The 46,354-nt window shown below is 44.9% G+C and carries 53 protein-coding genes; 16 read left to right on the forward strand and 37 right to left on the reverse strand.

Translation table 11 applies throughout. The features are described 5' to 3' along the window. The 4 genes from Q0307_RS13855 to Q0307_RS13870 all read right to left on the reverse strand — a co-directional run. Positions 1–245 (reverse strand): hypothetical protein (locus Q0307_RS13855; protein ID WP_298661389.1); only part of this gene is annotated, 245 nt, incomplete at its 3' end. After that, the gene (locus Q0307_RS13860; protein WP_298661390.1) at positions 242–448 is read right to left on the reverse strand and encodes a hypothetical protein; all 207 of its coding nucleotides are present in this window, start codon (positions 446–448) and stop codon (positions 242–244) included. The genes Q0307_RS13860 and Q0307_RS13855, both read right to left, overlap by 4 nt. Beyond that, positions 445–705, reverse strand: a complete 261-nt coding sequence (locus Q0307_RS13865; RefSeq protein WP_298661391.1) for a hypothetical protein — start codon at positions 703–705, stop codon at positions 445–447. Before Q0307_RS13865 ends, Q0307_RS13860 begins: the two co-directional genes overlap by 4 nt. A gap of 113 nt (positions 706–818) precedes the next feature. Then, positions 819–1,028 carry an Arc family DNA-binding protein gene (locus Q0307_RS13870; protein WP_298661392.1) on the reverse strand — a complete coding sequence of 70 codons (210 nt, stop codon included), beginning with the start codon at positions 1,026–1,028 and terminating at the stop codon, positions 819–821. A gap of 107 nt (positions 1,029–1,135) precedes the next feature. On the opposite strand from Q0307_RS13870, the gene Q0307_RS13875 reads away from it, so the two are divergent. Then, the gene (locus tag Q0307_RS13875; RefSeq protein WP_298661393.1) at positions 1,136–1,348 is read left to right on the forward strand and encodes an Arc family DNA-binding protein; all 213 of its coding nucleotides are present in this window, start codon (positions 1,136–1,138) and stop codon (positions 1,346–1,348) included. Further along, a complete protein-coding gene (locus tag Q0307_RS13880) occupies positions 1,348–1,602 on the forward strand; it encodes a hypothetical protein (protein WP_298661394.1) in 255 nt (84 codons plus the stop codon). Before Q0307_RS13875 ends, Q0307_RS13880 begins: the two co-directional genes overlap by 1 nt. 139 nt (positions 1,603–1,741) lie before the next feature. On the opposite strand, the gene Q0307_RS13885 is transcribed toward Q0307_RS13880, so the two are convergent. Continuing rightward, positions 1,742–2,038, reverse strand: a complete 297-nt coding sequence (locus Q0307_RS13885) for an addiction module antidote protein (protein ID WP_298661395.1) — start codon at positions 2,036–2,038, stop codon at positions 1,742–1,744. Beyond that, positions 2,022–2,339, reverse strand: a complete 318-nt coding sequence (locus Q0307_RS13890; RefSeq protein ID WP_298661396.1) for a type II toxin-antitoxin system RelE/ParE family toxin — start codon at positions 2,337–2,339, stop codon at positions 2,022–2,024. Before Q0307_RS13890 ends, Q0307_RS13885 begins: the two co-directional genes overlap by 17 nt. Positions 2,340–2,600: 261 nt before the next feature. Between Q0307_RS13890 and Q0307_RS13895 the strand changes: the two genes are divergently transcribed. Both Q0307_RS13895 and Q0307_RS13900 read left to right on the forward strand, forming a co-directional pair. After that, positions 2,601–2,861: a type II toxin-antitoxin system RelB/DinJ family antitoxin gene (locus Q0307_RS13895; protein ID WP_298661397.1), complete on the forward strand. Its 261-nt coding sequence runs from the start codon at positions 2,601–2,603 to the stop codon at positions 2,859–2,861. Beyond that, a complete protein-coding gene (locus tag Q0307_RS13900; RefSeq protein WP_298661398.1) occupies positions 2,851–3,162 on the forward strand; it encodes a type II toxin-antitoxin system YafQ family toxin in 312 nt (103 codons plus the stop codon). The genes Q0307_RS13895 and Q0307_RS13900 overlap by 11 nt, the downstream gene beginning before the upstream one ends. Positions 3,163–3,186: 24 nt before the next feature. On the opposite strand, the gene Q0307_RS13905 is transcribed toward Q0307_RS13900, so the two are convergent. Next, positions 3,187–3,486: a DUF3102 domain-containing protein gene (locus tag Q0307_RS13905; protein ID WP_298661399.1), complete on the reverse strand. Its 300-nt coding sequence runs from the start codon at positions 3,484–3,486 to the stop codon at positions 3,187–3,189. A 249-nt stretch (positions 3,487–3,735) separates the two neighbouring features. Between Q0307_RS13905 and Q0307_RS13910 the strand changes: the two genes are divergently transcribed. Both Q0307_RS13910 and Q0307_RS13915 read left to right on the forward strand, forming a co-directional pair. Continuing rightward, positions 3,736–3,927: a helix-turn-helix domain-containing protein gene (locus Q0307_RS13910; RefSeq protein ID WP_298661400.1), complete on the forward strand. Its 192-nt coding sequence runs from the start codon at positions 3,736–3,738 to the stop codon at positions 3,925–3,927. Continuing rightward, positions 3,914–4,480, forward strand: coding sequence for a hypothetical protein (locus Q0307_RS13915; protein WP_298661401.1), 567 nt, complete (start codon positions 3,914–3,916; stop codon positions 4,478–4,480). The genes Q0307_RS13910 and Q0307_RS13915 overlap by 14 nt, the downstream gene beginning before the upstream one ends. Positions 4,481–5,106: 626 nt before the next feature. On the opposite strand, the gene Q0307_RS13920 is transcribed toward Q0307_RS13915, so the two are convergent. The 4 genes from Q0307_RS13920 to Q0307_RS13935 form a co-directional block, all read right to left on the reverse strand. Then, positions 5,107–6,345 (reverse strand): site-specific integrase, encoded by a 1,239-nt coding sequence (locus Q0307_RS13920; protein ID WP_298661402.1) that lies wholly within the window; start codon positions 6,343–6,345, stop codon positions 5,107–5,109. 273 nt (positions 6,346–6,618) lie between these two features. Continuing rightward, positions 6,619–6,933, reverse strand: coding sequence for a non-heme iron oxygenase ferredoxin subunit (locus tag Q0307_RS13925; protein WP_298661403.1), 315 nt, complete (start codon positions 6,931–6,933; stop codon positions 6,619–6,621). 9 nt (positions 6,934–6,942) lie between these two features. After that, complete coding sequence (locus tag Q0307_RS13930) at positions 6,943–7,428, reverse strand: aromatic-ring-hydroxylating dioxygenase subunit beta (protein WP_298661404.1); 486 nt, start codon at positions 7,426–7,428, stop codon at positions 6,943–6,945. A gap of 3 nt (positions 7,429–7,431) precedes the next feature. Further along, positions 7,432–8,694: an aromatic ring-hydroxylating dioxygenase subunit alpha gene (locus Q0307_RS13935; protein WP_298661405.1), complete on the reverse strand. Its 1,263-nt coding sequence runs from the start codon at positions 8,692–8,694 to the stop codon at positions 7,432–7,434. A gap of 378 nt (positions 8,695–9,072) precedes the next feature. On the opposite strand from Q0307_RS13935, the gene Q0307_RS13940 reads away from it, so the two are divergent. Genes Q0307_RS13940 through Q0307_RS13950 form a run of 3 tightly spaced genes read left to right on the forward strand, consistent with a single transcriptional unit; the run spans position 9,073 to position 12,825 of the window. Further along, positions 9,073–10,239 carry a DUF4118 domain-containing protein gene (locus tag Q0307_RS13940; RefSeq protein ID WP_298661406.1) on the forward strand — a complete coding sequence of 389 codons (1,167 nt, stop codon included), beginning with the start codon at positions 9,073–9,075 and terminating at the stop codon, positions 10,237–10,239. Continuing rightward, a complete protein-coding gene (locus Q0307_RS13945) occupies positions 10,236–10,928 on the forward strand; it encodes a response regulator (RefSeq protein ID WP_298661407.1) in 693 nt (230 codons plus the stop codon). Before Q0307_RS13940 ends, Q0307_RS13945 begins: the two co-directional genes overlap by 4 nt. Positions 10,929–10,953: 25 nt before the next feature. After that, a complete protein-coding gene (locus Q0307_RS13950) occupies positions 10,954–12,825 on the forward strand; it encodes a potassium transporter Kup (RefSeq protein WP_298661408.1) in 1,872 nt (623 codons plus the stop codon). Positions 12,826–12,888: 63 nt separating this feature from the next. Here Q0307_RS13950 and Q0307_RS13955 read toward each other — a convergent pair whose 3' ends face one another. Next, positions 12,889–14,511, reverse strand: coding sequence for an alpha-amylase family glycosyl hydrolase (locus Q0307_RS13955; RefSeq protein WP_298661409.1), 1,623 nt, complete (start codon positions 14,509–14,511; stop codon positions 12,889–12,891). A gap of 175 nt (positions 14,512–14,686) precedes the next feature. Between Q0307_RS13955 and Q0307_RS13960 the strand changes: the two genes are divergently transcribed. Together Q0307_RS13960 and Q0307_RS13965 are read left to right on the forward strand one after the other, a co-directional pair. Beyond that, positions 14,687–15,712 (forward strand): substrate-binding domain-containing protein, encoded by a 1,026-nt coding sequence (locus Q0307_RS13960; RefSeq protein WP_298661410.1) that lies wholly within the window; start codon positions 14,687–14,689, stop codon positions 15,710–15,712. Positions 15,713–15,831: 119 nt separating this feature from the next. Further along, the gene (locus Q0307_RS13965; protein WP_298661411.1) at positions 15,832–17,439 is read left to right on the forward strand and encodes an alpha-amylase family glycosyl hydrolase; all 1,608 of its coding nucleotides are present in this window, start codon (positions 15,832–15,834) and stop codon (positions 17,437–17,439) included. Positions 17,440–17,461: 22 nt separating this feature from the next. Here Q0307_RS13965 and Q0307_RS13970 read toward each other — a convergent pair whose 3' ends face one another. The 16 genes from Q0307_RS13970 to Q0307_RS14045 form a co-directional block, all read right to left on the reverse strand. Beyond that, positions 17,462–18,469 (reverse strand): ABC transporter ATP-binding protein, encoded by a 1,008-nt coding sequence (locus Q0307_RS13970; protein ID WP_298661412.1) that lies wholly within the window; start codon positions 18,467–18,469, stop codon positions 17,462–17,464. Between the two features lie 12 nt (positions 18,470–18,481). Continuing rightward, the gene (locus tag Q0307_RS13975) at positions 18,482–19,306 is read right to left on the reverse strand and encodes a carbohydrate ABC transporter permease (protein ID WP_298661413.1); all 825 of its coding nucleotides are present in this window, start codon (positions 19,304–19,306) and stop codon (positions 18,482–18,484) included. Next, complete coding sequence (locus Q0307_RS13980) at positions 19,303–20,265, reverse strand: carbohydrate ABC transporter permease (RefSeq protein WP_298661418.1); 963 nt, start codon at positions 20,263–20,265, stop codon at positions 19,303–19,305. Before Q0307_RS13980 ends, Q0307_RS13975 begins: the two co-directional genes overlap by 4 nt. Positions 20,266–20,371: 106 nt before the next feature. After that, the gene (locus tag Q0307_RS13985; RefSeq protein ID WP_298661444.1) at positions 20,372–21,643 is read right to left on the reverse strand and encodes an ABC transporter substrate-binding protein; all 1,272 of its coding nucleotides are present in this window, start codon (positions 21,641–21,643) and stop codon (positions 20,372–20,374) included. A 219-nt stretch (positions 21,644–21,862) separates the two neighbouring features. Beyond that, complete coding sequence (yjgA, locus tag Q0307_RS13990; protein WP_298661419.1) at positions 21,863–22,375, reverse strand: ribosome biogenesis factor YjgA; 513 nt, start codon at positions 22,373–22,375, stop codon at positions 21,863–21,865. 108 nt (positions 22,376–22,483) lie between these two features. Then, positions 22,484–22,909, reverse strand: a complete 426-nt coding sequence (locus Q0307_RS13995) for a F0F1 ATP synthase subunit epsilon (RefSeq protein WP_298661445.1) — start codon at positions 22,907–22,909, stop codon at positions 22,484–22,486. A 12-nt stretch (positions 22,910–22,921) separates the two neighbouring features. Then, positions 22,922–24,298 carry a F0F1 ATP synthase subunit beta gene (gene atpD / locus Q0307_RS14000; RefSeq protein ID WP_298661420.1) on the reverse strand — a complete coding sequence of 459 codons (1,377 nt, stop codon included), beginning with the start codon at positions 24,296–24,298 and terminating at the stop codon, positions 22,922–22,924. 40 nt (positions 24,299–24,338) lie between these two features. Continuing rightward, positions 24,339–25,196 (reverse strand): F0F1 ATP synthase subunit gamma, encoded by an 858-nt coding sequence (gene atpG, locus Q0307_RS14005; RefSeq protein ID WP_298661422.1) that lies wholly within the window; start codon positions 25,194–25,196, stop codon positions 24,339–24,341. Between the two features lie 15 nt (positions 25,197–25,211). Then, positions 25,212–26,753 (reverse strand): F0F1 ATP synthase subunit alpha, encoded by a 1,542-nt coding sequence (gene atpA, locus Q0307_RS14010; RefSeq protein WP_298661423.1) that lies wholly within the window; start codon positions 26,751–26,753, stop codon positions 25,212–25,214. A gap of 27 nt (positions 26,754–26,780) precedes the next feature. Then, a complete protein-coding gene (locus Q0307_RS14015) occupies positions 26,781–27,317 on the reverse strand; it encodes a F0F1 ATP synthase subunit delta (protein ID WP_298661424.1) in 537 nt (178 codons plus the stop codon). Between the two features lie 11 nt (positions 27,318–27,328). Then, positions 27,329–27,799, reverse strand: a complete 471-nt coding sequence (locus Q0307_RS14020; protein ID WP_298661425.1) for a F0F1 ATP synthase subunit B — start codon at positions 27,797–27,799, stop codon at positions 27,329–27,331. 68 nt (positions 27,800–27,867) lie between these two features. Further along, positions 27,868–28,155: a F0F1 ATP synthase subunit C gene (gene atpE, locus Q0307_RS14025; RefSeq protein ID WP_078924108.1), complete on the reverse strand. Its 288-nt coding sequence runs from the start codon at positions 28,153–28,155 to the stop codon at positions 27,868–27,870. 74 nt (positions 28,156–28,229) lie between these two features. Further along, complete coding sequence (gene atpB, locus Q0307_RS14030; RefSeq protein WP_298661426.1) at positions 28,230–29,087, reverse strand: F0F1 ATP synthase subunit A; 858 nt, start codon at positions 29,085–29,087, stop codon at positions 28,230–28,232. Between the two features lie 42 nt (positions 29,088–29,129). Further along, the gene (locus tag Q0307_RS14035) at positions 29,130–29,492 is read right to left on the reverse strand and encodes an ATP synthase subunit I (protein WP_298661427.1); all 363 of its coding nucleotides are present in this window, start codon (positions 29,490–29,492) and stop codon (positions 29,130–29,132) included. 621 nt (positions 29,493–30,113) lie between these two features. Further along, positions 30,114–30,860 carry a LytTR family DNA-binding domain-containing protein gene (locus Q0307_RS14040; protein ID WP_298610079.1) on the reverse strand — a complete coding sequence of 249 codons (747 nt, stop codon included), beginning with the start codon at positions 30,858–30,860 and terminating at the stop codon, positions 30,114–30,116. Positions 30,861–30,865: 5 nt separating this feature from the next. Further along, positions 30,866–31,897: a histidine kinase gene (locus Q0307_RS14045; RefSeq protein ID WP_298661428.1), complete on the reverse strand. Its 1,032-nt coding sequence runs from the start codon at positions 31,895–31,897 to the stop codon at positions 30,866–30,868. A 258-nt stretch (positions 31,898–32,155) separates the two neighbouring features. On the opposite strand from Q0307_RS14045, the gene argH reads away from it, so the two are divergent. Further along, positions 32,156–33,577, forward strand: coding sequence for an argininosuccinate lyase (argH, locus tag Q0307_RS14050; protein WP_298661429.1), 1,422 nt, complete (start codon positions 32,156–32,158; stop codon positions 33,575–33,577). A gap of 48 nt (positions 33,578–33,625) precedes the next feature. Here argH and Q0307_RS14055 read toward each other — a convergent pair whose 3' ends face one another. The 5 genes from Q0307_RS14055 to yegQ all read right to left on the reverse strand — a co-directional run bounded on the left by Q0307_RS14055 (position 33,626) and on the right by yegQ (position 40,353). Beyond that, positions 33,626–35,713, reverse strand: a complete 2,088-nt coding sequence (locus tag Q0307_RS14055; RefSeq protein WP_298661430.1) for a hypothetical protein — start codon at positions 35,711–35,713, stop codon at positions 33,626–33,628. A gap of 27 nt (positions 35,714–35,740) precedes the next feature. After that, positions 35,741–37,168 carry an aldehyde dehydrogenase family protein gene (locus tag Q0307_RS14060; protein WP_298661431.1) on the reverse strand — a complete coding sequence of 476 codons (1,428 nt, stop codon included), beginning with the start codon at positions 37,166–37,168 and terminating at the stop codon, positions 35,741–35,743. Positions 37,169–37,264: 96 nt separating this feature from the next. Further along, complete coding sequence (locus Q0307_RS14065) at positions 37,265–38,203, reverse strand: helix-turn-helix domain-containing protein (RefSeq protein WP_298661432.1); 939 nt, start codon at positions 38,201–38,203, stop codon at positions 37,265–37,267. Between the two features lie 144 nt (positions 38,204–38,347). Continuing rightward, the gene (gene nudK, locus Q0307_RS14070; RefSeq protein ID WP_298661433.1) at positions 38,348–38,923 is read right to left on the reverse strand and encodes a GDP-mannose pyrophosphatase NudK; all 576 of its coding nucleotides are present in this window, start codon (positions 38,921–38,923) and stop codon (positions 38,348–38,350) included. A gap of 74 nt (positions 38,924–38,997) precedes the next feature. Next, entirely contained in the window at positions 38,998–40,353 is a 1,356-nt protein-coding gene (yegQ, locus tag Q0307_RS14075) for a tRNA 5-hydroxyuridine modification protein YegQ (RefSeq protein WP_298661434.1), read from the reverse strand. A gap of 77 nt (positions 40,354–40,430) precedes the next feature. On the opposite strand from yegQ, the gene Q0307_RS14080 reads away from it, so the two are divergent. Both Q0307_RS14080 and Q0307_RS14085 read left to right on the forward strand, forming a co-directional pair. Beyond that, positions 40,431–41,042 carry a Uma2 family endonuclease gene (locus Q0307_RS14080; protein WP_298661435.1) on the forward strand — a complete coding sequence of 204 codons (612 nt, stop codon included), beginning with the start codon at positions 40,431–40,433 and terminating at the stop codon, positions 41,040–41,042. A 91-nt stretch (positions 41,043–41,133) separates the two neighbouring features. Next, positions 41,134–42,324, forward strand: coding sequence for an AAA family ATPase (locus Q0307_RS14085; protein WP_298661436.1), 1,191 nt, complete (start codon positions 41,134–41,136; stop codon positions 42,322–42,324). A 70-nt stretch (positions 42,325–42,394) separates the two neighbouring features. Here Q0307_RS14085 and Q0307_RS14090 read toward each other — a convergent pair whose 3' ends face one another. Together Q0307_RS14090 and Q0307_RS14095 are read right to left on the reverse strand one after the other, a co-directional pair. Beyond that, a complete protein-coding gene (locus Q0307_RS14090; protein ID WP_298661437.1) occupies positions 42,395–43,552 on the reverse strand; it encodes a hypothetical protein in 1,158 nt (385 codons plus the stop codon). A 74-nt stretch (positions 43,553–43,626) separates the two neighbouring features. Then, positions 43,627–44,208 (reverse strand): thioredoxin family protein, encoded by a 582-nt coding sequence (locus Q0307_RS14095; RefSeq protein WP_298661438.1) that lies wholly within the window; start codon positions 44,206–44,208, stop codon positions 43,627–43,629. A gap of 73 nt (positions 44,209–44,281) precedes the next feature. Here Q0307_RS14095 and Q0307_RS14100 point away from each other — a divergent pair, with 73 nt between their 5' ends. Continuing rightward, complete coding sequence (locus tag Q0307_RS14100; protein ID WP_298661439.1) at positions 44,282–44,833, forward strand: chorismate lyase; 552 nt, start codon at positions 44,282–44,284, stop codon at positions 44,831–44,833. After that, positions 44,823–45,485 carry a class II aldolase/adducin family protein gene (locus Q0307_RS14105; protein ID WP_298661440.1) on the forward strand — a complete coding sequence of 221 codons (663 nt, stop codon included), beginning with the start codon at positions 44,823–44,825 and terminating at the stop codon, positions 45,483–45,485. The genes Q0307_RS14100 and Q0307_RS14105 overlap by 11 nt, the downstream gene beginning before the upstream one ends. Here Q0307_RS14105 and Q0307_RS14110 read toward each other — a convergent pair. Both Q0307_RS14110 and Q0307_RS14115 read right to left on the reverse strand, forming a co-directional pair. Continuing rightward, complete coding sequence (locus Q0307_RS14110) at positions 45,482–46,039, reverse strand: Uma2 family endonuclease (protein WP_298661441.1); 558 nt, start codon at positions 46,037–46,039, stop codon at positions 45,482–45,484. The two genes, Q0307_RS14105 and Q0307_RS14110, sit on opposite strands and share 4 nt — an antisense overlap. A 26-nt stretch (positions 46,040–46,065) precedes the next feature. Next, on the reverse strand, positions 46,066–46,311 hold the full coding sequence (locus Q0307_RS14115) for a hypothetical protein (RefSeq protein ID WP_298661443.1): 246 nt from the start codon (positions 46,309–46,311) through the stop codon (positions 46,066–46,068). Positions 46,312–46,354: the final 43 nt, after the last annotated feature.

Below are 46,354 nucleotides of genomic sequence, written 5' to 3' on the forward strand. Positions count from 1 at the left end.
AGCAACGCATTTAAGAGGGTACTCACCAGTGCTAAGAAGCCCATCGCTGGGTAGGGGTCGTAGAACCACCACACCACGAGGCAACTGAATAAGCACATCGGCAGATGTAAGCCTGCAAACACCATAGCGACTAATGCACCATAGGTATCAGCGACTAGATACACTTTGAGCACCGCGAAGATAAGCGCACCTAACGCGGTCAACTTCACCGCATAGGGCAATATATGGGTAAGGGTAGTGTTCATGCCTGCCCCCTTGTCTCAACAGAGTTAGGGAACATTAGCCGATCTATTTCATCGGCTAAATCAGAACAAGCCCATAAGTAGGACATTTGAATTTTATCGTTGTACGTGGTGAAGTCTTTGCACATGCTGACAGACAAAAGGGCGCGTAACTGGCTAAGCTTTCTTCCAACAACGTCCATTTCACAAGAGTCTAAAGCAATCATGCTTGCACCTCCTGAACAGCATCAGCTTGTTCAATGTGTGCAATTAGACCTAACACGGCATCTTTGATTTTCTTATCACGAGGGAAGCGTTTAACTAACTCATGCAAGGGTGCTGTGTCTTTATTGGCAGCAGCATGAACAAAAACCCGAGTAATGAATTTATTGACCTCACTTGATGCAAGGCAAACTTCTATAAATTCGCGCTCCAGTTCATCGCGGTCAGTGTGTGCGCAAGCCTGCGCTGTGCTAGTATTCATAATTGCTGAATCCTCATTAAATTTAGTCGTTTATCGGTATTTAGCAAGGTTGTTTAGGGGGTGAGATACCTAAACAGCCCTTAAGCGCCTCCACTGGCTGGGGGCGTTTTCGTTTATGGGTTCATAGCTTGACTGATCCCTTCAAGCCGTCCGCGCTCGAAAGCCTGCTGTTCTAATCGTCCCATCATTAAATCTTGCAGAATCGTGACTACTTCCGCGTTCATGCTGCGATTGTTGCCAAGTGCACGCTGCTTTAGCCACTCCTGCACACTCTCAGGCATCCGAAGCCCAAAAGGTGGTTTCTTCTTGGTGTTGGCTGTCATTTCATAACCTTTTTGTTATACGGTGAAGCTATTATAATTTCACGGTGAATATATTAAGTCAATATCAAATTAGCTACACTGTGCAATCAGAATAAAAAGGCTAGCTTATGAGTAGGGACGTGAATCCTTTCGGTCTGCGAATGCCGCCCGAATTAAAAGAAGAATTAGAAGTGTTGGCAGAACAGAACCGCCGTTCGTTGAATGCTGAAATAATTGTGCGTCTTGAAGAAAGCGTGAAACGTGAAGGCTTAACCTGCATTACAGCGGAAGAAGTACGCCAGATTGTAGAGCAAGCTCTCGCCAAAGCAGGCAAAGGCTGATGACGACTAAAATACAACCCTTTGATCTATCTGCACATCTACAGACTGATGAAAATATCCGTGAATTTCTGGATATTATGTTAGAGGAAAACGGGGCAGAAGGTTTTGAACAAGCCTTAGTGTATGTTGCCAAGGCTAAAGGTATGGCTAATCTTTTACCGACCCAATCCACACTAAGCCAGCTTCCTTTGAGCGTGATAGATCAAATCATCCATACCCTAGGCTTGCGGTTGTCAGTACGACTTGCGTCATGATCATTGAAGAACAGCAAAAACTAAGCGCTATCCCAATTTTTTGAGAATTAGTAATAACTGCTAGATCAATGACTTAGTGTGTTTTTTCTGCGTCACCCAACACACAAGTACTAGGTGACTAGTAGGAATGGAAGCAAGCTTAAGCGGCTAAGGTGCGTACACTCAAGCGCAAACCCAGCGCATGAATGACCTTCAAAATGGTCGCAAATTCGGGATTACCTTCACCTGATAGTGCCTTATAAAGATTTTCTCTAGCCAGCCCGGTTTCACGCGCTAATTGCGTCATACCCCGCGCCCGTGCGACTACCCCTAAAGCACGAGCAATAAACGCGGGATCAGCACCCGCTTCTTCCATGCAAGCATCTAAATAAGCCTGCATATCTTCATCGGTTTTCAAATACTCTGCAGAGTCGTAACGGCTAAATCCTTGGGGCATGATGGGCATCCTCCCATGCTTTAATCAGTTGCTTAGCTTGCTCAATATCGCGCTGCTGCGTGGATTTATCGCCACCACAAAGCAAGATTAGCAATACTTGGCCTTGTTGTTTGAAGTACACGCGATAACCTGCACCCTGATGAATTCTTGCCTCACTTAAGCCTTCACCAATGGGAGCGACATCCCCTAAATTCCCGCCGGCCATGCGGTCAATGCGGGCTTGAATCCGCACCCTAGTTGATCGGTCACGTAATCCGGCTAACCATGCTGAAAACTCATCACTTTGAAAGACTTCAAACATTACTGTATCTCATAGATTACAGATAATAAGCATAACAAGTTTGCTACTCACCACAAGATTTAATTCAAAAAAGCTAGCGCTTGGTTCTAAAATTAGACATTAATGCTTGATTGGGCTTTGATTAAAACCACTAAGCCATTGAATTTACTTAAAAGAACGAATTTCGTAGTTTTGAACCTATGCGCCTTGGTGAACTTTTAAGATAGCTTGCTAGTCTTATCTGAGATACATTGTAACTCACTTTAAATAGAGGCTAAGACGATGGCTAGCACCATGATTCATATACGGATTGATGAAGAACTTAAGAATAATGCCACCCAAGCACTGGCTGCAATGGGCTTGACGGTATCCGATGCGGTGCGCTTGTTGCTGACTCGGGTCGCTGCTGAACAAAGCTTTCCGTTTGCGCTGAAAGTACCTAATGCTGAAACGGTTGCAGCGATGCAAGAAGCACGAGCGATAACCCGCGCCCGTTTTAGTTCAGTCGATGAATTATTTCAGTGCTTAGACCATGAGCACTAAACGTGCTAATTTGCCGCGCATGGCAGACTACACCAAGGCATTTATTAAGGATTGGCAACGGCTCACCTACTCAGGTCGGTACAACATGAAACAACTCAAGGAAGCCATGTTGTTATTAATTGCCAACGATGAACCCTTGCCTGCTGAATGGTTGGATCATGCGCTAGTCGGTGACTGGAACGACCATCGAGAATGTCATATTGGTGGTGACTTCCTATTGATCTACCGTTTAGAGAAGCAAGGTAAGCAGGAATTAATCATCTTCTCTCGAACAGGCACGCATGCAGAACTGTTTGAATAACCCTAGACACGTATGCGTTCCCGTTTACGTTGTGTAGCTCGTATCGGTAACAGGTTCAGTGCTTGCGTCAACTTCGGCTTTGACTTCTTCGGAGGCGGAGAGGTAGGCGATGGCTGTATTGATTGAATCGAAATGCGAACTGTAGTTCGTATTTGAATCAATAAGTTGAGGCATTTCTTTAGCAAGTTTTATATATTTCTGCGATTGCCTCGCAGTCACCCTGCAATTTTCCTCTATCCAAGTTAGCCACTCGCCATGTGCGCAAGCCGCTTTAGCTTGTATCAGTTTCTCCCCGCACTTTGTAGCATACTGAATTGCGGTCATAGCGGCTTGCTGTGCGCTGCGATACCTGCTTGTATGGCTACTAGTTCAGTCCAGTGCTTTTTCATACATCCAGCGGCTCTAAAATTCGGGTGCTGTGAATCGTATTCGTTGAGGCTTGGCATTTTACCCGCTATCTCGAATGTGAACTGGTACGAGCGACTACAAATAGCCAACTAACAACAGTAGTAGTAAGTGATAATAGCTGTCAGAAGTCGCCGTTCACACCCCCAAAACTGTCATAATGTAGCGATGAAACCAGCTATCTATTTATCAACAAACGATGTACTGAAATACTTTCATGGAAATGTGTCCTTAGCTAGCAAAGTACTTGGCATTCAGCGCACTGCTTTCTATCCAGCTATTCAGCGCGGTTACTTTGGGCACAAATTAAGCCAGCGCATTTTGATTGCACTCAGGGCATTGAGCCATGACCCAGCCTGATCCTGCATTGATGCTGCCCTTGTCTGGACTAAGGCCAAAGCACCGTAAGTTAAAACTTCCTTTGATAAAAGCTGATATTCCAGCTAGTAAGCAACTGAAGTTAATCGGCATTCATCAAATCGCAGAATCGCTTATGCAAGGTTTCACGATCCTAGAGATTTGCCAATACCTTGGCATCACCCTTAAATCGTTTCATCACTGGGTGCAACGGCTTCCCTCTGAAGATCGCCTGTTGATATATCTTGCACGTGTGGCTTTTTATGAGCAGCAGCTTGCTTGGTATTACCAAGAAGGACTCGCGTTACTTAATCAAACCTACCCTTTTTCATTAACTGATAACCTTGATCAAGACCTAGAACGTATAGGTAAATGGTCAGCCATTCGTACTATGCGCTTGGAACAACTCAGCCGCTATGCAAACAAGGTTTTGATTGCACTCAATCGCTATGATGGCTATGTGCAGCGGATTGGTGGCTCAGACAATGAGAAAGGCCAGAAAACCTTAGTGGTTTCATCTGAACACTATCAGCAAGGTATGAGCTTCACAGACTAGAGGGGCTTCTTTTCTGAATGCAATCGGCCTTTGAATCCCAACTAGGGGGGGATGGCTTAGCCTCTTCTGGCTTACCCATAGGAGGCGGGTTGTTTCGATAAGGTGGTGAGGTATTGATAGTTTAAGGGGGGACTCGTTTCACATTCACCATAGGGGCGGGACTCAACGCCTTTCATGTTTTTAGTATTGGAATTGAGCTGCCTTGAAAGGCTAAAGGCGATGTATGTTCAGTTTTAGAGGGCTGGTGTACTTGGTGTACTTGGTGTACTTATAATCCGACCATTAAGGGGCTGGCGCGCTCTATTGCCTTTCTTGCTTACTTATTAATCATTTTGTTCGTTTATTGTTCTAATTTTAAACAAATATCTATTAATTAATAAATTTAACTAATAATAATGGTTAATAATTAATCAAATTGATGTACTTAGTGTACTTGGTGTACTTATCTTCCAAATGACTTTAAAACTGAGAAGTACACCAGCAGTGAGATTTAGGGTATTTTTTGCACAATTTGATAAATGAGTATTTTCAGTACTAATTTGTACTTTTCATGCATCAGGTGAAAATTACAGGCACAAAAAAACCGGAGCATGTCCGGCTTTGGTAGTGGTCTAAAATGGTAGTATTTAAGCTTGGCGAAAAGTTAGAACATTGTCTGCTGTATGGCCGTGGATAATCTCGTCCAACTTACGCGCCCAAGCTTCAAGTGCCTGCTGTTTCTCCTTGGCGTAATCATGTCGGTCATAGATACCGCCGACTGAACTATCTTTATGATTAATCACTTTATCTTGGACAAGCCGATTAAAACCTAACTTACTAATCCCGGTGGTGAGTGTGCGCCTTAAATCATGGGGTGTTGGCCGTGGCTCAATTTCCCACGCGACCTTGGCACTCTCCATCACGGCGGGTAAGGTAGAAGAATCTTTTGACTCCCCTTCCCTATTAATCAGTAAATAGCCTTTACGACTATGCGGGCGTAACTCTTCAATAATCTGCTTTGCCCTATCGGTTAAAAAAACAGTATGAGGCACTGAGTTTTTGGGGTCAGGTATCAACCACCAGTCACCTTGAATATGCTTCTCTTGCATAGAACAAATTTCATCAACCCGCTGGCCTGTAACCAGAGCCAACTTTAAGGCGCTATTGGTCGCTAAATCACACTTATTTGAATGTAGCCACTGCCAAAGCAAACGAACCTCATTGTCAGACAGCACCCGTGTTCTCGCTTCCTCATCTAACTTCTTAATGCCCTTTGCCGGGTTCTCTTGAATCAAGTCACGCTCAAAGGCAAAGGCGAAGTACTTAGAAAGTAAAGATAAGAGCCGATTTCTTGCAACCAGCGCGCCCGTATCCTCTTTTTTATCCAGTAGTGCTATGACATGACCACGCCTTACCGCATCGATTTTTAGGCTACCTAATACGGGTATCACGTCAGCCTTTAACTGTCGCTCATCTTCTGCCCATGATTTCTTTTTAGGCTTGGCGTAGCGCTGAATATAAGTATCTGCAAACTCACTGACGGTTGGCATAGCGACTAGCTCTTGTGCTTTCAGATCACGCTCTATAGCTGGATCAATCCCCGCCTTTATTTGGGTACGCTGTTGTGCATGGATTGCACGTGCTTGCCCTAAGGCCGCGCTTAGCTCGGTTTCCTTAGTTGACTTAGAAATTTCAGGCACAGCTAAAGTAAAAACGCGCCGTTGTGCATTGATCTTGTAACGATGAATGAACACACCTAGTCCGGTGCTATAGACGCGCAAGTATAAACCGCTAGCCGTCGCGTCCTTATACTCTTCTTGCCCTGATTCTGGTGGTGTGCTGAGTGCTGATTTGACGCCTTTATGATTGGTGTAGGTATTAGCCATAACTGTTGATCCTTACGGTGTACTTTACGGTGTACTTTTTAGCTCAACAAATAGCTTAACGCTCCGTCAATCTCCGAACAACTAACCGCTTGAAAGCCTTGTGTAGCAAGGCATTTAAAAACTACTAGCAAACACCTAAAAACAATACCTTCACTGACTTGTAATCAGTAGGTTCTCAGTTCGATTCCGAGTGCCGGCACCACATTTAAAGCCTTGTAAATGAATAGTTTACAGGGCTTTTTACTTTTTAGCCTAAATTTCTTTCTTAAGCCACTAAAGCAAATTAATAAACACCTTGCCATTTTCAATCTTAATTGGATAAGTCTGAATATCTTTATGCAAAGGTGCACATAAAGCTTTGCCTGTGCAGACATCAAAGCGTCCTTGGTGCAGTGGACATTCGATTTCTTTGCCTTCTAAAAAGCCATCACTGAGACGTGCACGTCCGTGCGTGCAGATATTGTCTGTGGCGAAAATCTCACCTTCAACCTCATAGAAAGCGATCTCTTTGCCATTGATTTGTATTGCAGTTACATCGCCTTCAGGGACTGCTGTTAAAGCTAAAGCTTCAATCCAGTTGTTATTCATTTGTCCTCCTTAAATCGGGTAGATAATTGAGTTGGGGATCATCTCACTATCGTAAATACATAAACGCGATAGGAATTTGAGTCCCATGTCAGTACGCACAATTTCATCTCGATAATAACCTGCATTAAATACGGTAGATTCGGCATCCAATTTAGTGCGCACGACGACATAATTGGCTTCTGCTCGGATTAGCTCACCTTGTTCATGCAGTTCAATACTCAGAATGCTTGGAATACCGACAATATGCCGTTGATAGTAGGGGTCGTAATACAGGGTTTCTTTCACGCCATAGACACGATCACGAATCATCGCTTTGCTTTCTAGTGCTAATAAGCATAAAGGCAAATTCTGCTCATAGTTTTCCCGTGGTTGCAGGCGATAAATCCCCTCCTCCACAAAAAACTCTGGCCATTTATCCCAATCCGCTGAATCACAGACACGCGCATAATCGCTATAGAGATTTAACACCGCATAATAGGTTTGGAAATCAACCATGGTTTAAACCTCCATCACTTTGTGCCAATAGGCATACATCCCTCGAATCAATGTTTCTGTGACCATATGATCAGTGTTGCCAATCTCATGCCCACCCATTTCTAGCACCGTATGCTTAGTCGGTGACTGTTCAAATCCCTCTTGCGACCACTCAATCACTTCACCATCATCCGCAGAGACAAAGCCTGCTGGGCCAAACAGGTTGGCCTGAATCAGGCGACGTTGATGCATTTCTGGCGAATCATCTTCAAAGCCAAAATGCGTCCAGACAAAATCAAAGGAGCCATGCCCGTTCGGTTGAATATGGCGGGTAGAAACACTATTCACTTGCTGCTGAATAATCACACTTGGGAAAATCGTCGTCATGACTGCGGTTGGCCCCTCCCACCAAGGCTCAGGGACAATATCTAATAAGCGCGCATCATTTAGTTGCATAGTTTCTTTAAAACTATCTACACCGCTAACCACTTCTTCATTCTTACCACCTTTGCCACGGGTTGAAATCATCGCAGCATGACGGAAATGCTCATCCATTTTTAGCTCAGATTTATTATCCGCACGCCACAAACCAAAGGTAGAAAACCAAGTATGCAGTAGCCCCGGATGATAAGGATCTTTAATATTTTCTTGCATCAGCTTCCAGTTACCGGGAATACGCTGACGACGATAGCCGAGAATAGTCAGTTTGCGGCCATTAAATACGCGGTCGAAATAATGCAAAATTGTAGAGCCGAGAAAATCCTCCAATGATTCAATCTCATGATCGAAAGAGGCAAACACCACTCCACCACGTGTAGCCACCTTGAGCTTAGTTAGACCATGTTCTTCGAGCTTAAAATCTTTGGGCATTCCACCATTAATTTTGCCATCCTGCTTAACACCGCGCCGGAAGGGCACACCTTGTAAATCGCCTTTTAAGCTGTAATTCCATTGATGATAAGGGCAGAAGAAATCCTTCTGATTACCGTGGCGCTCTCGACAGAAACGTAAGCCACGATGTGCACAGACATTTTCCACCACATTAATATTGCCCTCTAAATCCCGCACCATAATCACCGAGCGCTCACCCACGACCGAGCGGCGAAAATCACCGGGATTAGGAATCTCTGCTTCTAAGCCGATATAGCACCAGTGTTTACTATAAAATAGGCGTTCTAACTCGCGTTGATGCAAATCGTCACGGGTATAAACCCAGAAAGGCACTTGGCTGGTGCCAACCTCAGTCCATTGGGGATTCGGCGGGAATATTGGCTCACTAGCACTCATACAGAACTCTCCTCTTGAATGCCTGTATCATCGGCTAAAGCGCTTTATACGTCTACAAGGTAAAAACGATAGCTACTATCATTGCTATGAATATTAGAATACAGCCTAAACTGAACACGATATGGACTTAAGCAAGATCGATCTAAATTTATTATAAGAAAGTTCACCACATCCGGCTTCTTACCACCAATTGTAATAACTTATTCTGGCATAGCAAATCCCATAGCGTTCCAGAGAATCGTGGGCTTAGTCTACTAATTTTTGAGTGGTGTTCGGAAAAAGCCTAATTCTAAATTTCTACATTATTTTTATTTCCAGCCTGCCAGAATTCACACTACTACCCCATTGTGTGAAGTAAAAAAACACATGAACTCAAACATGAGTAGCTGGTTTAATTTAGACAGTCTAATGGTACGTCCACGGTGGCAACGCTATACCTTAGCCTTGCTTACGGTCGCACTGACTGTAGTAATTTCAATTCCTTTAGCTAAACACTTAGACCTAACTAATATTGTCATGTTATTTCTGCTAGCGGTCGTTTTTGTCTCAGTAAAACTAGGACGACGCCCTGCTATTCTAGCTACATTTTCTAGTGTTTTAGCTTTTAACTTTTTCTTTGTACCACCGCACTGGTCTTTAGCAGTTTCACATATTCAATATGTGATTACCTTGGCAGTGATGCTGATTGTCGCTCTAATCATTACACATTTCATGTCAGGATTTAGAGAGCAAGCATCAAATGCAACTCTGCGCGAACAGCAAGCTTTAGAACTCTATCGCCTTGAAAAAATCGCACAAGAGACTCAAGTCCAAATCGCGGCAGAGCGTTTACGCAGCTCTATTTTATCAGCACTATCCCATGACATTCGTACCCCTCTCACTTCGTTATATGGCTTGGCTGATTCCCTACAGTTCACCACAAATAACTTAGATGCAAAGACTCAAGGTACTTTAGAAGCCTTACGTGACCAAGCTAGCCGGATCAATAACATGGTGAATAACCTATTAGAAATGGCACGATTGCAGGCAGGTGGTTTGCAATTCCGCAAAGAATGGCAACCGATAGATGAAGTGATTGGAGCCAGTATCAAACTACTCCAAACTGCTTTAAGCCAACATCGGATTAGCGTCCAGATTCCTGATGATTTTCCACTCCTAGAATTCGATGCTTTACTCATGGAACGGGTGCTCTGCAATCTGCTAGAAAATGCGGCTAAATACTCACCCCCTCACAGTGAGCTAACGATTCGTGCGCAATTACTGGGTGATCAAGCTGAAGTATCTATCTGTAATGCGGGAGAAGGCTTTCCCGAGGGGAAACTTGACCAAATCTTTGAATTGTTCGAGCGTGGTAAGCACGAATCAACTATTCCGGGTATGGGTTTAGGCTTAAGTATCTGTCGTGCCATTCTAGAAGCACATCAAGGTCATATCAAAGCTCTTAACCTACCCACTGGAGGCAGTTGTACCTGCTTCTATCTACCTTTAGGTAATCCACCTAGCATTTTAACTGACGAACTCTCAACAGGAGTCACCGAAGTATGATGCCCGACCATCCCCGTATTCTGGTTGTTGAAGATGAACCTAATATCCGTCGTTTTGTGCGTACTGCTTTAGAATCTGAAGCTTGTGCAGTGCTAGAGGCTAGTCACTGTCAACAAGCTTTGCATCTACTCAAGCAGCAACCACTCGATTTGCTGTTGCTCGATTTAGGTTTACCCGATGGCGATGGCTTGAGTTTGATTAATAACCTGCGTACTTGGTCGAAACTGCCGATTTTAGTCTTATCAGCACGCATCACTGAGCAAGATAAAATCAAAGCCCTTGATTTAGGCGCTGACGATTATCTGAGTAAACCTTTTTCGATTGGCGAATTACTAGCGCGTGTCCGTGCTTTATTAAGACGCAGCCAAGCTCAAGTCTATCCAGAATCCCAATGCTATCGCTTCGGGCAAATTGAAGCCGATTTACAACAACGTCGTGTCACGCGCGCAGGCGAAATCGTCCATCTCACCCCGATTGAGTTTCAGCTCTTGAGTTTAATGCTGATGCATACGGATCGCGTCCTCACTCATCGCTATCTGCTACGCGAACTTTGGGGCGGCACTTATGTAGAAAGTAATCATTATCTGCGGGTCTATGTGCGGCATTTGCGCCAGAAATTAGAAGATGATCCCAGCCAACCTAAACATTTTCTGACCGAAACGGGCATCGGTTATCGCTTTCAAATTTAGTCATTACTAAGGACTCCCATTCATTATGAGTAACCATGCTCAGCCCAAACAAAACTTGGGCATTTTGACCCTGACTGCTTTAGGCATTGTCTACGGTGATATTGGCACTAGCCCACTTTATGCCTTTCGAGAAGCGTTTGCGCACGGCATGCAACCCACAGAAGAAAATGTTTTAGCGAGTTTATCAGCCTTATTTTGGGCCATTATGCTAATCATTTCCCTCAAATATGTTTGGATTGTGTTGCGCTTTGATAATAAAGGCGAAGGCGGCGTGTTGGCTTTACAAGCACTTGCTCAACGGCATAGTCAGCGCACTCTTCCTAGACTGACCCAACTCGTGCTTATTCTTGGTATTGTAGCGGCTGCTTTGTTTTATGGGGATGCTATACTTACCCCTGCTATTTCAGTCCTTTCAGCAGTCGAAGGCATTAGCGTTGCGACTCCGCAATTTGAAGAGTGGATTATTCCTATTACACTAGGGATTTTAATTAGCTTATTTCTCATTCAACGCTACGGTACAGCCAAAGTTGGCAAACTATTTGGCCCCATTACTTTAGTATGGTTTGTTACGCTAGCCACTTTGGGAATAATCAGCATTTTACAAAACCCTGAGGTGCTTAAAGCGCTTAACCCTCTGTATGCACTCCAATTCACACTAAACTATCCTTTGGCAGCTTTCACACTATTATCCGCGATCTTTTTAACCCTAACAGGTGGTGAAGCTTTATATGCAGATATGGGGCATTTTGGTGCTAAACCGATTCGTATCGCTTGGTATGGCTTAGTTTGCCCCTCTTTAGTTTTAAACTACTTTGGGCAAGGATCTTTAATTCTACGTGATCCTAGTACTATTTCTAACCCATTCTATCTATTAGCTCCAGAAAGCCTCCTAATTCCTCTAGTGGTATTAGCGACTATGGCGACCGTAATTGCTTCCCAAGCTACTATTTCAGGGGCTTATTCACTCACTTTTCAAGCCATCCGCTTAGGCTATTTGCCGAGGATGCGCATCCAACATACCTCTGATACGGCGCAAGGACAAATTTATATTGCTAGTGTAAATTGGATAATGCTTTTGGGTGTTATCTGGTTAGTTTTAGAGCTAGGCTCTTCTAGTGCTTTAGCAGCAGCTTATGGTATCGCGGTATCAGGGACAATGGTCATTACCAGCCTATTAGTTCTAATTGTGGCTTTAACTCGTAGTAACCAGCGCCTGCGTCGGCTCATTATTATGGTCGTCATCGCCTGTTTAGGCTTCGAGCTTATATTTCTTGCCGCAAACCTAACTAAATTTACACAAGGTGGTTGGATACCTTTAGCCACAGGAATCTTAATTTTTATATTATTGAGTACTTGGAAAAAAGGCAGCGAACTAGTGAGTGAACAACGCCGCAAAATTAATATGACTTTGCGCAAATTTGTTAATGAGCTGTCACCAACTATTCCACGCATTTCAGGTACTGCTATTTATTTAAGCTCTAGTGCAGGCCTAGTACCAAGTCGCCTGTTTTATAACCTAAAACATTATAAAGTGCTACATGAGCAACTTATCTTTTTACATGTAGACAATGAAGAAATTCCTTATGTTCTTGAGGAGGAACGTTTAAAAGTAGTTGGTTTGGCCCCAGGTCTTTATACTATTGCTGTCCGCTTTGGCTTTCGGGAAGAGCCTGATTTAAACAAAGCCCTGCAACATACCTCGAAATACCAACTGAATATTCCTGCTGACGCAACCTTCTTTGTTGCGCGTACTTCAGTCGTAAGCTGTGAAGGTATTTTATCGCGTTGGCGCTGCAATTTATTTGCTTGGATGATGCGCCAATCAGAAAGCGCTGCCACTTATTTTCGTTTAATGCCCACTCAAGTGGTAGAAGTAGGCACACAGGTCAGCCTTTAAATGAACATGCTAGCGCTTTGCCTTTGCAAAAGCGCTAGTGCTCTACTCTACAGAAATAATCTTTTAGGCAAGAACTTTGGCGAAGCACACTTCATAGGCTGGCAAGCTCACCGTACTCTTATGCAAACTGCCAGAAAAACCATGCCCGGCTAACAGTTCTAGGGATAAATGCGCAGGTAAGGTAAAGCTTTGCGGGCTATTGCTCAAATTGAAAATGCAGCAAGTGTTACCGCGCATTAATACTAGAATCGGTTCAGGTGCATCGAGAAAATGATTATCACCGCTGATTAAATCGGTTTGTTGGCGACGCCAATGCAAGAAGGTTTTAATGCGCTGTAAAACAGTATCCGCTTGCTGTTGTTGAGCAGCAGCTAATACTTGATGTTGATCAGGAATCGGGAGCCACGGTTTGACATCGGCGGCACTAAAACCTGCATTAGCCTCACTGCCATTCCATGGCATTGGAGTTCGGCAACCATCGCGACCTTTAAATTCTGGCCAGAAACGAATCCCGAAAGGATCTTGTAAGTCTTCATAAGCCATTTCCGCTTCAGGCAAGCCCAGCTCTTCACCTTGATAAAAGCAAGAGCTACCGCGCAAGCTGGTTAATAAAGCGGTTAACAACGGTGCTGCTTGATGCCCTACCCCCCAACGCGTCACTGCACGGGCAATATCATGATTGGAGAAAGCCCAACAAGACCAACCGCCCTCCATTGCTTCCATCTTTTCCACGACTCGCCGGATATGCGCCGCACTGAATTCTTTAGTCATGAAGTCAAAGCTATACGCCATATGTATACGCTTACCTTGCTCAGTATATTCAGCAATGCGGGTATACATATCTGTCACCGCGCCCAATTCGCCGACTGAAGTCACCGCTGGATATTCATTTAAAACTTGGCGGAAACGTTCCAAGAATTGGAGATTTTCAGGGCGAGTAATGTTATATAGCGGCTCTTGCATAGCATAAGGATTCGACTCATCAATCCCATTCACACGCTTATTACCAATCGGTGGGTTGTCACGCAGTTGCTGGTCATGCACATACATATTCACCGTATCCAGACGGAACCCATCTACACCTAAATCTAACCAGAAACGCACCACATCCAAGAGTGCATCTTGTACTTGTGGCTTATGAAAGTTTAAGTCGGGTTGGCTGGTGAGGAAATTGTGCAAATAATACTGGCGACGCCGTGTATCCCACTCCCAAGCCGAACCACCAAAAATCGAGAACCAGTTAGTGGGTGGAGTACCATCAATTTTTGGCTCAGCCCAGACATACCAATCCGCTTTGTCATTAGTATGACTGCTGCGGCTTTCAATAAACCAAGGATGCCGATCAGAGGTATGCGATAAGACTAAATCAATCAACACCCGCACCCCTAAACGATGGGCTTTGCTAAGTAACTGTTTAAAATCGTCTAGTGTCCCAAATAAAGGATCAACATCACGATAATCTGAAACATCATAACCAAAATCCTTCATGGGTGAAGTGAAAAAAGGTGAAATCCAAATAGCATCCACTCCTAAATCAGCAATGTAGTCTAGTTGCTCAATGATACCGGGCAGATCACCGACCCCATCATCGTTAGTATCTTTGTACGAGCGTGGGTAAATTTGATAAATAACTGCGCCTTTCCACCAGTCATTATCACCACCTAATTGTAAATATTGCGCTTGCATGGTGAGCACCCTCTCCGTGTTGTCTATCGTGTGCAGGAAGCTGATTCCTCATTAAAGCATAAGTTCAAAGCGCTTTGAAATATTAAATGTTTACCTTAAGGTAAAGCTACTATTCCAGCCCCTGCTTATTCGCTAGAATCAAGCTTTATCAGCCCTAGTAAAGATCCAGTCCCTTATGAGTCTGAAAGAGCTATCACAGCGCCTTGGATTATCACAAACAACGGTTAGTCGTGCTTTAAATGGTTATCCTGAAGTGAGTGAACGGACTCGGCAACGGGTGATACAGCTGGCGCGTGAAATGAACTATCGGCCTAACCCCAGCGCTAAATCCTTAGCGACAGGTCGCACTGAACATATTGGGATTGTCTTACCGATTGAAAAGAACTTGTTTGTTGAGCCGTTATTTGGCGAGTATTTGGCAGGGGTGGCGCAGTTTTTAGCAGAAGCGGATATGGATATTACCGTGATCCCAACCCCGCTAAGTCAGGAACTGGAAGTCTACGAACAACTGGCCATGTCTGGACGGGTAGATGGCTTACTCATTAGTAGTCCAGCAGTGAATGATGCACGCGTCGCAAGCTTAGTCGGTTCTAATCTTCCTTTCGTTGTGCATGGACGTACTCACTGCGATCAAACCTACTCCTATTGTGATATCGATAATCAAGGCGCTTTTGCTAGAGCGACACGCTTACTGATCGAATTAGGCCATCAGCATATCGGCCTGATCAACGGTGATCAAAGTCTAAATTATGCTAATGATCGTTATTTGGGTTACAAATCAACACTTGAGCAATATAGTATTACTTACGATCCAAGCTTATGTGTACAGGGCGAGATCACTGAAGAATCAGGTTTTAATGCCGCCGCACAATTATTGATGCACCGCCCCCGGCCTAGCGCCTTGTTAATCAGTAATATGATTTTTGCCCTCGGTGCGATGCGCGCTCTACGCCAGCATGGTTTAGAGCCGGGTTATGATGTGGCGATTATTGTGCATGATGATTATCTCCCCTATTTACGAGCGGATAAATTTGATCCCCCTCTCACAACCACTAGTTCACCCATTCGGAAAGCAGGCTATGAAATAACCAAAATGTTGCATCACGAAATTGAAGTGGATGACACAGCTCATGCTAAGCAGCAGCAACTACTCGAGGTAGAGTTAATTATCCGTGGTTCGACACGCATTCGCAGAAATTGACTAACAAAAATTTAACCTTGTTAATAAAGTTTGCGACTAATAAACTCAAAGCGCTTTGGTTATACTACCATCACTAGAAATCGCAAGTACCACAACGAGTTAGCTAACAAGGAGCATATATGAATGAATGGTGGCGCGGGGCTGTTACCTACCAGATTTATCCCCGTTCTTTTCAGGATTCTAATAACGATGGTATAGGTGATTTAGCCGGTATTACCGAGCGTTTACCTTATGTCGCGGACTTAGGAGTGGATGCAATTTGGTTATCGCCGATTTTTACCTCACCCATGTTAGATATGGGCTACGACGTGTCCAATTATACGGATATTGATCCGACCTTTGGCACGCTGGCTGATTTTGAGCAATTGATTGCACGCGCTCATGAGCTGGGCTTAAAAGTCATTATTGACCAAGTGTTATCGCACTCTAGTTCTGAGCATCCCTTCTTTAAAGAAAGCCGTCAAAACCGCACAAATCCTAAAGCAGATTGGTATATCTGGGCTGATCCACAGCATGATGGCTCTCCACCCAATAACTGGCTATCGGTTTTTGGGGGTGGTGCTTGGCAATGGGATTCACGTCGTCATCAATACTATCTGCATAACTTTTTAGTCGAACAACCAGATTTCAACTTTCATAATCCAGCCGTACAGGATTGGTTGCTCTCAACTATGCGTTTTTGGTTGGAACGAGGTGTGGATGGTTTCCGTTTGGATACCGTAAATTTCTACTTCCATGATGCGCTGCTGCGGAGCGATCCAGCCGATTTCCGCCGTAAGGAAAAACCTGAATGGAATCCTTATTCAATGCAATACCATATTTTCTCGAAAAATCAGCCTGAGAATTTGGTATTTTTAGAGCGGATGCGTGCCCTGTTAGATGAATTCGAGGCGCGTACTATGGTGGGTGAAATGGGCGAAGATCATCATCCGATTCGCATGATGGGCGAATATACTTCTGGAAAACGCTTGCATATGTGTTATTCCTTCGAAATGTTGAAAGATCCGTTCAGTGCTGCTCATTTTCGCAAGTTGATTGATGAGTTTTATACGGGTGCACCACATGGCTGGCCGTGCTGGGCGTTCTCGAATCATGATGTGGTGCGCCACGCGACCCGTTGGAAACAATATGGTGTCAGTAATGAAGCCTTAGCAAAACAAGCCGGCGCTTTACTGCTGTCGCTACAAGGCTCGATTTGCATCTATGAAGGCGAAGAACTCGGCCAGACTGAATCGGATCTAGAATATAGCGAATTAACCGATCCACAAGGTTTGCGCTTTTGGCCGGAAAACAAGGGCCGTGATGGTTGCCGTACCCCCATGACTTGGGATGCAAATCAGCCTAACGCGGGCTTTAGTAGTACCAAACCATGGCTACCCGTCAAGCCTGAGCAAGTTGCCCACAGTGCCGCACAACAAGCAGACAACCCCAACTCAGTGTTGAATTTCTACAAACGTATGTTGCGTTTGCGTAAAGCGAGCGCTCCTTTAAAGCAGGGTGCTACGCATTTCTTCGCTACCCAAGAACCGATTTTAGCGTTTAAACGTGGTAGTGATTTGTTGTGTGTCTTCAATCTTTCACCGACAGTACAGCATGTGAAGCTCAGCGGTGGCCAAGTGACTGAAGTTTTATTGGAAGCTGCGCAATTAGTAGATGGGCGATTGAACTTGGCGGGCAATGGGGTTGCACTGTTTCAAGTCACAGACGAAGTAGCTGTTAGTAACTAACAGCTACCCGAAAACGGTAGGTCTAACGTCGAATAGGCTTACCGTTAGCATCAAAACGATGCAAATTATGTGGTTGTGGACGAATCCCGACCTTCGTACCAAGTTCTAAAGTCACTGTACCATCTTCGCGCACAATCATTGGCTCTTCGCTGCCAATATCTACGAAAATATAGTTATCTGAACCTAGATTTTCATAGTGCACGACTTCACCTTGCCAAACTGGATTGGTGTTATCGATGCTTAAATGCTCAGAACGAATACCCAAAGTAGTACAATTGTATTGCTCGGCGAACTTACCAGTGAGGAAGTTCATTTTCGGCGAACCAATGAAACCTGCAACGAAGACTGAGTTAGGGCTTTCATATAACTCTGCCGGAGTACCTACCTGCTCCACCAGACCATCACGTAATACGCAAATCCGATCCGCCAAAGTCATCGCTTCGACCTGATCGTGGGTAACATAAATCATAGTGGCTTTATTCATGTCGTGGTGTAGCTTGGCGATTTCTAAGCGAGTTTGTACCCGCAAGGCCGCATCCAAGTTGGATAAAGGTTCGTCGAACAAGAACACACGTGGATCACGCACAATCGCCCGTCCAATCGCTACGCGCTGGCGTTGACCACCGGATAATTGCTTGGGTAAACGATCTAGCAAATGAGCAATCTGCAGCATTTTTGCTGCTTTCTCCACCCGAACACGAATTTCTTCAGGGGTAGTATTTGCAAGCTTCATCCCGAAGGCCATATTGTCATAGACATTCATATGCGGGTACAAAGCATAGGATTGGAATACCATGGCAATACCGCGCTTAGACGGTGCTAGGTGATTGACCCGCTCGCCATCAAACAACATATCGCCTGAAGTAATATCTTCCAACCCTGAAATCAAGCGCAATAAAGTCGATTTACCACAACCGGAAGGGCCAACGAACACCATAAATTCGCCACTGCGAATATCCAGATTGACACCTTTGATGACATCAATGGCGCCATACGACTTCCGTACATTTTTTAATTCAATACGAGCCATCTCAACACTCCTTTAGCCTTTAACGCCACCAGCCGTCAAACCAGCCACAATCTTACGTTGGAAAATCAATACCAGAATAATAATTGGCACTGTGACCAACACCGACGCAGCCATAATAATGCCCCAAGGGGTTTCATATTGCGTCGCACCTGATAGCAGGCTAATTGCAACCGGTACCGTACGTGTCTCATTCGATGAGGTGAAAGTTAAAGCGAATAGAAACTCATTCCATGCACCAATGAACGCCAATAAGCCCGTGGTCACCAAAGCTGGCCACATCAAGGGCAAAAATACTTTCGTAATAATCTGCCAAGGTGTTGCGCCATCGACAATCGCAGCCTCTTCAATTTCAATCGGCAAATCACGCATGAAGGTGGTGAGTACCCACACGGTGAAAGGCAAAGTGAAAATGGTATAAGACAAGATCAAAGCCCACGGTGTGTTATAGATGCCAATAAAACGAATCATCTCAAACAAACCGGATAAGACCGCAATTTGGGGAAACATAGACACTGCCAAAATCGTCATCAGCAATAAACCACGCCCACGGAAACGTACCCGCGCCAAAGCATAAGAAGCAGTCACTGCCATCAGCAAGGCTAATGCAACAGTCATAGTCGCAACAAACACCGAGTTCAAAATATTGCGTAAGAACTCACCCTGTTGAAATACTGAATAATAGTTGCTCAAACTAAAGGATGTTGGCCAATAATCAACTTCAAACAAGGAGGTACCCGTTTTAAAGCTGGTCAAAATCGCATAGTAAAATGGAAACACCGACACAACGACGATCACTAGCACTAACAAATAAAATGCTAAAGTCTGTAGGCTTTTCATTTGTTATCTCCACTCAAATCGACTTTACCCAGCCAAATATAGAGAATCACAAACAGTGCGATGAAGGTAAATAACAGGGTCGACTGCGCCGAACCATACGCGAACTTATCGAACTCAATCATATTTTCACGGCTGATAATCGACATGGTTTTAGTCGTCGATGAGTTCGGAGTTAATACGTAAATCAAATCGAAGATACGCAACGCATCCAGCATACGGAAAATAATCGCCACCATCAAAGCTGGTTTTACTAGTGGTAAAGTAATCTTAAAAAACACTTTGACAGGGTGAATACCATCAATTTTCGAGGCCTCATATACATCTTTCGGTACCATTTGCAGCCCTGCTAAACATAACAAAGCCATAAAGGGGGTCGTCTTCCAAATATCTACAATTAACACCGCAAACATCGCCGTATCCACACTAGCCGTCCATGCGATTTTTTGCGAGATGATGCCCAAATTCATTAATACATCATTGATAATGCCGAATTGGTCATTCAGCATCCAGCTCCACATTTTGGCAGACACGATGGTAGGAATCGCCCAAGGAATTAGAATCGCAGCACGCACTAAACCACGGCCTTTGAACTCAGCATTGAGCACTAGGGCAACAATCATGCCTAAGATAGCTTCTAAAGTGACCGATACAAAAGCGAAGCGCACGGTATTCCAAACCGCATTCCACCAAGCGGGATCAACCAAAGTTCCACGGAAAATGGTCTTGCCAGACGGCAAAGTACGCCAGCTTAAATAATTATCAAAACCGATCCATTGTCCGCCATATAGATTGCTCAGCGAAGTATCGGTAAAACTAAAGTAAATCGAACGAAATAAGGGGTAAGCAGCAACAAGGACTAAGGCAGCGATCATGGGTATTAAAAACCACATGGCTGCGCGAATACGCTGTGTTTGTAATTCTGCTTTACCTGAAGATGAAACTGCATGAGAGGGGTTCATGAGGTCTCTCCTAGGGTGGTGCTGATTAAAAAGGGTAACAACCAAGGTCGTTACCCTTCCGACGTAACCCCTAAGGCTTAGCAGCTTTTAGGGTTTGGAGGAGAACTTACCAACCTTTACCTTGTAATTCGGTTAAATCGGCTTCCAATACTTCGAGGTTTTCAGCAGCCGTGCCTTTACCGGATAAAGTCTCATGCACTGCAGACCAGAACTTGGAAGACACTTCGTTATATTTAACCTTAGTGGGTGCAGAGGGACGTGGCACCGCTTGTAAAAACACATCCTTCCAACGTGGAATAATCGGTTGCTTTTCTTTAATGTCCGCGTCGTCATATAAGGACATAATCGTTGGCAACTTAGAACCAATCAAAGCGTTCTGCTTTTGGGTTTCAGTGGAAGCTAAGAACTTCACTAAAGCAATCGCTGCGTCTTTATTCTTAGCATATTTAGAAACTGCTAAGTTCCAACCACCTAAAGTTGCGGCTGATTTGTCATTACCACCACCCATTGGCAGGGTTGTGACATCAAATTTGCCTTTAACCTTACTGTCGTCTGCTTCACCTAAACCATAAGCATAAGGCCAATTACGCATGAAGACGGCATTGCCAGTTTGCCAAACACCACGTGCTTCTTCTTCACCGTATGAGAGGACACCGGGAGGGGAAATATTATTTACCCAAGATTTAGCCAAATCTAAGGCAGCAACTGCTTTTGGATTATTGACAGAAATTTTTCCATCTGGCTCAACAATTTGACCACCGCCAAAGGATTTAACCCACTCTAAAGCATTACAGGTCAAACCTTCATAGGCATTACCTTGCCATACAAAGCCCCAAAGATCTTTACTGCCTTCCGCACGCTCAGCTTCTTGAACTTTTTTAGCGGTTTCAGTTAACTCTTCCCAAGTTTTGGGCACGCTGAGCTTATGCTTTTCTAACAAGTCTTTGCGATAGTAAAGGGCTGGTGCGTCAGTAAATAAGGGCATCGCGACCAATTTACCGTTAACAGTTTGTGATTCAACAATGGATGGGAAATGATCTTTGATAACATCTTTTGTGGCTTCGGTTAAATCTTCGAAGTTATCGGCTAACTGTGGTGCCCAAATAACATCGGTTTGATAAACGTCCACATCAGCGTTACCAGCTGACAGCCATAAACGGTATTGAGCGAATTGATCCGTGGTCGAAGAAGGCATAGGTACTACTTTGACCGTATTACCCGTTTCTTTTTCCCAAGGTTTCACCAGCTCTTTAAAGACCTCGATGTCTTTACCAACTGCACCAGAAACAAAATTGACTTCAACTGCATAGGCAGAAATAGAAGTCAGAGAAACAGCCAACACTGACGCCAGGATGGCTTTCTTAATAGGATTATGCATTAAAGTCACGATCTATCTCCTCCAAAAGATCAACGATACATAGAAAACAAACTAAGTAGGCACTTTGGTAAGTATTTTTCAACCTAACCAAAGCGCTTTGAATTTTTATAAAAATACACCTGTCCTAACGTAAAAGCAATGATCTTATTACAGGTTTAATGTAAAGACATAAGTTTAGAAGAGTATAGCTTAACGCTAACTACTATTAGTAGCCCTAAACTACTGTGTCTCAACCAAACTACGTAGATATTGAAAGAGTTCACGACTGCTCTTAGGTGGCTTATTGGCGGCATATTCCTTACGCGCGTTACGCACTAAGCCGCGGAGATGTTGCATATCAAGCGTTGGATAAGCTGCAAGCAATTCCTCTAAGACTGAATCATCCACCAATAATTGATCCCGCCAACGCTCCAAGCGATGAAAAACAGCCAAGTGCGCTTTACTACTAAACTCCCATTCCGCGAATTTAGCTTGAATGGGTTCAAGCTCTACTTGGCGCATCAGCTTACCGATATATTGCCGCTGTCGACGCAAGGCACCGTGATTATTTAAACGCTTAGCTTCTAATACAGCATCTTCTAGCCGCTCGGGTAAATCCAACTGTTTAAGTTGCTCAGGGCGCAATTCAATCAGCTTCTCACCCAGTGCCTGAGCTGCTTCTGCCTCACGTTTATCGTGACTACGACTGACATAGTCATCATCTTCGTCAATGGGGTGGTAATAACCGGCCATATTTTCCCTTCTACTGCTATGGACTGAACTTATGCTAATGAATTTTTTAGAAAAAAACAAAAAGGCTCCCAAGGGAGCCTTTTCACTAGTAAGGGTTTAAGTCGAAACTTAGTGACCGCGTACTTTACCAATATGATGGAGCATTTCCATCTGCGCTTTAGCCGCTTCCAGCTCAGCCTGAATTGCCTCGTAATCGAGGTCAGCAGGATCTTTGCCTTGTAGCGCATCATGCGCACGCTTCATCGCATCTTGAGCGGCTTGTGCATCCAAATCTTCTGCACGCATACCCGTATCAGCGAGCACCGTGATTAGAGTCGGCTGCACCTCTAGCACACCACCAGAGACGAACAACGAAGTGGTACCTTCAGCAGTGGTATATTTCAACTCACCCGCACGTAACGTCGAGATCAGCTGCGTGTGTTTAGGATAAATACCTAAATCACCCATCGCACCCGGAGCAATCACTTTTTCTACCAAACCAGAGAAAAGCTTTTGCTCAGCGGTGACTACTTCCAATTGAATTGTCGATGCCATCATGCCCTCCTATTAGAGCTTTTTGGCCTTCTCGACCGCTTCCTCAATTGACCCCACCATATAGAAGGCGTTTTCTGGTAAGTGGTCATACTCACCGTTCAGGATGCCTTTGAAGCTAGCCAAAGTTTCTTTCAGGGTAACGTATTTACCCGGAGAACCTGTAAAGACCTCCGCAACGAAGAACGGTTGTGACAAGAAACGTTGGATACGACGAGCACGGCCAACTACTTTCTTATCATCTTCAGACAATTCGTCCATACCTAGGATGGCGATAATGTCTTTCAGTTCTTTATAGCGTTGCAGGATACCCTGTACGCCACGCGCAGTCTCATAGTGTTCTTTACCAACGACGAGTGGGTCTAACATCCGTGAGGTAGAATCCAATGGATCCACCGCAGGATAAATACCTAACTCAGCAATGTTACGCGACAATACTAAAGTCGCATCCAAGTGCGCGAAAGTCGTTGCCGGAGATGGGTCAGTTAAGTCATCTGCAGGAACGTAAACTGCTTGGAAGGAAGTGATCGAACCGTTTTTGGTAGAAGTGATCCGCTCTTGCAGAACGCCCATCTCTTCCGCCAAGGTTGGTTGGTAACCTACCGCAGAAGGCATACGACCTAACAGGGCTGATACTTCAGTACCCGCCAAGGTATAGCGATAAATATTGTCAACGAACATCAGAACGTCACGACCTTCATCACGGAAATATTCCGCCATCGTTAAGCCGGTTAAAGCTACGCGCAGACGGTTGCCGGGTGGTTCGTTCATCTGACCGTAAACCAGCGCTACTTTATCGATAACGCCGCCTTCAGTCATCTCGTGATAGAAGTCATTCCCTTCACGAGTCCGTTCACCAACCCCTGCGAAGACCGACAAACCAGAGTGTTGCTTTGCAATGTTGTTGATCAGCTCCATCAGGGTAACGGTTTTACCAACACCCGCACCACCGAACAGACCGATTTTACCACCCTTAGCAATTGGCATAATCAAGTCGATAACTTTAATGCCTGTTTCAAGGATATCGATACCGCCTGCTTGATCGGCATAAGCTGGCGGATCACGGTGGATTGGCCATTTTTGCTCATGCACGATATCACCAGCTTTATCAACTGGATTACCTAGAATATCCATGACGCGCCCTAAAGTACCGTGACCGACTGGTACGGAGATAGGAGCACCTGTGTTGTCAACTTTCATACCGCGCTTAAGGCCGTCTGAAGCCCCCATCGCGATCGTGCGCACAACGCCATCACCCAACTGTTGTTGGACTTCCAGAGTTAAACCCTGATCGGCAACTGTCAGCGCATCGTAAACAGCCGGCACGGCATTACGTGGGAACTCCACGTCGACAACCGCGCCGATAACTTCAACGATACTTCCAGTACTCATTGATAGTACCTCTTAAAAAATGATAATTCCGTAAACAGCGTTAGACAGCCGCCGCACCACCGACAATCTCAGAGATCTCTTGCGTAATCGCCGCTTGACGTGCCTTGTTGTACACCAGTTTCAAATCATTGATCATCTTACCAGCATTGTCAGAGGCGCTTTTCATCGCCACCATCCGCGCTGCCATTTCGCAGGCAACATTTTCGACAACACCTTGATAAATCAAGGATTCAATATAGCGTTGCATCAAGGCGTCAATGACCCCTTTTGACTCAGGCTCATAAATGTAGTCCCAATAGTGACTCATGCCTTCATCTTTAATCGGCGCGATTGGGATGAGCTGAGTCACCTGTGGTCGCTGCGTCATACTATTGATGAATTCATTTTCCACCATGTAGAGACGATCAATCTTGCCTTCGGCATATGCATCGAGCATAACCTTAATCGTACCCACCATATCCGCAATTTTAGGAGTATCACCCATATGAGTTTTTTGGGCGGCTAAACCATAACGACGGAACGCGTTCGCTGCTTTATTGCCAAACACAGCGATGTCAACTTCGACCCCTTGTGCTTTCCACTTAGCAATATCTTGCAACGCAGTTTTGAAGAGGTTGACGTTTAAGCCACCACACAACCCACGATCTGTGGAGATGATGATGTAACCAACTCTCTTCACTGTTGGACGTTCAATTGTATAAGGATGCTTATACTCCAAATGCCCATTAGCAACGTGGCCAACTACGGCACGCATTTTTTGAGCATACGGACGGCTAGCATTCATGCGATCTTGTGCACGACGCATCTTGGATGCCGCAACCATTTCCATCGCTTTGGTGATCTTTCGAGTATTTTGGATACTCTTGATCTGTGTGCGTATCTCTTTAGCACCTGCCATGGGACTTACCTCCCATTACCAAGTGTTAGTAGACTTGAACGTTTCAAGAGCCTTACGCATAGCGCCAGCGATTTCATCGTTGTAATCACCTTTTACGTTAATCTTATCCAGAAGCTCTTTCTGGGAAGAACGCAAGTAACTCAACATAGCTGCTTCAAAATCAACAACTTTCTTCACATCTACGTCGTCTAAAAAGCCTTCGTTTGCTGCGAATAAAGAGAATGCCATTTCAGCTACAGACAACGGCGCAAACTGAGGCTGTTTCATCAGTTCAGTAACCCGCTGACCGCGTGCTAATTGTTTACGGGTACCTTCGTCCAGATCAGAAGCAAACTGCGAGAACGCAGCCAACTCACGATATTGAGCGAGGTCAAGACGAACACCACCACCCAGCTTTTTGATGATCTTAGTTTGTGCCGAACCACCCACCCGAGATACTGACAAACCCGCGTTAATCGCAGGACGAATACCCGCATTGAATAAGTCGGTTTCTAAGAAAATCTGACCGTCAGTGATCGAAATAACGTTTGTCGGAACGAAGGCAGAAACGTCACCCGCTTGAGTTTCAATGATTGGCAATGCGGTCAAAGAACCGGTCTTACCCGTCACAGCACCCTTGGTGTACTCTTCAACGTAAGCAGCATTAACACGCGAAGCGCGTTCGAGCAAACGTGAGTGCAAATAGAAAACGTCCCCTGGATAAGCTTCACGACCTGGTGGACGACGCAACAACAGCGATACTTGGCGATAAGCCCAAGCTTGCTTAGTTAAGTCATCATAAACGATCAGTGCATCTTCACCGCGGTCACGGAAGTACTCGCCCATTGAGCAACCAGAATAAGGAGCAAGGTATTGCATAGACGCAGGGTCAGATGCCGTTGCTGCCACTACTGTGGTGTACTCCATTGCGCCATGTTCTTCCAGCTTACGGACAACGTTGGCTACCGTAGAAGCTTTCTGACCAATCGCAACGTAAATACATTTTACGTCTTTACCTTTTTGGTTAATGATGGTATCGACTGCAACAGCAGTTTTACCCGTTTGGCGGTCACCAATGATCAACTCACGCTGGCCGCGACCTACAGGAACCATCGCGTCTAACGCTTTGATACCCGTTTGGAGTGGTTGGTCAACTGATTTACGGTCGATAACACCAGGAGCGATTTGCTCAACAGGTGAGAAGCCATCATTTTCAACAGGGCCTTTACCATCAATGGGGTTACCTAGTGAGTCGACCACACGACCTAATAGGCCACGACCGACTGGAACTTCCAAAATACGGCCTGTACATTTTACTGTGTCGCCTTCAGTGATACCTTTGTAGTCACCTAATACGACCGCACCGACAGAATCACGCTCTAGGTTCAGCGCTAATCCATAAGCGCCATTCGAGAATTCGATCATCTCACCAGACATTACGTCGCCTAATCCATGCAGGCGCACGATACCGTCTGTTACAGAGACAACAGTACCCTCAGTACGTGCTTCAGCACTCGCTTCGAAGCTGCTGATGCGCTTCTTAATCAGCTCACTGATTTCAGTTGGGTTAAGTTGCATGTGCTATTCCTCAGTTATCGGCTTGGCTTAGCGAGCCAAAGCCGCCTTCATATCTTTCAGCCTGCTTTGGATAGAGCCGTCAATGACTAAATCGCCAGCACGAATGATCGCGCCACCCATTAAAGAAGGGTCAATTTTGGTCACTAACTTAACTTCACGTCCCAAGCGTTTCTGGAGCGCCGCAGCAATAGCTTGCTGCTGGTCATCAGTCATTTCCATCGCAGAGGTTATTTCCGCATCAACTGCACCTTCTGCCTCAGCTTTGAATTGTTCAAAGAGAGTGGCAATTTCAGGTAACAATACAAAACGGTCATTATCCGCTAGTACCTTGAGCAAATTCCCACCTTGAGCATCAATCGCAGAACCCGCGATATCTGCAAAGGCTTGCGCTTTTTGCTCTTTGGTCATACGAGGATGACTCAGCAAGGAAGCAGAACCTTCTGCCGCGACTACCGCAGACATAGCGGCTAGTTGCGCCGACCATTGCGGCAACACACCAGCGTCCTGCGCCATCTCAAATACCGCTTTGGCATAAGGACGGGCAGCGGTTGTCAATTCAGACATGGTTCACCACCTTAGATTTGCGCGGTCAGCTCATCCAATGCTTTCGCATGGGCTTTTGGATTGATTTCTTTACCAAGAATCTTCTCAGCACCAGCCAAGGCCAGTGAAGAAACCTGTTGACGTAAACTTTCACGAGCACGAGAAACTTCTTGCTCGATTTCAGCTTGGGCAGCCGCTTTTACACGATTTGCCTCTTCAACAGCAGCATTCTTGGCTTCATCAACGATTTCACCAGCACGCTTTTGCGCTTGGGAAATAATCTCTGCAGCCTCTACCTTCGCTTGCTTTAGCTCATCATCAATTTTTTGACGAGCAGCTTCTTGCTCTTGCTGACCTTTCTCAGCAGCAGCAAGACCTTCAGCAACTTTCTGGCGACGCTTATCCAGGACATCGTTCAGCGGTCCCCACATGTACTTCTGGACTAACCAGATCATGATCGAGAATGCTAAGACCTGGGCAATCAGTGTCAGAGTAATGTTCACGTTACCTTTCTCCTGCTTTTAAATTAAAGCCACCGTTCACACGGGGTTTCAACACACTATCAACTGGCTTACATAGCCCCGATAGCAGAAGCAGCAGCACCAACGAATGGGTTTGCGAACAAGAACCACATAGCAAACGCTAAGATAATGAACGGGAATGATTCCATCAGACCAGCGAAAATGAACATATTAGTCATTAATTGAGGACGTAGCTCAGGTTGACGTGCGATCCCTTCCAAAGTTTTCGCGCAAATCAAACCCCAGCCAATTGCAGAGCCTAAACCTGCTGCAGCGAGGATCACGCCAACACCTACTGCGGTGTATGCATAGATCATAGCAATCAGTTCAGCATTCATTTTCCAGTCTCCTAAAAATTACCAAAAGTTAAATTAAAAATCGAAAAGCCTACAAACCATTAAAAGCAGGATGATCAATGATCATCTGCTGTAGCATCTGCCATTCCTAAGTAAACGATGGTCAGCACCATGAAAATGAATGCTTGCAACGTAATGACTAATAAGTGGAATAACAGCCAAGCCAAATCCAACAAAACTTGCATTGGAAACCAAATGAACAAGCCAAAACTAAAGCCTGCACCTAAGGTCAATAATGCGATTAACAGAAATACCAACTCACCCGCAAATAAGTTGCCGAATAACCGTAGGCCAAGACTCAAAGGCTTAGCTAGCTCTTCGATAGTGGTCATAACAACATTGACCGGGATGAAGTATTTTCCAAATGGGTGGAATAAGAACAGTTTCAAGTAGCCAATTGGGCCTTTGCTTTTGAAGTTATAAGCAAGAATCAAGACGAATACGCATAACGCCAAACCTAAGGTGGTGTCTAGATTCGTGGTTGGGACTACTTTTAAGTAAACATGATGAGGATCAGCCCCAAAAATACCTAAAATACCTGTCCATAAAGAGGGTAAAAGATCAACCGGTAACAAGTCCATCGTGTTCATCGCTAGGACCCAAGTGAACACTGTCAAAGCCAGAGGCCCAATCAGTTTATCCGGATGAGGGAAGACGTTTTTAATTTGGTCATTCACAAACTCCACTACCATTTCAGCAGCACTTTGGAGTCTACTTGGATTTTCCAAACTCAGATTTTCGCCAATTTTCTTAGCGATGAAGATCAATAACCCGCCGAGCAGAGCACTAAAGATAATGACGTCTAGATGTAGCACATTGAAGTCTGCAATAGACTTCGGCTGGCTAGTACTCCAGTTTGTCAAATGGTGCTGAATATACGCGACGGGATCGGCTGCTTGCGCACTTTCGCTCACACTTTTACCCCACGACCAAAGTTAATAAACTTTTTTCTGCCTTCATGCTTGCCCTGCCTTCTGGCTAGGGCCCAATGCAAAGGCGTAGCCTAGTTGCGTTACAATAAAGGAACCTATTAGTGGAATCGGGGTCAATTTCAAGAGACCTAAGCCGATTACTAAAGCAACTAGAACAAAAACGAAGCGTCCGACCGCACTTAGATATAGCAACATCATGCTACGTTTTGGGTCAAAGTTGGCGTCTCCTCCTACTTTACCCATGCGCCGAGACAGTAAATATGTATTAGCAAGAGCAATTGCACCACCATAAAGTGCAGGTAGCACAGCACGTTCACCCTGTAAGTAGAAAGCAATAGCAGCACACACTACTATCAGGACGAATTGTATGGTCAGTATGTTGCGCATCTGCATCTCTGGAGGGGCAGTCTATCCCCTTGCTTTCCAAATCCCGGCGGGAGTATAAACACATACTAATATACGGTCAACTCTAGGTCGCCAAACCAGCGACCGCTCACCCATCGCGTGGGCATAACTTCCTGAAGCTGCCTACAAAAATTATGTCGACATTATCCACTAATTTACAAAAGCTGCAATGGTTATCAGCAACTTAAAATCAAATTATCTGAACAAAATATGAAGAGCAAGTTTGCTTGTATTTTTCTAAGAAATACGCAAAGTTAGTACCAAATTGACGCTATTTCTTGTGAAGGGATGGCTAATTCACCCCTCTAACTTATGCTTAAGTAGTATTTTGGTCTGCATTCTTTTTGCATCTTGACTAGACAATCGTATGCGATTCAATTGTTCAACTGTCGACAATTAAGAAAAGCAATGCTTAAAGCTACTTATTAAGAGAGTCACTAAGTATAATAAAAATAACTAGTTTTTGTCTGCAAAAAGACTATAGAGATGCTTTGCAAGGGAAGAGAAAATCTTAGCTATTTTTGGGGTAGATTAACAGCTCTAAACTGTTAGGTGGGAGTAAACCGGCAGTACTGTCAGCAACAGCACTGCCAAAGATAGAGCTTAGCGGCCACGAACGAAGCGGCGAACCTCAGCTAAATGGCGACGGCTAACTTCTAACTGGTCACGTACTTTATCTAAAGTAATCTGTGTACGACCCACATCAGACTTAGTTAAACCAGTGATACGACTTTTCGCGACTAAAGCATTGCGATGAATACGGATAAAACGATCAGCTAGATCGGTTTCTAAAGACTTCAGCGATTCTTCAATAATCACTTCCCCACCATTATGGCGAACAGTGACATATTTTTGATCCGCTTGGAAATAGACAACATCCTCAATTGGAATCAATTCCAAATTGCCACGCATACGCGCGCAGATATGCTTACGGGATGAACGTTGACCACCGGTGCGTTGCTCTAACATCTCTAAGCGTTGAGCACGGTTAAGCGAGCGGGCTTGTTCCAGACTTTGTAATAATTGTTCTTGTCTTATTGGTTTCATAAGATACCCTGTTGCTTTTGTTGAAAAGGCTTCTAAAGCATATTCACCATACGCTGTGGTAAATATGACGGCTGGGGGCATATCCATGCCTGAAATATGTCTAGCGGCTTCTAGCCCGTCCATGCCGGGCATAGTGATATCCATTAAGACAATATCAGGTTGAAAACGCTCCACCATCACCACTGCCTCCGCCCCGTTTTCGGCTTCAGCACAAACATCGTAATCCGCGTACCGATCAATCAAGCCTTTGATTCTTTCGCGGGCATATTCTTCGTCATCTACAACCAAAATCTTAATCGACATTATTATTACTCCTTGGGGATGGAAAAGGAGACGCGGTACTGCTGGGGAGTTTTTTGTATTTGCAGATTAGCGCGATCTCCATACGCGAGATGCAGTCGTTTTTGCATGTTTTCTTGGGCTATGTGGTTACCCTTTTGATGCGAGCTGGCGCCACTAGGTGAGAGTGGATTGGTGACCGATACTGCTAGATGACTACCCGCATCATATAAACTAATCCCTAGTGTCCCCCCCTCTTTACGGGGTTGTATCCCATGATAAATGGCGTTTTCCACCAAGGGTTGTAAGATTAAAGGCAGAATCTGCATGTCAAACGGTAGAGTATTCCGATCCATATCCCAGACGACCGTCAAGCGACGTTTACCTAAGCGTAGCCCTTCCATCCGCAGATAACGCATCGTCACATCCAATTCTTCTTGTAGACTGATACGATTCCGTCTATCTAAGGTAGTACGCATAATATCCGCCAAATCTAGAATCGCCTCTTCAGCTTGCACTGGATCTTTATGCACCAAATGCGCCACTGTGTTTAAGCTATTAAAGAGAAAATGAGGACGCATCCGTGATTGCAGAGCCTCATATTTCGCATGCGAATCAGCCTCGACAGAAGCCTCCCATTGACCTTGTACATATAGATAACGCAGAACCACTAAACTCAGTACAACACTAATCACTATATTTTTTAAGAAATACAGTGCTACTCCTCCCCCCAACTCATCTAAGCTATGATTTTTAATCAGAAATAGGCCGATGACTGAGGCAAACAGAGTAAAGACCAAGACCACACCTGTAATAATAGCAGTGGCTATTTTGTTTGAAGCAGGTGTGTAAAAACGCTGAATTAGGCATAAGACTAAGACTGAAGCTAAACTAACCCAAAGGATGAATAAAGCATTCAAGCCTAGCTTCACCAAAAACTCATGCACATCGTCTGCAGCCGCTAAGGCTAAAATAATTGCCAAAAACAAAGCAGCCGCTACGATTCGTAGTAGAGGTTGAGAGCCACAAATATTAGGTAAATAACCAAGCGTTTTGCTCATCGATAAAGACATTCTATTCTTTTTAGCTCTTGTCTTTTTCAAACTCATCAAGGGCTGACTGGCCTGAAAATTAAGACAGGATTTAGTTAATTGTTATTTTTATAATTTCCCAGATCGCAACTTACGATCGAGCTTTCATATCATACTATAGCTCAGCGGCTTGCTGATTGCTGAAGGCTTTTCTCGATTCTTCCATAAGGAAGGAATAAACTTCAAGTTTTTCCGCTTAACTGACTAAAACTTAACGAAACTGCGCTCATGACAGCTCAAAATCACAGCAAACTCACTTATTCACCGGCCACCAAAAATCAAGCTTGGGGCGGACGCTTTACTGAATCCACGGATGCTTTCGTCGCTGAATTTACCGCCTCTATTCAATTTGATCAGCGTTTATACCAACATGATCTCGCTGGCTCACGTGCGCATGCACGCATGCTGAATAAAGTGGGCATTCTTTCCACAGATGATCTAGAAGCCATCTTATCTGGCTTAGACCAAATCGAAGCTGAAATTGAAGCAGGCCAGTTCGAGTGGCAAATTGCGCTCGAAGATATTCATATGAATATCGAAGCGCGCCTCACTGACCGGATCGGCATTGCAGGTAAACGCCTACACACCGGACGTTCGCGCAATGATCAAGTTGCGACTGACATCCGTTTATGGTTGCGCGATCAAATTGATCATATCGCCCATGAAATTCGCCGCCTACAAACCGGCTTAGTTGCAGTCGCTGAGCGCGAAGCCGACACTATCCTCCCCGGTTTTACCCATTTACAAGTTGCGCAACCGATTACTTTCGGGCATCACATGCTGGCGTGGTTTGAAATGCTGGAGCGTGATTATGAGCGTCTGTTGGACTGCCGTAAGCGGGTAAACATAATGCCCTTGGGTGCTGCTGCTCTAGCGGGTACTACTTATCCGATTGATCGTCATTACAGTGCTGAGTTATTAGGTTTTGAACGCCCTGCACGTAATTCCTTAGATGCGGTGAGTGATCGTGATTTTGCGATTGAGTTTACTTCGGTGGCTGCCCTCCTCCTGATGCACTTATCGCGCTTCTCGGAAGAGCTGATTTTATGGACTTCCGCGCAATTTGATTTTATTCGCTTACCAGATCGTTTCTGCACTGGCTCTTCGATTATGCCGCAAAAGAAAAATCCGGATGTGCCGGAATTAGTACGTGGCAAAAGTGGGCGCGTGTTCGGGCATTTGATGGGCTTGCTCACTTTAATGAAAAGCCAACCACTCGCTTACAATAAAGATAATCAAGAAGATAAAGAGCCACTGTTTGATACCGTCGATACAGTACTCGGCTGCTTGCGTGCGTTTGGCGACATGATGCCACATGTACAAACTAAACCAGAAAAAATGCGTCGTGCTGCTATGCAGGGTTTCTCTACTGCGACTGATTTAGCCGATTATTTAGTGCGTAAAGGTTTACCTTTCCGTGATGCACATGAAGTCGTCGGTAGTGCGGTTGCTTTAGGTGTGAAGATGGGGCGAGATTTAAGCGAAATGACGTTACAAGAGTTACAAGCCTTTTCGTCTATGATTGAGGAAGATATATTTAAGGTATTAACGCTAGAAGGTTCAGTCGCAGCACGGGATCATTTGGGTGGCACTGCACCGAATCAGGTTAAATTGCAGATTGCGGCGGCTAAAGCACTTATAAGTCAATAAATTTAAAGGGCTAAGCATTAATCTAGTGCTTAGCCCAAACACTTATATTTACTCCTTCGGCTTCCGCAAAGTCATCGCTGGATTATGGCTAAAGAAGTTATACGGCATCAGATGCACCGTTTTCCACTCTGTAGTCATCACCGGCCAATCCTCCATGCGTGGGGTATGATGGAAACCAGCCGTAAACCAAGTCACCACATCTTTATTAGCAATATTCCGATTGGCTTTTACCCACTCAGCTAAAGTATCCGAACCATCACTGGCAAAAGCATATTTGCCACCGGCATAACGCTGAGTCGGGTCATACAGGGTATTCCACACACTATATTCGACATAAGCATTGCGCTTCATGGGTGGGTCATTCTCAAAATCGAAGGGACTATAGGCCACATTACCATGATGAATCATATAGCTCGGATTATGCCCCAGTGGCCCCTGCTTATTCATATTCATCACATGGAACATTTGCGGCTTAAGTGCACTGATTTTAAAACGCCCGTCCATTTCATTAGTGACCGGTGTATGCGTGAGATTCCAAAGCGAGCGTCGTGGTACATCCGCAGGTGGCTCTTCTTTGACTAAATCCATCACCATGAAGGTATTGTCTTGCCCGTCAATATCAAAATCCATGCGGAAATTGAAGAAATGATCATGATTTGCAGCCACCAAATTTGGCGCAATCAACATACCATGCGCCGTATCCACTTTAGCCGTCGGATCATTCATATTAGTGGAGGCGACACCTTTGACTGCATCCAAACCAGACGCTCCAACCATAATGTAAATGTCGCCATTTTGCCGGAAGCGATAATCAATCAAATAGTCATAGTTACCCACTTCAGAAGCAGTACGCACGACTAACTCCGTATCAGGTCGACCTTCGGCGGGTACAGGCTTTTCTGGTGTTTGCGCAAAGACTTCAAAATGCCGCCATGCAGGATCACCAATATTACGCTCGAACACACAAACGGCATTCGGGATTTCGAGTGGATTACCATTATCATCATGAATTAAAGCTGGCAAAAAGGTGGCATATTTCGGGCAATCAATCCCAGCCGTGAGTGGACTCAAAAATAAGCCAAAGCCATATTCACCACTATCCATATAGGTGCGCCAATACCAGCCTTTACTGGGATCCATGTACGGCACGAAGACTTCAGATAGATGTGCTTGATACAACACGGAGCGCCAATCTTTACCATCACTCACCTTAATATCGGATACCACCATGCCTGGACGCTTATCGATCCGATAACGGAACTTCCAAATATCCCAACTAATCTCGCTCCCATTAATGTTGTAATTCGGCTTACCCGCTTGAGTTAATACCGCAGGATTGGTTTCAGGACGCAAAGGGGCTCGCTTGGCAATTTCATCTTCAGTGTAACCCCAATCATCATTGGGAACAGGCACTACAGCCTCATCTTCAATACGAATCACTTTGCTTTCACGCAAATCCACCACCGCATATAAACCCTCGATGGGCTTAGCATAGAAATTGGAGCTAGTCGTTGGTTTGACATAGCAAGGCACTTTCATCAAGCGTTTGCCTTTGTCTTCTTCAAGCATGAAATTGCCTGCAGTCAATGGTAAGCAGAAGACTTCCTCCGCTTTCACATTGCGCTTAGCGAGCGCCTTAACAAAATCTTCATGCTTGAGTACCACATCCATCGCCGAAATAAATTCGGTAAAAGTCACCATCGTTTCTTTATCGAGAGTTTTAGTACTTTCAACTTTTTTATTCGTTAGATCAACAATAGCTTCTTGCACCCCTTTGTCAGTGGTGAATTGCGCCAGTGCGCGGCGGGTAACAGGGGTTTTCTCCGCTTGCCACTTTAAAACCTCAGCTTTATCCGGCTCCACCAGCTCAATTAAGGGATATAAACTTTTATCGGTTGCGCCACCACTGGTCTTTAAAAGATTAGTTATTTGTTTATACTCATCCACCGTTAGGCCATCTTGTGGGCTAAGAATCGCAGTGGTCTCAGCCGGTTTAGTAGCTTCTGTTTTGGCCGTTTCGACAGCAGGTGCAACCTCAGCCTTTTTAGTTTCGGTGCTAGCAGGGGATTCCGCGCCAACTGTGCCATGCGCCAAGACTAAAGCAATACTCAAGGATAACGCCTTGAATGCTTTCATATTCTCTCCTCCTCGTGTGTCAGTCGTTTAAGCTAAAGCCTTATTGATACTAATAATTTTCGGTTGTGTCACCGCTTTTAAACCATCTACCCCGAACTCTACTCCAAAGCCAGATTGTTTAATCCCACCAAAGGGAACCATTGGGTGAATTGTCCCATGCTGATTAATCCACACGGTTCCAGCTTGCATCCGATTAGCGACTTCACGGGCTTGCTCAGGATTGCTAGACCACACCGAAGCACCTAAGCCCACCTCGACGGCATTCGCCATCTGAATCGCTTCATCGAGATTACTAAATTTCACAATCGGCAATACTGGACCAAATTGCTCCTCCTGAACTAGACGTGCAGCGTTATCAATTTGGGTCACTAAAGTAATTGGGAAAAAATTACCTGCACCTTGCATGGCAGCACCACCACAAACAAAGTTTGCAGCCTGCTGTTTAGCATCTTCGACCAAATCAACGATTTTGTTGAACTGCATCCGGTTTTGCACGGGTCCTAGCACAACTCCCTCTTCCAAGCCATTGCCCATCGGCATAGCGGCTGCGAGTTTATTCAACTCCTCAACTACGGCATCATGCACTGCTTCATGCACATAGAGGCGCTTAATGCAGGCGCAGGTTTGCCCCATATTAATAAATGAACCCCAGAACAAACCTTGAGCAATTTTGGCAGGATCGACATCAGGTAAGACAATCGCCGCATCATTCCCACCTAACTCCAAAGTGACACGCGCATAATTTTTCGCAGAAGCTTGAATGATTTTCGCACCAGTAGACGATGAACCGGTGAACATAATCTTGTCCACACCTAGTGCAGAACTGAGCCAACCCCCGACTTCACCGCTACCGGAAACCGAATTGAGAACACCCGCTGGTAACACTGTATTGAGTAAACGCACCATTTCTAGGGTACAAATCGAGGTATATTCTGACGGCTTAATCACCACCGTATTGCCTGTACGTAAGGACGGCATAATTTGCCAAGTCGCAATGAGAAGCGGCCAATTCCAAGGTGCAATCGCTGCCACTACTCCAATCGGAGTACGGTGAATTTCATCGCGGCGGGTATCATCTTCAAACGCAATTTCGACGGGCAATTCGAGGCTAGCGGGTACTTGCGTCCAGCCAATACAGCCTTGAATTTCAAATACAGAACCGGGGCCAGCCAGCGGCTTACCCTGCTCTTGAGTAACAAGCTTGGCAAGATAATCGAGATTGTCCTCCAGCACTTTCGCCATTTGCATTAAATAGCCTTTGCGCTCTTCATCACTTAAAGCTGCCCATGCTGGTTGTACCGCTTTAGCCGCTGCGACGGCAGCTTGAACTTGCTCTTGAGTAGAACTGGGAACTAAACCTAAGACTTCGCCCGTAGCGGGATTATAGGATTCAAAAGTGGCTGCAGATGTAATGGCTTGTCCATTACAGGTATTCGTGTAGATGATGACGCTCATAAACTCCTCCTGATTATGATTGCTGCTTAGCATTTCATAGCTCAGGTGAAAAATCTTGGTAGGCTGCGCCAAAGTTTATGCAGTTAGCGCCAAAATTTAGGAAGCGGAGGTAGCTCCATAGTATTTAGGAGAAACACCGTATTGTTTTTTAAACAAACGATTGAGCGTCGATATATCCCCAAACCCGTGTTCATAAGCAAGTGCTGCGATTTGCAGCTTACCCCCTTGTCGCTGAGTCGCTTCAAGGCGTTTAGTAAAACGTTGCAGGCGAATTTGTTGAATCATTTCTGTACATTGCAAACCCGCTTCAGCCAATAGGCGTTGAATAGTACGGGTGGATAAACCAGACAGCTCCGCTAAGCGTACTACATTAAAGCCATCCTCCAAAGCATGCTCATGCAACAAAGCAATCAGATGCTGTAAAGCCTTTTGGTTAGCGGCTAACTCCTCTGCATTATCCGCGCGGGCAAACTGTGCACACAGCAACTCCAACAGACTATTAGATAAATGCACTTGAGCAGGACTATGCTCAGGCGTATTGACCAGCATTTTCACATGCGCATTGATCAACTGACCATAATCACTTTGCGCACTAATTAAGGTTGCTGGATCAAAGCGCACTTGTGGATGGTTTTGATGCAACAGTTCACGCGGCAAATGTAAGGATAATTGGCGAGTGTTGAGGCTGGAATCGTAGCTAAAAGTACTGGGTTGCAAGGAATCAATCAGAGTCATATCCCCTTGCTCACGTAACACAGCGCGGGATTTACCCTGCTGTAACTCTGCATGCCCTGCCAAGTGAATAATCAGAAAATAATAGGCATGCCCGTCTTGAGCAATATCGCGATAATTACGTACAATTTGCTGAGCGTTATGCTGTACTAGCGCAAAATCAGCCTTCCCTTTTCGCACTACCTCCACATGCCCTAAAATACTGGACGCTTCAGTCACCGTGCGAAAATGACCACACACCGCTTGCAGCTCAGACTGCCACTGCATCGGCTCTAAAATTTTGAGCGGTTTAGCTAACTGCATGGGTGCTTACCTACGCGAGTGAATAGAAATGTCTTCTCGCTAGCTTAACTAGTAACTTTGATATTACTCGGTTTTTTTCTTTATTGTCGATTGTGCCACTGACTGGCTAGGGATGACTGTTTTTATCGTTCTCAATCATCATGTTTAGAACAAATGTAAAGCAGCATATTGCAGCAATATAATGGTTTTACCATCCTGAATCTCACCCGTTTTGACCATTGCAAGGGCTTGCTGAAACGGTAATTCTAAAACTTCAATATCTTCGCCTTCGCTGACAACCCCTCCGCCATGGTTAAGCTTATCTTTAGCTTGATAGGCTGCTATATAGAAATAGAGCTTTTCCGTGACTGAACCCGGACTCATATACGCTTCAAACACTTTTTCAATCGCTTGCACTTGATAGCCGGTTTCTTCTTCAGCCTCCAAACGAATCCGCTCTTCAGGGCTGGCTTGGTCTAATAAACCTGCTGCAGTTTCAATCAATAAGCCACTCTCTAAACCATTGCTAAACGCTGGAAAACGAAATTGCCGAGTCAGCACCACGGTTTGCTGTGCTAAGTTATACAGCAGAATCGTCGCTCCATTGCCACGGTCATAAACCTCACGACTTTGTGTCTGCCATTCGCCATTATTGCGCTGGTAGTCAAAGGTCGCTTTGCGTAGCACATACCAATTATCAGACAGCACCTCGATGCTATGAATTTTTACACGATCACTCATGCTTTTATCCCTTTTAATGGCTTATTCAAAAAACAAGGGCTTAAGTTGTTAAGCCCTTATCCTCAAATAGCAAACTAGATAAACCGACTAATCAATACTTTATCAGTATGTAAATTCGGCACAGGAATCTTCACAAAATGCCCACTACCGGGGGCAACTTCAATGGGTTCACCATGTTTATTACGCATCGCTTCCAAAGTAAATTCCTGATTCTGCCCGTTGGGTACGATCAGCTCCAAACGATCACCGACTGCAAAGCGATTTTTCACTTCCACATCCATCCAGCCATTCGCTGCATCATAACTCGTCATTTCCGCCACGAACTGCTGTTGATGGGATTGCGACGCGCCATAGATATAGTTCTGGTATTCATGGGTATGGTGACGCTCGTAGAAACCATTGGTATAACCGCGATTCGCTAAGTTCTCCAAAACCCCTAATAATTTATCATCGAAAGGCTTACCCGCAACCGCATCATCAATCGCTTGGCGATAGGCTTGCGCAGTACGTGCCGCATAATAATGCGATTTGGTACGCCCTTCGATTTTCAGGCTATCCACCCCGATTTCACATAAGCGTTGCACATGCTCAACGGCGCGTAAATCTTTGGAGTTCATAATATAAGTGCCGTGTTCGTCTTCCATCACCGGCAATAATTCACCCGGACGACTAGCCTCTTCCAAGAAATACACCCGATCCGCTAAAGGATGGCGCTCTTGATTGCCACAATCGGCTGTACTCGCCACTTTATTGAACACATCCATCGACAGCACGGCCTCACGCGGCACGATAGTACCATCCGGCGTTTCAGCAGCTTCAGAGGTTTTGTATTCCCAGCGACAGGAATTAGTACAAGTCCCTTGGTTGGGATCACGGTGATTAAAATAGCCCGACAACAAACAGCGCCCTGAATAGGCAATGCACAAAGCGCCATGCACGAACACTTCCAGCTCCATATCGGGGCATTCTTGGCGGATTTCGGCGATCTCATCCAAAGACAACTCGCGCGACAAAATAATCCGCTTCACACCAAGCTTTTGCCAAAACTTCACACTAGCGTAATTCACCGTGTTCATCTGCACCGATAAATGAATTACTGCTTCGGGAAAAGCTTCACGCACCATCATAATCAAACCGGGGTCTGCCATAATCAGCGCATCGGGCTGCATGTGAATCACTGGCTCAATATCGCGCAAGAAGGTTTTAACCTTGGAGTTATGCGGCATAGTATTAGCAGCGACGAAAAACTGCTTGCCCAAAGCATGCGCCTCACGAATACCGGTGGCGAGTACATCATTCTGAAAATCATTATTGCGCACGCGCAGGCTATAACGCGGTTGCCCCGCATACACCGCATCCGCCCCATAAGCAAAGGCATAGTGCATATTCTTCAAAGTACCCGCAGGTGCGAGTAATTCCGGCTTTTTCATGTTAGTTCCTTAACCAGATTGCAGGTCTAGTTGTTGGGAGTTGGAGATGGGAGGTATTCTAGCGGCTTTGGGAGACTATGACTAATAGTGCTAAACTAGGCAGTAATAACCTTGGAGTTTTCAATATGGGTGCGCTACCACAAACCAATTATGTTTCCCCTGAGGACTATTTACGCCTAGAAAATGATCGAGCTGATGACGGCACACGCTGCGAATACAATAATGGGCAGATTTATGCAATGGCGGGCGCGAGCCGTAATCACAATTTACTTTCAGGTGCTTTGTTTGTACGACTTTATACGCATTTAAGCAATACTCGCTGCCAAGTCTTTCAATCCGATATGAAGGTCGCTATCGAAACTTTGGGTGATATGCGCTTTTATTATCCTGATGTACAAGTAAGCTGCGAAGACGAAACCGATACTTATGCGAATAAATCACCTTGCTTAATTATTGAAGTTTTATCAGTGAGTACCGTGCAAAAAGATCGGTCAGAAAAGCTCAGTGGTTATCGACTGATTCCAGCTTTGCAAGAGTATGTGTTGTGTTCGCAAGACTCGCCTTATGTGGAGATTTATCGGCGGCGCAATGAGTGGAAGTTGGAGTATTTTACAACGGGGCAGGTTGTACGTTTGGAATCGGTAGGTTTAGATCTGAGTGTGGATGAGCTGTATCACTTCCTAAAATGAGAAGAAAGCCCTATTTTCTATAAAATAAAAATACTAACAATAACCAAATTACTCTAAACTCTACTTTATGGCTTAGAGAGTAAACCCGATTATGATCCCCAGCATTCTACGCCAAGCTTCAGCTTTCATTCTGGCTCGCCCGCAACCAAGTTATCAACGTTTCTTGCATCAAAAAATTGATTTCAAAGAAGCTTTAATTGGCATAAAAGGGGCGCGGGGTTGCGGTAAAACTACGCTGTTACTACAACACGCGGCGGCGGCTAAGCTTGAGCCTGCACAAGTGCTGTATATTGCTTGCGATCATCCTGCGATGGTAGATCTGAGTTTGTATGAATTGGCGCAGACCTTTTACCAAGAAGGCGGGCAACTATTACTATTAGACGAAATTCATAAGATCAAAAATTTTGCAAATCACCTCAAAGCCATTCGCGATACTTTTGACTTACAAGTCATTTTTTCAGGCTCTTCTGCTTTGCGGATAGAACATGAGTTAGGCGATTTATCACGGCGTGCGGTGGTTTATGATCTGCCAGTATTGTCTTTACGCGAGTTTATGGAGATTGAAACAGGGCAACCATTTGACTCTATAAGCTTGCCAGAACTATTAGAACAACATAGTAATCTAGCGCAGCAGATAATGCGTCAAGTTCGACCGATTGAGCAATTTAAAAAATACTTAACCTACGGTGCTTACCCTTTTTATCGTGAGTCTTTGGATAACTACTCACGCAAGTTATTAGAAGTGATTAATCAGACCATTGACTCTGATTTAGCAGGTATTTATTCGATTGAAACTAGCAAGATTGATAAATTAAAAAAATTGCTCTATATGCTGTGTAGCACTGATCCCGTCGAGCTGAATATTTCCAAACTGAGTGCAACGGTTGGCACATCTTGGGCAACCTTAGCGAAATATTTAGAGCGGATGCAAGCAGGTCATCTCATTCATATAGTGCGTGCTGGTTCTGGCATGCGCACGGTAAATAAACCAGATAAACTACTCTTAGATAATACGAATCTATTTCAAGTACTCTGTGCTACACCCCATAGCGGCTCCTTACGTGAAACCTTTTTCGTTTCTCAACTGAGCTATCAACATCAAGTCCATTACCATGATCAAGGCGATTTTAGCGTCGATGAGCAATGGATTTTTGAAATTGGTGGCGCGAATAAAAGCCTTAAACAACTCAAAGGACAAGCACAAAGTTATGCAGCTCTGGATGATATGGTAGTAGGTGATGGGCGGCGCGTGCCTTTGTGGATGTTTGGGATGTTGTATTAACTCTTAACCAGACTCCAATACTTCTCGATTGGAATCAAGGTTAAGAGATTATTTCACCCACCGAAGATATCTAGTTCTGCTTTTTTAGTTTTTCACGGCAAATAGGCAACATAGTTTGATTCCAACGTTTCTCGTAAGTACGTATCCTTTGTAAGGATTGTCGCATCAATCGCTCATGACGTTGTATAGCCTGTGAGTTTGGATTATTGCTTAAATCAACATTACCCCACAGACCCGCATACAAATCATCACGTCCTTCAAGCATACGAATGGGGCAAACCTTAGCTAATTTCTCAGCTTCTTCCTGATCAATATTCCCTTCTTCAATGCCATACGAGACCACTCGCGGTCTGAAGTTTTTAGGTGGTGCACCTGGCCCAAACCAATCACCCACCATTACCCATTTCATACCCAGAAAATAAGTTTGCTGTTGGCGAATCGCGTTCTGTACGTCAAGCTCCACATTTTTCTGACGCATCGCCTGTGCCAGTCGAATCTGATAAATTGCCTTTTGCAAATCACTTTGGGTATTGGAACGTGGCTCAATAAAGGGAGCTTCATCTAAAATAAATACAGTATTACCGATAGCCTTATGGGTGGGCTTCACTGGAGGAATACGGTTAATATCAGGAGCACCACTTAGGCGTTTACACTCTGCATACATCACGCTATTCCAACGACTAACATATTCAGCCAAAACCTGTTGATATAGCTTGATCATTTTAGTGGGAAAGGAAGAACTCATTGATGAGGGGATTAGCTGTTGCCCCCTAGGCATGGGTGCTTCCTTATTTTGAATTTTAATCACGAGTGCTGTATTAATATATTCATACTCATTTTCACCTTCAACCACTCGCCACTGATGACAAACCTTATCGACAGCACTTGAGACTGCATTATCAAACATGACATTGGCTGGTTGATAGCTTGCTTGTTGAGCCTGTGTCATTTTGGCATTCGTTCGTAGCAAGTAAAGTTGACCAAGCTTAATGGAGCTTTGTGCATCTAATTCAGGTAAACCCCGCTTTAAACTAACTAATAAACGAATATAGTAGGTATCTAACTCACGAATAGTTACCAAGCTAGCGACGGGTTCACGCTCTGGAGGCTGGGATACAATTAATAATTTATCGCCCTTAAAGACTGGCATAGGTCTGTAAACTTCAGCTAAAGCATTAGTTGAATAGAACATGACAAAGAACAAGAAGCTATTTAAAATAAACCGCATAAGACCAATCCTTTTTAGAAAAGGATTAGTTTAGTCTATTTCTAATCAAGAATGAATTTAACCCTTACCAAGGATTAGCGACCAAAATACCCCGGCTCATTCCCCGCCTTCCACTTAATATTACACCCCAAAGAAGCCACCTGATTCTCTGGCGCAGCCATACCTGCCAATAAACTATCCACAGCATCACGCATATCTTTTCCAGTCACCGGCACATCGTTTCGTGGGCGTGCATCATCAAATTGACCGCGATAATAAAGCAGGTGATTCGCATCGAATAAAAAGAAATCTGGCGTACAAGCCGCTTGATAAGCTTTGGCAACTTGCTGAGTTTCGTCAAATAAATACGGAAAGGTATACGGTACGTCCTTCACTTGCTGTCGCATTTTTTCCGGGCTGTCATCAGGATAATTCGCCACATCATTCGCATTGATCGCTACCACCGCAACCCCCTTCGCTTGATATTCTGCAGCCATACCTGCAAATACAGTTTGGATATGCAGTACATAAGGACAATGATTGCAAATAAAGGCTACTAATAGTGGCTGGCCTTGAAAATCTTTAAGTGCCACCGTTTTGCCGGTCGCGGGCTCGGGTAAAGAAAAGCCCGGTGCTGATGTACCCAGTGCTAGCATGGTTGAGGGCGTGCGTGCCATAAGAAATCCTTGATTACTCTGAATGACACGCCAATTATAATACGCGATTCATCACACTGCTATTTAATGGCTCATGCACGACTTATTCACCCCTTATTGGCAAACCACTCTGCCTCCAACAGCCAGTTGGCAAGTCCCTTGGCTAGTCGCAACGGGCTCTCTTACTCAGAGCTTGCAGCAAGTTTGTCAGCAGGCCTTTCAGGTACAGGTGCTACAGCATGAGTTCATCGCTGCACCGGCATTTATCTGTGAGGATTTGATGATTCAACCCACGGAGCACGTTTTGCAGCGCCAAGTCTTGCTGTGTGATGGTGATAAACCTTTAGTGTTTGCCTGCTCGCTTTTGCCTGAAGCGGCTTTACAGGGGCGCTATCAAGCCTTACGCGAACTAGGTAGTCGTCCGCTGGGACATTGGATTTTTTCTGAGCCGATTTTAAAGCGCCAAACTATGTTATTTGCAGAACTACCCAGCCAAGCAGCGTTATTTAAAAACCTAAACAAACTCACTGAAACGAGTTTACTAGGGCGAAAAACCTTATTTGTCGGTGCAGATAAACCGTTATTAGTCAGTGAATTTTTCTTACCCGCTTTAAAAGCACACTCAGGTGAACAACATGGAGTTTGAAGAATATCAATTACGCCAAGCAATTATTGAGCAATGTTTATGGATGAATGCACAGGGTTTAAATCAAGGCAGCTCAGGGAATATTTCAGCGCGCTATAAGGATCAATTGCTTATCACTCCCACCGCAATGGCTTATGCAGCGATGCGTCCAGAAATGCTGGCAGCTATTTCTCTAGAGGATAACGCTGAATGGCAGGGTTCCCATCAACCGTCGAGCGAATGGCGTTTTCATTATGATTTAATGCGTGCCCGCCCTGAAGTCGGCGCTATCGTGCATACGCATTCGACTTATGCCACCAGTTTGGCCCTCACCCGCCGGGCTATTCCTGCGGTACATTATATGATTGCTTTATTTGGTGGAAATGATGTGCGCTGTGCCGAATACGCCACTTATGGCACACAAGCTTTATCTAATCATATTTTAGCGGCGATGCAGGAGCGCAAGGCTTGCCTACTCGCCAATCATGGCATGCTAGTGGCTGGCGAAACCCTCACTAAAGCCATGTGGCTAGCGAGTGAATTAGAGACCTTAGCGCAACAGTATTATCACGCTTTACAATTGGGCGATGTGGTGATTTTAACGGATGAGCAAATGGCGGAAGTGCACACGAAACTTGCCAACTATGGTCTTGGGCAAACTACAGAAAACTAGCCTAGCCCTGCGTACAGCTCTTGAATACCCAGCTTCACGCCCAAAGCCGTCAAACTTAAAGCATCTGTCGGATTAGTGTGAACTTGTAAATGCCATTCATCTCGGCCTAAGCGATGGTAGTGCTCAACCAATACCCTATCAGGGTCGACTAACAAATAATCTTGTAAGCCTAAAATACTCCGATAATGGGCAAACTTTCCACCCCGATCATAATCGCAAGTGCTGGGTGAAAGCACCTCAATAATCACCCTAGGATTGAGCAAAGTCCGCTCATTATCTGTTAGTTCTGGCTCACCACAATAAACGGAAACATCTGGATAAGTATCCAAGCCAGAAGGTGTATGCACACGCATATCACTATTCATCGGCTGGCAGGATTTGCCATGTAAGGCTAACGCTAAACGGGTGTAAATATTCCCAGCCACCCGCGCATGGCGAAACGTACCACCCGCCATTGCAAAGGCTTGGCCTGCATAATATTCATGCTTTAATTCACCTTGGTTTTCTAAACTAAGATAATCTTCGCGGCTTAATTGAACGCTAGGTTGTAACATGTATTTACTCTTTAAGTTTAGAAAGTCTAAAACAACATACTCTTGATTTCAGCTTCAGTCAGTCCTGTCACAGCAGCAATCATTTTTAAATCTAAACCATTAGCCTGCATCCCTTGAGCCATTTTTATAATCGCTTTTTGTTCGCCTTCTGCTCGGCCTTTGGCCATTCCAAGCTGTTCTCCCGCTTCCAAACCTTGAACCCAACCTTCTTGATGCGCAGTATCATAGGAGTTTTTTAAATCACGTTGACATCCTCCCCGCCCTTGCGGCATAAGTATCTACACAAATTGTCGGACGGTTTTTTTCAGGCCGTCC

This window comes from uncultured Thiothrix sp., from assembly GCF_937873765.1.
GTDB lineage: Bacteria > Pseudomonadota > Gammaproteobacteria > Thiotrichales > Thiotrichaceae > Thiolinea.

Excerpts from the sequence above, each read along its gene's own strand:
- Q0307_RS13880 (WP_298661394.1), top strand. The coding sequence starts at position 1,348 with ATGACGACTAAAATACAACCCTTTGATCTATCTGCACATCTACAGACT.
- Q0307_RS13915 (WP_298661401.1), top strand. The coding sequence starts at position 3,914 with ATGACCCAGCCTGATCCTGCATTGATGCTGCCCTTGTCTGGACTAAGG.
- atpD (WP_298661420.1), bottom strand. The coding sequence starts at position 24,298 with ATGAGTACTGGAAGTATCGTTGAAGTTATCGGCGCGGTTGTCGACGTG.
- Q0307_RS14080 (WP_298661435.1), top strand. The coding sequence starts at position 40,431 with ATGACTAATAGTGCTAAACTAGGCAGTAATAACCTTGGAGTTTTCAAT.
- Q0307_RS13940 (WP_298661406.1), top strand. The coding sequence starts at position 9,073 with ATGAGTAGCTGGTTTAATTTAGACAGTCTAATGGTACGTCCACGGTGG.
- Q0307_RS13965 (WP_298661411.1), top strand. The coding sequence starts at position 15,832 with ATGAATGAATGGTGGCGCGGGGCTGTTACCTACCAGATTTATCCCCGT.
- Q0307_RS14085 (WP_298661436.1), top strand. The coding sequence starts at position 41,134 with ATGATCCCCAGCATTCTACGCCAAGCTTCAGCTTTCATTCTGGCTCGC.
- Q0307_RS14015 (WP_298661424.1), bottom strand. The coding sequence starts at position 27,317 with ATGTCTGAATTGACAACCGCTGCCCGTCCTTATGCCAAAGCGGTATTT.
- Q0307_RS13900 (WP_298661398.1), top strand. The coding sequence starts at position 2,851 with ATGAGCACTAAACGTGCTAATTTGCCGCGCATGGCAGACTACACCAAG.
- yjgA (WP_298661419.1), bottom strand. The coding sequence starts at position 22,375 with ATGGCCGGTTATTACCACCCCATTGACGAAGATGATGACTATGTCAGT.
- Q0307_RS14115 (WP_298661443.1), bottom strand. The coding sequence starts at position 46,311 with ATGCCGCAAGGGCGGGGAGGATGTCAACGTGATTTAAAAAACTCCTAT.
- Q0307_RS13895 (WP_298661397.1), top strand. The coding sequence starts at position 2,601 with ATGGCTAGCACCATGATTCATATACGGATTGATGAAGAACTTAAGAAT.
- Q0307_RS13890 (WP_298661396.1), bottom strand. The coding sequence starts at position 2,339 with ATGTTTGAAGTCTTTCAAAGTGATGAGTTTTCAGCATGGTTAGCCGGA.
- Q0307_RS14065 (WP_298661432.1), bottom strand. The coding sequence starts at position 38,203 with ATGCAGTTAGCTAAACCGCTCAAAATTTTAGAGCCGATGCAGTGGCAG.
- Q0307_RS13885 (WP_298661395.1), bottom strand. The coding sequence starts at position 2,038 with ATGCCCCAAGGATTTAGCCGTTACGACTCTGCAGAGTATTTGAAAACC.
- Q0307_RS13920 (WP_298661402.1), bottom strand. The coding sequence starts at position 6,345 with ATGGCTAATACCTACACCAATCATAAAGGCGTCAAATCAGCACTCAGC.
- Q0307_RS13995 (WP_298661445.1), bottom strand. The coding sequence starts at position 22,909 with ATGGCATCGACAATTCAATTGGAAGTAGTCACCGCTGAGCAAAAGCTT.
- Q0307_RS13910 (WP_298661400.1), top strand. The coding sequence starts at position 3,736 with ATGAAACCAGCTATCTATTTATCAACAAACGATGTACTGAAATACTTT.
- Q0307_RS13935 (WP_298661405.1), bottom strand. The coding sequence starts at position 8,694 with ATGAGTGCTAGTGAGCCAATATTCCCGCCGAATCCCCAATGGACTGAG.
- Q0307_RS13860 (WP_298661390.1), bottom strand. The coding sequence starts at position 448 with ATGATTGCTTTAGACTCTTGTGAAATGGACGTTGTTGGAAGAAAGCTT.
- Q0307_RS13865 (WP_298661391.1), bottom strand. The coding sequence starts at position 705 with ATGAATACTAGCACAGCGCAGGCTTGCGCACACACTGACCGCGATGAA.
- Q0307_RS14105 (WP_298661440.1), top strand. The coding sequence starts at position 44,823 with ATGGAGTTTGAAGAATATCAATTACGCCAAGCAATTATTGAGCAATGT.
- Q0307_RS14100 (WP_298661439.1), top strand. The coding sequence starts at position 44,282 with ATGCACGACTTATTCACCCCTTATTGGCAAACCACTCTGCCTCCAACA.
- Q0307_RS13950 (WP_298661408.1), top strand. The coding sequence starts at position 10,954 with ATGAGTAACCATGCTCAGCCCAAACAAAACTTGGGCATTTTGACCCTG.
- Q0307_RS13875 (WP_298661393.1), top strand. The coding sequence starts at position 1,136 with ATGAGTAGGGACGTGAATCCTTTCGGTCTGCGAATGCCGCCCGAATTA.
- Q0307_RS13905 (WP_298661399.1), bottom strand. The coding sequence starts at position 3,486 with ATGACCGCAATTCAGTATGCTACAAAGTGCGGGGAGAAACTGATACAA.
- Q0307_RS14060 (WP_298661431.1), bottom strand. The coding sequence starts at position 37,168 with ATGAGCGTCATCATCTACACGAATACCTGTAATGGACAAGCCATTACA.
- argH (WP_298661429.1), top strand. The coding sequence starts at position 32,156 with ATGACAGCTCAAAATCACAGCAAACTCACTTATTCACCGGCCACCAAA.
- Q0307_RS13870 (WP_298661392.1), bottom strand. The coding sequence starts at position 1,028 with ATGACAGCCAACACCAAGAAGAAACCACCTTTTGGGCTTCGGATGCCT.
- Q0307_RS13975 (WP_298661413.1), bottom strand. The coding sequence starts at position 19,306 with ATGAAAAGCCTACAGACTTTAGCATTTTATTTGTTAGTGCTAGTGATC.
- Q0307_RS14035 (WP_298661427.1), bottom strand. The coding sequence starts at position 29,492 with ATGCGCAACATACTGACCATACAATTCGTCCTGATAGTAGTGTGTGCT.
- nudK (WP_298661433.1), bottom strand. The coding sequence starts at position 38,923 with ATGAGTGATCGTGTAAAAATTCATAGCATCGAGGTGCTGTCTGATAAT.
- Q0307_RS13985 (WP_298661444.1), bottom strand. The coding sequence starts at position 21,643 with ATGCATAATCCTATTAAGAAAGCCATCCTGGCGTCAGTGTTGGCTGTT.
- yegQ (WP_298661434.1), bottom strand. The coding sequence starts at position 40,353 with ATGAAAAAGCCGGAATTACTCGCACCTGCGGGTACTTTGAAGAATATG.
- atpA (WP_298661423.1), bottom strand. The coding sequence starts at position 26,753 with ATGCAACTTAACCCAACTGAAATCAGTGAGCTGATTAAGAAGCGCATC.
- Q0307_RS14110 (WP_298661441.1), bottom strand. The coding sequence starts at position 46,039 with ATGTTACAACCTAGCGTTCAATTAAGCCGCGAAGATTATCTTAGTTTA.
- Q0307_RS13970 (WP_298661412.1), bottom strand. The coding sequence starts at position 18,469 with ATGGCTCGTATTGAATTAAAAAATGTACGGAAGTCGTATGGCGCCATT.
- Q0307_RS14040 (WP_298610079.1), bottom strand. The coding sequence starts at position 30,860 with ATGTCGATTAAGATTTTGGTTGTAGATGACGAAGAATATGCCCGCGAA.
- atpG (WP_298661422.1), bottom strand. The coding sequence starts at position 25,196 with ATGGCAGGTGCTAAAGAGATACGCACACAGATCAAGAGTATCCAAAAT.
- Q0307_RS14095 (WP_298661438.1), bottom strand. The coding sequence starts at position 44,208 with ATGGCACGCACGCCCTCAACCATGCTAGCACTGGGTACATCAGCACCG.
- Q0307_RS13955 (WP_298661409.1), bottom strand. The coding sequence starts at position 14,511 with ATGCAAGCGCAATATTTACAATTAGGTGGTGATAATGACTGGTGGAAA.
- atpE (WP_078924108.1), bottom strand. The coding sequence starts at position 28,155 with ATGAATGCTGAACTGATTGCTATGATCTATGCATACACCGCAGTAGGT.
- Q0307_RS14045 (WP_298661428.1), bottom strand. The coding sequence starts at position 31,897 with ATGAGCAAAACGCTTGGTTATTTACCTAATATTTGTGGCTCTCAACCT.
- Q0307_RS14090 (WP_298661437.1), bottom strand. The coding sequence starts at position 43,552 with ATGCGGTTTATTTTAAATAGCTTCTTGTTCTTTGTCATGTTCTATTCA.
- Q0307_RS13930 (WP_298661404.1), bottom strand. The coding sequence starts at position 7,428 with ATGGTTGATTTCCAAACCTATTATGCGGTGTTAAATCTCTATAGCGAT.
- Q0307_RS14055 (WP_298661430.1), bottom strand. The coding sequence starts at position 35,713 with ATGAAAGCATTCAAGGCGTTATCCTTGAGTATTGCTTTAGTCTTGGCG.
- Q0307_RS13945 (WP_298661407.1), top strand. The coding sequence starts at position 10,236 with ATGATGCCCGACCATCCCCGTATTCTGGTTGTTGAAGATGAACCTAAT.
- Q0307_RS13925 (WP_298661403.1), bottom strand. The coding sequence starts at position 6,933 with ATGAATAACAACTGGATTGAAGCTTTAGCTTTAACAGCAGTCCCTGAA.
- Q0307_RS13960 (WP_298661410.1), top strand. The coding sequence starts at position 14,687 with ATGAGTCTGAAAGAGCTATCACAGCGCCTTGGATTATCACAAACAACG.
- Q0307_RS13980 (WP_298661418.1), bottom strand. The coding sequence starts at position 20,265 with ATGAACCCCTCTCATGCAGTTTCATCTTCAGGTAAAGCAGAATTACAA.